This is a genomic window from Eremococcus coleocola DSM 15696 (assembly GCF_000428865.1).
Classification (GTDB): Bacteria; Bacillota; Bacilli; order Lactobacillales; family Aerococcaceae; genus Eremococcus; species Eremococcus coleocola.
On the sequence record NZ_AUAT01000014.1, the window covers coordinates 1 to 57671 of the forward strand.

Annotated in this window: 63 protein-coding genes and 1 pseudogene (1 of these 64 running past the window's edge); 54 read left to right on the plus strand and 10 right to left on the minus strand. The window is 37.5% G+C overall.

What is annotated here, in order from left to right; all coding sequences use genetic code 11:
• The 18 genes and pseudogenes from G396_RS10920 to G396_RS0104585 all read left to right on the plus strand — a co-directional run.
• The coding region (locus tag G396_RS10920; protein ID WP_051221121.1) for a tail fiber domain-containing protein at positions 1 to 795 on the plus strand (795 nt) is incomplete at its 5' end.
• Positions 785 to 925, plus strand: coding sequence for a hypothetical protein (locus G396_RS11395; RefSeq protein ID WP_155857406.1), 141 nt, complete (start codon positions 785 to 787; stop codon positions 923 to 925). The genes G396_RS10920 and G396_RS11395, both read left to right, overlap by 11 nt.
• 2 nt (positions 926 to 927) lie before the next feature.
• Positions 928 to 1629: a hypothetical protein gene (locus G396_RS0104505; RefSeq protein WP_028125188.1), complete on the plus strand. Its 702-nt coding sequence runs from the start codon at positions 928 to 930 to the stop codon at positions 1627 to 1629.
• A gap of 426 nt (positions 1630 to 2055) precedes the next feature.
• Positions 2056 to 2343, plus strand: coding sequence for a CDK-activating kinase assembly factor MAT1 (locus G396_RS0104515; protein ID WP_028125190.1), 288 nt, complete (start codon positions 2056 to 2058; stop codon positions 2341 to 2343).
• Between the two features lie 11 nt (positions 2344 to 2354).
• Positions 2355 to 2636 carry a phage holin gene (locus G396_RS10160; protein WP_051221123.1) on the plus strand — a complete coding sequence of 94 codons (282 nt, stop codon included), beginning with the start codon at positions 2355 to 2357 and terminating at the stop codon, positions 2634 to 2636.
• A gap of 126 nt (positions 2637 to 2762) precedes the next feature.
• Entirely contained in the window at positions 2763 to 4151 is a 1389-nt protein-coding gene (locus G396_RS10925; RefSeq protein WP_051221125.1) for a glucosaminidase domain-containing protein, read from the plus strand.
• A 284-nt stretch (positions 4152 to 4435) separates the two neighbouring features.
• Positions 4436 to 4804 carry a hypothetical protein gene (locus tag G396_RS0104530; RefSeq protein WP_028125191.1) on the plus strand — a complete coding sequence of 123 codons (369 nt, stop codon included), beginning with the start codon at positions 4436 to 4438 and terminating at the stop codon, positions 4802 to 4804.
• Positions 4805 to 4934: 130 nt separating this feature from the next.
• Positions 4935 to 5111: pseudogene (gene eno, locus G396_RS11170) on the plus strand (phosphopyruvate hydratase); the annotation flags it as partial.
• A gap of 234 nt (positions 5112 to 5345) precedes the next feature.
• Positions 5346 to 6008, plus strand: coding sequence for a response regulator transcription factor (locus tag G396_RS0104535; RefSeq protein ID WP_028125192.1), 663 nt, complete (start codon positions 5346 to 5348; stop codon positions 6006 to 6008).
• Positions 5996 to 7066 carry a sensor histidine kinase gene (locus G396_RS0104540; RefSeq protein ID WP_028125193.1) on the plus strand — a complete coding sequence of 357 codons (1071 nt, stop codon included), beginning with the start codon at positions 5996 to 5998 and terminating at the stop codon, positions 7064 to 7066. The genes G396_RS0104535 and G396_RS0104540 overlap by 13 nt, the downstream gene beginning before the upstream one ends.
• 61 nt (positions 7067 to 7127) lie before the next feature.
• Complete coding sequence (locus G396_RS0104545) at positions 7128 to 7991, plus strand: ABC transporter ATP-binding protein (protein WP_028125194.1); 864 nt, start codon at positions 7128 to 7130, stop codon at positions 7989 to 7991.
• A 2-nt stretch (positions 7992 to 7993) separates the two neighbouring features.
• Positions 7994 to 9154, plus strand: a complete 1161-nt coding sequence (locus G396_RS0104550) for an ABC transporter permease (RefSeq protein WP_028125195.1) — start codon at positions 7994 to 7996, stop codon at positions 9152 to 9154.
• Entirely contained in the window at positions 9114 to 9743 is a 630-nt protein-coding gene (locus G396_RS0104555; protein ID WP_155857407.1) for a hypothetical protein, read from the plus strand. The genes G396_RS0104550 and G396_RS0104555 overlap by 41 nt, the downstream gene beginning before the upstream one ends.
• Positions 9744 to 10098: 355 nt before the next feature.
• Complete coding sequence (locus tag G396_RS11920) at positions 10099 to 10230, plus strand: hypothetical protein (protein WP_006418179.1); 132 nt, start codon at positions 10099 to 10101, stop codon at positions 10228 to 10230.
• Positions 10227 to 10451, plus strand: a complete 225-nt coding sequence (locus G396_RS0104565; protein WP_028125197.1) for a hypothetical protein — start codon at positions 10227 to 10229, stop codon at positions 10449 to 10451. The genes G396_RS11920 and G396_RS0104565 overlap by 4 nt, the downstream gene beginning before the upstream one ends.
• Before the next feature lie 331 nt (positions 10452 to 10782).
• A complete protein-coding gene (locus G396_RS0104575; protein WP_028125198.1) occupies positions 10783 to 11454 on the plus strand; it encodes a B3/B4 domain-containing protein in 672 nt (223 codons plus the stop codon).
• A gap of 85 nt (positions 11455 to 11539) precedes the next feature.
• Positions 11540 to 11845 carry a hypothetical protein gene (locus G396_RS0104580; RefSeq protein WP_028125199.1) on the plus strand — a complete coding sequence of 102 codons (306 nt, stop codon included), beginning with the start codon at positions 11540 to 11542 and terminating at the stop codon, positions 11843 to 11845.
• A gap of 15 nt (positions 11846 to 11860) precedes the next feature.
• Positions 11861 to 12391 (plus strand): GNAT family N-acetyltransferase, encoded by a 531-nt coding sequence (locus G396_RS0104585; protein ID WP_028125200.1) that lies wholly within the window; start codon positions 11861 to 11863, stop codon positions 12389 to 12391.
• A gap of 93 nt (positions 12392 to 12484) precedes the next feature.
• Here the strand turns inward: G396_RS0104585 and G396_RS0104590 are convergent, their stop codons facing one another.
• The 5 genes from G396_RS0104590 to G396_RS0104610 form a co-directional block, all read right to left on the minus strand.
• Entirely contained in the window at positions 12485 to 13060 is a 576-nt protein-coding gene (locus G396_RS0104590) for a hypothetical protein (RefSeq protein WP_028125201.1), read from the minus strand.
• Positions 13061 to 13287: 227 nt separating this feature from the next.
• Positions 13288 to 13719 (minus strand): pyridoxamine 5'-phosphate oxidase family protein, encoded by a 432-nt coding sequence (locus tag G396_RS0104595; protein WP_006418345.1) that lies wholly within the window; start codon positions 13717 to 13719, stop codon positions 13288 to 13290.
• Between the two features lie 56 nt (positions 13720 to 13775).
• Complete coding sequence (locus G396_RS0104600; protein ID WP_028125202.1) at positions 13776 to 14246, minus strand: S-ribosylhomocysteine lyase; 471 nt, start codon at positions 14244 to 14246, stop codon at positions 13776 to 13778.
• 166 nt (positions 14247 to 14412) lie between these two features.
• Positions 14413 to 14523: a putative metal homeostasis protein gene (locus G396_RS11590; protein ID WP_100069379.1), complete on the minus strand. Its 111-nt coding sequence runs from the start codon at positions 14521 to 14523 to the stop codon at positions 14413 to 14415.
• Positions 14524 to 14676: 153 nt separating this feature from the next.
• Positions 14677 to 15516, minus strand: a complete 840-nt coding sequence (locus tag G396_RS0104610) for an undecaprenyl-diphosphate phosphatase (protein WP_028125203.1) — start codon at positions 15514 to 15516, stop codon at positions 14677 to 14679.
• A 176-nt stretch (positions 15517 to 15692) separates the two neighbouring features.
• Between G396_RS0104610 and G396_RS0104615 the strand changes: the two genes are divergently transcribed.
• The 4 genes from G396_RS0104615 (at position 15693) to G396_RS10170 (ending at position 19898) form a co-directional block, all read left to right on the plus strand.
• Positions 15693 to 16958 (plus strand): AI-2E family transporter, encoded by a 1266-nt coding sequence (locus G396_RS0104615; RefSeq protein WP_006418479.1) that lies wholly within the window; start codon positions 15693 to 15695, stop codon positions 16956 to 16958.
• Positions 16936 to 18420: a hypothetical protein gene (locus G396_RS0104620; protein WP_028125204.1), complete on the plus strand. Its 1485-nt coding sequence runs from the start codon at positions 16936 to 16938 to the stop codon at positions 18418 to 18420. Before G396_RS0104615 ends, G396_RS0104620 begins: the two co-directional genes overlap by 23 nt.
• Positions 18421 to 18444: 24 nt before the next feature.
• Positions 18445 to 19122, plus strand: coding sequence for a DUF554 domain-containing protein (locus tag G396_RS0104625; RefSeq protein ID WP_006418153.1), 678 nt, complete (start codon positions 18445 to 18447; stop codon positions 19120 to 19122).
• A gap of 101 nt (positions 19123 to 19223) precedes the next feature.
• A complete protein-coding gene (locus G396_RS10170; RefSeq protein ID WP_162139962.1) occupies positions 19224 to 19898 on the plus strand; it encodes a M15 family metallopeptidase in 675 nt (224 codons plus the stop codon).
• Between the two features lie 256 nt (positions 19899 to 20154).
• Here the strand turns inward: G396_RS10170 and G396_RS0104635 are convergent, their stop codons facing one another.
• A complete protein-coding gene (locus tag G396_RS0104635; protein WP_006418423.1) occupies positions 20155 to 20802 on the minus strand; it encodes a type 1 glutamine amidotransferase in 648 nt (215 codons plus the stop codon).
• A 10-nt stretch (positions 20803 to 20812) separates the two neighbouring features.
• On the minus strand, positions 20813 to 22153 hold the full coding sequence (locus G396_RS0104640) for a Mur ligase family protein (protein ID WP_006418489.1): 1341 nt from the start codon (positions 22151 to 22153) through the stop codon (positions 20813 to 20815).
• Positions 22154 to 22326: 173 nt separating this feature from the next.
• On the opposite strand from G396_RS0104640, the gene G396_RS0104645 reads away from it, so the two are divergent.
• The 28 genes from G396_RS0104645 to ileS all read left to right on the plus strand — a co-directional run bounded on the left by G396_RS0104645 (position 22327) and on the right by ileS (position 52056).
• Positions 22327 to 23307, plus strand: a complete 981-nt coding sequence (locus G396_RS0104645; RefSeq protein WP_028125205.1) for an MBL fold metallo-hydrolase — start codon at positions 22327 to 22329, stop codon at positions 23305 to 23307.
• A gap of 178 nt (positions 23308 to 23485) precedes the next feature.
• Positions 23486 to 24067: a thymidine kinase gene (locus tag G396_RS0104650; RefSeq protein ID WP_028125206.1), complete on the plus strand. Its 582-nt coding sequence runs from the start codon at positions 23486 to 23488 to the stop codon at positions 24065 to 24067.
• Between the two features lie 26 nt (positions 24068 to 24093).
• The gene (gene prfA, locus G396_RS0104655) at positions 24094 to 25173 is read left to right on the plus strand and encodes a peptide chain release factor 1 (RefSeq protein ID WP_028125207.1); all 1080 of its coding nucleotides are present in this window, start codon (positions 24094 to 24096) and stop codon (positions 25171 to 25173) included.
• Entirely contained in the window at positions 25157 to 26008 is an 852-nt protein-coding gene (gene prmC, locus G396_RS0104660; protein WP_028125208.1) for a peptide chain release factor N(5)-glutamine methyltransferase, read from the plus strand. Before prfA ends, prmC begins: the two co-directional genes overlap by 17 nt.
• A gap of 42 nt (positions 26009 to 26050) precedes the next feature.
• Positions 26051 to 27061, plus strand: a complete 1011-nt coding sequence (locus G396_RS0104665; protein WP_248623903.1) for an L-threonylcarbamoyladenylate synthase — start codon at positions 26051 to 26053, stop codon at positions 27059 to 27061.
• Between the two features lie 55 nt (positions 27062 to 27116).
• Positions 27117 to 27755 carry a uracil phosphoribosyltransferase gene (gene upp / locus G396_RS0104670; protein ID WP_028125210.1) on the plus strand — a complete coding sequence of 213 codons (639 nt, stop codon included), beginning with the start codon at positions 27117 to 27119 and terminating at the stop codon, positions 27753 to 27755.
• Positions 27756 to 27763: 8 nt separating this feature from the next.
• Positions 27764 to 29017, plus strand: a complete 1254-nt coding sequence (locus G396_RS0104675) for a hydroxymethylglutaryl-CoA reductase, degradative (protein ID WP_028125211.1) — start codon at positions 27764 to 27766, stop codon at positions 29015 to 29017.
• Between the two features lie 17 nt (positions 29018 to 29034).
• Complete coding sequence (locus G396_RS0104680) at positions 29035 to 30210, plus strand: hydroxymethylglutaryl-CoA synthase (RefSeq protein ID WP_028125212.1); 1176 nt, start codon at positions 29035 to 29037, stop codon at positions 30208 to 30210.
• Positions 30211 to 30624: 414 nt separating this feature from the next.
• The gene (locus G396_RS0104685) at positions 30625 to 30858 is read left to right on the plus strand and encodes a DUF1146 family protein (RefSeq protein ID WP_028125213.1); all 234 of its coding nucleotides are present in this window, start codon (positions 30625 to 30627) and stop codon (positions 30856 to 30858) included.
• Positions 30859 to 30921: 63 nt separating this feature from the next.
• The gene (gene murA / locus G396_RS0104690; protein ID WP_028125214.1) at positions 30922 to 32229 is read left to right on the plus strand and encodes a UDP-N-acetylglucosamine 1-carboxyvinyltransferase; all 1308 of its coding nucleotides are present in this window, start codon (positions 30922 to 30924) and stop codon (positions 32227 to 32229) included.
• 29 nt (positions 32230 to 32258) lie between these two features.
• Positions 32259 to 33323, plus strand: a complete 1065-nt coding sequence (gene mreB, locus G396_RS0104695) for a rod shape-determining protein (RefSeq protein ID WP_006418275.1) — start codon at positions 32259 to 32261, stop codon at positions 33321 to 33323.
• Between the two features lie 12 nt (positions 33324 to 33335).
• Positions 33336 to 33539: a DNA-directed RNA polymerase subunit beta gene (locus G396_RS10175; RefSeq protein ID WP_006418175.1), complete on the plus strand. Its 204-nt coding sequence runs from the start codon at positions 33336 to 33338 to the stop codon at positions 33537 to 33539.
• A gap of 182 nt (positions 33540 to 33721) precedes the next feature.
• Positions 33722 to 34099 (plus strand): hypothetical protein, encoded by a 378-nt coding sequence (locus tag G396_RS0104705; protein WP_006418551.1) that lies wholly within the window; start codon positions 33722 to 33724, stop codon positions 34097 to 34099.
• 175 nt (positions 34100 to 34274) lie between these two features.
• Positions 34275 to 34706, plus strand: a complete 432-nt coding sequence (gene mraZ, locus G396_RS0104710; RefSeq protein WP_028125215.1) for a division/cell wall cluster transcriptional repressor MraZ — start codon at positions 34275 to 34277, stop codon at positions 34704 to 34706.
• A gap of 11 nt (positions 34707 to 34717) precedes the next feature.
• Positions 34718 to 35674 carry a 16S rRNA (cytosine(1402)-N(4))-methyltransferase RsmH gene (rsmH, locus tag G396_RS0104715; RefSeq protein ID WP_006418290.1) on the plus strand — a complete coding sequence of 319 codons (957 nt, stop codon included), beginning with the start codon at positions 34718 to 34720 and terminating at the stop codon, positions 35672 to 35674.
• Positions 35675 to 35692: 18 nt separating this feature from the next.
• On the plus strand, positions 35693 to 36130 hold the full coding sequence (locus tag G396_RS0104720; protein ID WP_006418550.1) for a hypothetical protein: 438 nt from the start codon (positions 35693 to 35695) through the stop codon (positions 36128 to 36130).
• Positions 36127 to 37776, plus strand: coding sequence for a peptidoglycan D,D-transpeptidase FtsI family protein (locus tag G396_RS0104725; protein WP_028125216.1), 1650 nt, complete (start codon positions 36127 to 36129; stop codon positions 37774 to 37776). The genes G396_RS0104720 and G396_RS0104725 overlap by 4 nt, the downstream gene beginning before the upstream one ends.
• A 20-nt stretch (positions 37777 to 37796) precedes the next feature.
• Positions 37797 to 39284, plus strand: a complete 1488-nt coding sequence (locus G396_RS0104730; RefSeq protein ID WP_034907575.1) for a UDP-N-acetylmuramoyl-L-alanyl-D-glutamate--2,6-diaminopimelate ligase — start codon at positions 37797 to 37799, stop codon at positions 39282 to 39284.
• Positions 39285 to 39298: 14 nt separating this feature from the next.
• On the plus strand, positions 39299 to 40258 hold the full coding sequence (gene mraY, locus G396_RS0104735; RefSeq protein WP_028125217.1) for a phospho-N-acetylmuramoyl-pentapeptide-transferase: 960 nt from the start codon (positions 39299 to 39301) through the stop codon (positions 40256 to 40258).
• A gap of 15 nt (positions 40259 to 40273) precedes the next feature.
• Positions 40274 to 41647, plus strand: a complete 1374-nt coding sequence (gene murD / locus G396_RS0104740) for a UDP-N-acetylmuramoyl-L-alanine--D-glutamate ligase (protein WP_028125218.1) — start codon at positions 40274 to 40276, stop codon at positions 41645 to 41647.
• A complete protein-coding gene (gene murG, locus G396_RS0104745) occupies positions 41628 to 42785 on the plus strand; it encodes an undecaprenyldiphospho-muramoylpentapeptide beta-N-acetylglucosaminyltransferase (protein WP_176686274.1) in 1158 nt (385 codons plus the stop codon). The genes murD and murG overlap by 20 nt, the downstream gene beginning before the upstream one ends.
• 35 nt (positions 42786 to 42820) lie before the next feature.
• On the plus strand, positions 42821 to 44053 hold the full coding sequence (locus G396_RS0104750) for a cell division protein FtsQ/DivIB (RefSeq protein ID WP_028125219.1): 1233 nt from the start codon (positions 42821 to 42823) through the stop codon (positions 44051 to 44053).
• Positions 44054 to 44189: 136 nt separating this feature from the next.
• Positions 44190 to 45662 (plus strand): cell division protein FtsA, encoded by a 1473-nt coding sequence (ftsA, locus tag G396_RS0104755; protein WP_006418259.1) that lies wholly within the window; start codon positions 44190 to 44192, stop codon positions 45660 to 45662.
• A 29-nt stretch (positions 45663 to 45691) separates the two neighbouring features.
• Positions 45692 to 46984, plus strand: coding sequence for a cell division protein FtsZ (gene ftsZ, locus G396_RS0104760; RefSeq protein ID WP_028125220.1), 1293 nt, complete (start codon positions 45692 to 45694; stop codon positions 46982 to 46984).
• 178 nt (positions 46985 to 47162) lie between these two features.
• Positions 47163 to 47429 (plus strand): YggT family protein, encoded by a 267-nt coding sequence (locus G396_RS0104765; RefSeq protein ID WP_006418538.1) that lies wholly within the window; start codon positions 47163 to 47165, stop codon positions 47427 to 47429.
• Between the two features lie 9 nt (positions 47430 to 47438).
• Entirely contained in the window at positions 47439 to 48227 is a 789-nt protein-coding gene (locus G396_RS0104770; protein ID WP_034907577.1) for a YlmH family RNA-binding protein, read from the plus strand.
• Between the two features lie 22 nt (positions 48228 to 48249).
• Positions 48250 to 49008: a DivIVA domain-containing protein gene (locus G396_RS10180; protein WP_050782813.1), complete on the plus strand. Its 759-nt coding sequence runs from the start codon at positions 48250 to 48252 to the stop codon at positions 49006 to 49008.
• A 258-nt stretch (positions 49009 to 49266) separates the two neighbouring features.
• Positions 49267 to 52056, plus strand: coding sequence for an isoleucine--tRNA ligase (gene ileS / locus G396_RS0104780; RefSeq protein ID WP_006418571.1), 2790 nt, complete (start codon positions 49267 to 49269; stop codon positions 52054 to 52056).
• 77 nt (positions 52057 to 52133) lie between these two features.
• Here the strand turns inward: ileS and G396_RS0104785 are convergent, their stop codons facing one another.
• Both G396_RS0104785 and G396_RS0104790 read right to left on the minus strand, forming a co-directional pair.
• Positions 52134 to 53435: a toxic anion resistance protein gene (locus G396_RS0104785; RefSeq protein ID WP_028125222.1), complete on the minus strand. Its 1302-nt coding sequence runs from the start codon at positions 53433 to 53435 to the stop codon at positions 52134 to 52136.
• A gap of 1 nt (position 53436) precedes the next feature.
• The gene (locus tag G396_RS0104790) at positions 53437 to 54564 is read right to left on the minus strand and encodes a 5-bromo-4-chloroindolyl phosphate hydrolysis family protein (RefSeq protein WP_028125223.1); all 1128 of its coding nucleotides are present in this window, start codon (positions 54562 to 54564) and stop codon (positions 53437 to 53439) included.
• Positions 54565 to 54722: 158 nt separating this feature from the next.
• Here G396_RS0104790 and G396_RS0104795 point away from each other — a divergent pair, with 158 nt between their 5' ends.
• The 4 genes from G396_RS0104795 (at position 54723) to rpsD (ending at position 57122) form a co-directional block, all read left to right on the plus strand.
• Complete coding sequence (locus G396_RS0104795) at positions 54723 to 55304, plus strand: NUDIX hydrolase (protein WP_051221131.1); 582 nt, start codon at positions 54723 to 54725, stop codon at positions 55302 to 55304.
• Positions 55305 to 55321: 17 nt separating this feature from the next.
• Positions 55322 to 55582, plus strand: a complete 261-nt coding sequence (locus tag G396_RS0104800) for a hypothetical protein (protein ID WP_028125225.1) — start codon at positions 55322 to 55324, stop codon at positions 55580 to 55582.
• Positions 55583 to 55592: 10 nt separating this feature from the next.
• Positions 55593 to 56282: a 5'-methylthioadenosine/adenosylhomocysteine nucleosidase gene (locus G396_RS0104805; RefSeq protein ID WP_028125226.1), complete on the plus strand. Its 690-nt coding sequence runs from the start codon at positions 55593 to 55595 to the stop codon at positions 56280 to 56282.
• Positions 56283 to 56516: 234 nt separating this feature from the next.
• Positions 56517 to 57122 carry a 30S ribosomal protein S4 gene (rpsD, locus tag G396_RS0104810; protein WP_006418413.1) on the plus strand — a complete coding sequence of 202 codons (606 nt, stop codon included), beginning with the start codon at positions 56517 to 56519 and terminating at the stop codon, positions 57120 to 57122.
• A 103-nt stretch (positions 57123 to 57225) separates the two neighbouring features.
• Here rpsD and G396_RS0104815 read toward each other — a convergent pair whose 3' ends face one another.
• Positions 57226 to 57671 carry the final stretch of a site-specific integrase gene (locus tag G396_RS0104815; protein WP_028125227.1) on the minus strand. 691 nt of this gene lie beyond the right edge of the window, so 446 of the gene's 1137 nt are visible here — the last part of the coding sequence; its start codon lies off the right edge, out of view; its stop codon occupies positions 57226 to 57228.

The following is a 57671-nucleotide window of genomic DNA, read 5'->3' on the forward strand; positions in this document are numbered from 1 at the left end:
AACCTTTATGGCTTTGATTATAACGGTTCTAGGGTGCTTCCAGGTAGTAAATATGGTGTCTGGTTATCCCGAGGCTCGGGTGGCTTTTCTATCAACTATATGCAAGATGGCGGTTATGTCGCTGGTAGTGATAACGTGTATTATACTGTACCGCAAGACGGTATGGGGAACACTCGAATTATTGAAGATATTATGCGAGTGTCAGGTGGTGCATACCCTTTCAATACTTATGAGGGTGCAAAGGCTGAAATATCAAAATTGAATGGTTATGGCCCATGGAATAACGCAGCAACGGGTTGGAATGTCACGTTGCGAAAAGGTGACCGAGTGATTTATAAACAAGGGACAACTTCCACTTATGTTCCATCAGGTTATCAGCGTTTTATAGATTGTACTGATTCATCCAACGGAACTAAAACAGTTTATATCTATACTGAAGCACGACTTCAACAATTCACTACTTTTGCAGATGGTATCTGGGTTAAAGGGAAAGCCCGTGTTGGTAGCTTACAGAATGATTCTGATAAGCGATTGAAAGAGAATATCGAAGCTACAAGTGTAAACGCTTTGGAAGAAATCAAGAATCTATCTTTCAAATCCTTTGATTGGAAGAAATCTAAAGAGCATGAACCAATCGGATTGATTGCTCAAGATAGCGGAATTTTAAGAATTAAAGAAGATGAAAACCACGAGTTTGAAGCAATTGATCTATCTAGGGCGTTGATGTTGTCACTCAAAGCAATTCAAGAATTAGAAGCTAAGGTCAAGAAATTAGAGGTGCAGAATGGAAAATAATTTGAGTAAAGCCATTGAATTAATGTTGGACGAGTTGGCCAAAGAAAACGTCAATCTAAAGCTACAAATTAAAGTATTGAAATTAGAACTAGCGGACGTAAAAGCAAAAAATGAAAGTGAGGAAGACTAATTATGTTTAAAATTACAAACAATTATCTTAATACTCAAATTGACAAACGAGTCGTTCAAATCACTGAACAAGAACCCTATTTAACGATTATCACAGCTGAATTAGACCCGATGTTATCTGACGGAATCGGAGAAAAAGAATTAGTCAATGCGGTATTAGAGAAGTTCTATCGTGATACCTTTGTTGGCAAGTTTACTAATGAAGCTGTTGATACTGTTCAAAAAATCGCTAAAGAATCTAAGGCACTGATTGACGAAGCTAAGGGCAGTGTAGAAGCGGTGACTAAAGAAGTTGCTGAAATTAAGCAACAACTTAAATTAGTTGTCATGGCTGATTTATCAAAAGAAAAACTTGATGATTTAATTGATGAATATCCAACTGTTGAAGTAGGTGGAAAGGTTGAAGCTGGAAAGATTTATAATGTTAATGGTAAGTTGATGGTAGCCATTAAGGACACTTCTATTGACGCTGAAAACTGGATTGGTGATGCAAGTTTATTTGCGCCTTTTAAGTCAGCAACAGTTGATGTTGACGGTGAAGAAACAGAAGTAATTGCTGACTTTGTACAACCAACAGGCGCTCATGACGCTTATGCTAAAGGTACAAAAGTTCGATTCGAGGGTAAGGTGTATGAGTCCTTAGTTGATCACAATGCTTATTCACCGAGTGCTTATGCTAACAACTGGAAATTGTTAGAAGGTTAAGCCTATGGGAAAATTCATTGAGAATTGCTCATTGTTACAGAAAATCAATAACTATTCCATAGTTAAAAAAATAAAACGAATCCTAGGTCGTGACGGCTTCCTTGTAGCTGTAACGTCCTTTTTTTACGGATGGCAGTTATTTTGGAATCCTGGTATTCTCGAGAATTACAGAGTCTATGATATTGTAGACAGCATTGTTGACAACCATTGGATCGGGTTGGCGTTTATGACTACTGGGTTGGTTAAAATTATCGGAGTTGTTTTCTCCATACCTCAGTTCAGGAAAATTGGGTTAGTGACTATGTCCTTTTTATGGGGTATGTTCTTTATCTCATTCTTGATGAGTCCACCACCTAACACTGTATGGGTGTTGAGTTGGGGTATGGTTATGATATTGATAAGGACGTCAATTAGGGAGGATGGTTAATGAATTTAGAACAAATTGCAACGATCCTCGGTGGTTTTGGTGTCGCTTTCTTGGCTTACTTAGGTACTATTTCTAATAACAAAAAAGATTCTACTAGTACATTAATCAATGAATATAAAGTGCTAAACGATAGTTTAAAGAAAGAAATCGAACGATTAAAAGCAGATAACGAATCGATGGATCAGGAGTTAGACCGATTAAAAGAAGAGAATATACAATTGAAGCTAAGACTTGCACAGATAGATGAAGATTTAGAGATTTTAAAAGGTAGTAATAAACAGATATAATGGAGGTAAAAATGAAATTTAATAATAGAGAATACGAATACCTCAGATGGTTTGTAATCACAGTACTCCCAGCATTTATGACAATGATCGGTACGATTGGTACAGCTGTTCAATGGGAACATACAGATTTAACACTGACAGTCTTAGGCGCTATTACAGCGTTTATTGGTAGTTCAATGAACTTGTCTTCATCAAACTATCATAAGGATCAGTTAGACAACCCTTTTACAGAAATAGACGAATCAGCAATTCATCGTGATTCTGAAACAAATGAGAATAAGGTGACTGAATGAATGTAGGTATGATGGTTTTTGTAGTTGTTGTAGGATTATTTGCTTATTTAGTGAAAGAAGCTGATAACGATTAGTGATTTTAAGAAAGAGTTTATAAATAGAGTAGCACCCCTATATCAGAGGGGTGTGAAAGAATACACCCCAACACTACTCCCATCTGTCCTGATTGCTCAGGCGATATTGGAGTCGGACTGGGGGAGATCAGAGTTAGCTGTAAACGCACACAACCTAGGCGGAATCAAGGCTCAACCTGAATATGCAAAATATAAAAAACTAACAACCGAATATATTGATGGCTCATACCAACAAGTGTATGCTGATTTTGCTATGTTCAAAGATGATGAAGCGTATGTAAATTACCATATACGCTTTTTCACTCGGAGTGATTATGCTAAAAGTCGTTATGCGACAGCTGTCAATGCTAAGACGTATGAGGCACAAGCTAAAGCCTTGACGGGAGTGTATGCTACTGACCCTGAGTACGACAGTAAGTTAGTGAATGTAATTCGTAAGTATGAATTATACAAGTATGATACGCTCAATAATTCACAAGTAGATAAAGAATTAAACGGAGGAGACGGTGCTATGGAACTTAGAACACCTATCAGAGAAATTACACGAGTCAATTCGTTTGGTCGTGGAAGTAACAAACCTAAATTCATAGTTATTCATTATGTTGGTGCTTCAGGAAATGCTAAGGCAAATGCAGACTACTTCCTGACAGTAAATCATGACGCTTCAGCTCATTACTTCATTGATAAAAACTATACCTATCAAGTTGTAGAAGAAGACGCAGGAGCATGGCACGTTGGGGACGGGAACACGACTAAGAAAGGTGAATACAACGGTTATGTCACACCGGGTCTTTGCACCAACTATAATTCAATCGGGATTGAAATGTGTTTAACTCCAATTCCTGGTAAGCCAGTAACCGATTGGGCCATTGATCCAATTGTAGTGGAACAGACCCGTCTGTTAACACTAGCCTTAATGAAGAAATATAATATCCCTGCTTCCAATGTAATTCGTCACTTTGATGTGTCCACTAAGCTATGCCCTGCACCTTGGCGGTTTAATAATTGGGCTAAGTGGTGGGACTTTAAGAAGACCTTGACGAATGGTATTACTACTCCTAATCAGGATAAATCTATTAGTCGATTCATTGACCTTCCTGAATACAAGTCGCCTGTCAAACCATTTAAGGAAATGAAAGTAGGGGATAAGGTAACTATCCGAGAGAACATGTCCGCTTGGTACAATCCTCAGACTAAAGAAGGTGTTAAACCAAGTAAAGACTTCTCAGGGGATAAGGATGTTATTACTAAAGTGATGGATGTCAATGTCGGTTACTCTAAGAAAGCCTACTTACTGAAAGACAAAGTGTCATGGATATTAGAACAAGACCTTATAGAACCTCGTGCAGGATGGGTTGAAGTGAAAGAAGACTTGACTGAAGAAGATAAACAATCTAACCGTTATATCGTTTGGGACGGAAAGAGATATGAAGTGAAATAAATGTGATATAATAATATCAACTCATCAACCATGATGTTGAAGGAGATATAGATAGCGTTTGCGACTTTGCTTGCGTTATCGGCATAGAAAAGCCCCCGCCTTAATTGGTGGGGGGTTATTTTTATGTTATAATAATAACGCAGGTAGAAATACACCGTATAATCGTCAATCGAATAAACGTTTAAGACGATGGTAAGCTGGTGAGTAATCAGCTTATTTTTTATCAAAACACTATTGACAAATAAACGTATGTAAAGTATTATTATCTCATAAGGAGTGATAATATGAAAAAGGTAATTAACGGTAAGCGGTACAATACTGATAAAGCGATGCTCATGGCTTCAGCTAGGGTGGCAGACCGTCAAGAGGATTTATATAAGAAACGCACAGGTGAGTTCTTTCTACATTCTATTGCTGATACAGAAGAATTACAACCTCTGACGTTCAAACAGGCTGAGGATTGGGCTTGGCAGAATCTACTAGAAGAAGACTATAATAAAATCTTTGGAGTGGATGAAAGCAACAACTATAGTGTTCAAACTACAATTGCTATTAAGAAGTCAATATTAGATAAATTAAAACTAGAAGTCGCTAGAACAGGGGAGTTAACCTATGAAATCATTGAGAAAGCATTGGAAGCGTATTTGAAATAAACCTGAATGTCAGTCATGTTTCACATATTATAAACCTGTTCCTATTTAAAAGAACATACCTAAAATACCTTGTATTCTTATACTATATAATGTATTATAGAATTGACTTAAAAAGGTTTAAAACCCTTTAGATTCAACCATCGCTGATATCGCTGTTGCAACCAACGCTGGCCAAATCAAGACTGGTTCATTATCTCGTACGGACCGTATTGCTAAATACAATCAATTGTTGCGTATTGAAGATGAATTAGGTGAAGTGGCTAAATATGATGGTTTAACTTCATTCTATAACTTAAAAAATAAATAATTATTAACCATTAGCATTATGCTATAGTTAAATGAGCAAGCCCTCTTTTTATGGTAATCATAGAAAGGGGCCTTTTTGTGCTTTGGAAAAATATTGCCTAAAGATGAATTGAAAAAGTGTATGGTATATTATTATAAGTCAAGCGGTATAATGGTAGATGATACATAGATTTTTAATCTTGACATACATAGGCTAGCAGAAATAAAAGAATTGCTGGAGAGGGGTTAGCTTGCCATGGATCAACGAAAGATATTAATTATTGAAGATGATGTCGATTTATTCGATATGTTAGAGATGTACCTAGAAGATAAAAATATAACGATTGTAAAAGCTTATAGCTCAGTTGATATCCCTGAGGACTTATCCGCAATTGACTTGATCCTTTTAGATATCAACTTGCCTGGAAACAATGGCTTTGAAATATGTAAACAGCTCAGAGAAAGATGGCTGATGCCCATCTTGTTTTTGTCAGCCAGGGTTAATGAAGCCGATAAAATCGAGGGACTCATGTTAGGTGGCGATGATTATATCACCAAACCTTTCTCTTTAGATGAACTTTACGCCAGAATTTATACCAATTTAACTCGCAGTGACCGGGTCAAATATTTATCAAAGAATAATCAGGTGCGTTTGATTGAAGGAAGCGTTTTTAGCTTAAATGGTGTGGCCCTAGATTTAACTAAATCTGAATTTGAAATACTAGAATTATTGGTAAATAATCCTAAGCAAATATTTAGTAAAGAGCGCATTTATGATAGCCTGTGGGGCATTGATAGTTTTGGTAATCCTCAAGTAGTTTCGGAACATATTAGAAATATTCGTAATAAAATGGCGGAAGTATCAGACCAAGAGTTTATTAAAACGCATTGGGGGTTAGGCTACTCATGGATTGGTTAAAGGAAGCTAGTAGGAACTGGAAGTTAAAAACAAGTTTTATTATCTATATGTTGGTGAGTTTATGTTTTTCTATGCCTTTGGGTATCTTTATAAAATATTTATTAAGCGAGGCTAGAAGCAAATATTTAGTAAATCATGCGCTATCAGAAGTGAATAACGTTTTTGGTAAACTAATTTTTTCAAAGGCCTTAGGAAGTATGATTGATATTTCACCCATATTAGTGGTCTTATGCTTTTTTTATCTATTTTTTCAACTATTTTATCTGCATAAAATTCAACCGGTGCTGAATTATTTATCTCATCCAGACCAATTAGACTTAACAGATATTAATGAGTTGAGTGATAGGGTATTTGCTTTAAGCCAAGAAAATCTAAATATAAAAGAAGAAAATTTTGCCAATATTATTAGAATGAATGAAGTTAGTAAGCAGATGGATAGCTTACTCCATGAAATAAAAAATCCTCTAACTATTCTCAGTGGTGATTTAGAGATTATAGATAAGAAGTTTAAATTTGAAGATGAACGTTTAATTCGGATTATAGCCAGAATGACTCGAAGTACTCGTAGAATTCAGGATTATATCCAGTATCTTAGTATGAGTCAACATATAAAGGATATCGAAGTGAATGTGCGACCGATTAAATTAAATGCTTTAATAGTTAGTATTGAAGCTGAGTTAAATAATTTGCAAAGGGATATTCACTTTAGGAAAGACATAAGCGATTTATCCCAAATAGTCCACTTAGATCTTGCTTTATTCATTGAGGGAATGACTAATATCCTCAGAAATTCGGATGCCTATGCTAAGAGTAAAATAACTATTAAGCTTTTTGAAAATGACCAGGAAGTAATTTTGGAAATCGAAGATGATGGTCCAGGTTTTTCGCAAGAAGCCCTACAAAATTACAATAAAGCCTATTTTAGTGAGAATCCGCTTGTGGGCAATATGGGTTTGGGACTGTATATTACAGATGAGATTATGAAAAAACTCGGCGTTAAGATGGTTTTAAATAATAAATTAGGGGCAAGCACCCAATTAATCATAAAAAAATCCTAATCTTGGAAAAGTATTGGAAATTGTTTTATATACTTCAACTAAAGAAAAGGAGGTATGTAGAATGAATTCAATTGAAATCAAGCATTTATCGTTTTCCTACGGCAAGAAAATTGTCTTGAATAATATCAATCTGAGTATTGGTAATGGCCTTTATGGATTACTAGGCAAGAATGGGGCCGGAAAAACCACTTTAATGAAATTAATTGTGGGTCTCTTGCCAAAGTCCAAGGGTCAAATTAAAGTGTGTGGTGAAACGGACCCCAAAAAGATTCGAAGTGTTGTTGGATACTTACCACAAGATTTTGATTTTTATCCGGACATGAAAGTCAGGGAGGCATTAATTTATCTAGGAACTTTGGATAATATGAAAGGCTCTCAATTAAATCAAAGAGTTGATGAACTCTTGGGTCTGGTTAACCTGAGTCAAAATCAAAATAAAAAAATTAAAGACCTATCCGGTGGGATGAAACGGCGACTAGGCATCGCACAAAGTCTTCTAAATAATCCTCATGTCTTAATCGTCGATGAACCGACCGCTGGTTTAGATCCTGAAGAACGTATTCGGTTTAGAAATTTATTAAGTGATTTGTCTGCGGAAAAAATCGTTTTATTCTCAACCCATATTGCTAGTGATCTCGAAAGTACTGCAAATCGATTGGGAATCTTAGATAATGGTCATTTTATCTACGATGGCTCGGTTGAATATTTATTAAAAGAATACTCTGGTGGAACCTATGAGACCATCGTTAATAGAAAAGATTATACAAGTTTTAAATCTCAGTATATTGTCTTTGAACAAAAGGAGCTAGCAGAGGGAATCCTAGTCCGCTTTATCCATTATGGTAGACCGCTAGCGCAATTTAAACGAATTTCTCCTAGCTTAGAATCGGCATATCTTATGAAGATTTATGATCGGAGGAGATAAGAATGAGAAGTCTAATCCAAGAGTTTAAACGAATACTTAAATCGCTCATCTTTTTAGGTTTAATAGTCGCTTTTGTCCTTGCTTTAGTGAGTCAATTGGGCAGCAAACCACCTGAATTCCAAGAACCGAAACCGAATCAAGAAACTTACGGTATTTATCTAACCGATGACCTTGACTATATTTATCCTAATTTAATGGTGGATTTAAAGACTGCAGTGGATGCCAATTATTTTGCCACGTATCCCTTTGGTTTTTATCGTGAGAAAAATCTAACCGATAGTGAACTTAATGCGATTAAGGCGATAATGGCTGAAATGGCAGGAAAACCTTATGAAGAGATAAGTGATAATGATCATTTAAAAAATCCTAGTCAAGCGAAGTTAGAGCTACAGTTAGAAAAAATTGATGCCTTAATTGGTGGGGGTTCCTTCTATGCTAGCGATGAATATAAGGTTCATTTTGGAAAAAAAGGCATGTCATACGAGGAGGCCTTGTCAGATTATCATTTGATGCGGGGGCAAGGCTTTGATTTGGCCTTTGCTAGATATTTCAGTGATTATGCGGGTATCTTTACCATGCTCTTGACCTGGTTTATGGGTTTGTATTTGTGGAATAAGGACAGAAAAGAGGGGGTTGCTAATACCCTCTATGTTAAGTCGATTTCTTCTCTAAAGTTAATTATGACGCGGGTATTGGCGATGAGCTTAGCGATTTTATTAATTATATTGGCGATCTTTACCTATTATGAGGGTCAGCTTTTGTTCGACTACGGATTGGATTTATTAAGCCCACTAAAAGCTTATGGCCTAGTAATTGCCTGGATCCTTCCCATTATTTTATTCATCGTTAGCCTCAGCAGCTTAATTACGATTGCAAGTAAGAGTATTCTGTTTGGCTTTCTTGGGCCAATCTTTTCCATGGTTTATCTGATGTCTTCCTCAGCAAATATTTATTATAATATTGGTTACGTTTTATTATTGCGTTATAACTCAGTGGGAAATGAAAAGTATTTTATAAGTCAAATCAATACTTTCTTAATTGGTCGAACCGTTTGGTTAGTCTTAGCCATTCTAATCATTGTGCTTACCGTCTTTTTATACGAAAGAAGAAGGAGGGGCTACCATGCTTTCAAAAGTATCTTGCCAATTAAAAATAGAGTTTAAGCATAATCTGCTCCCATCCATTCTTGCTAGTTTCATTATGATCGGAATCGCCTATTTTATTTTTGGATTAGGTAAGTTAGACGGTAATAGTCAAGCAATGGTTATTGAACGTTTCTTACCCTTTCCGGGTATTTTTTCAATCGTTACTTTGTTTTATACCGAACACCAAAGTCCGATAAAAGATATTCTTAGAATGCGGCAGAGTAAACTGGAATTAATTTATTTGCTTAGATTTACCTTAAGATTGATTATTTGGTCCATCATAAGCTATATTTATATTTCATTACTTACAGAGGGTCAATCCTTATCTGAATTAATCGTCTTTTTACTGCATAGTCTTTCGATTGGGATTTTTATCGGGATAATAGGCCTATTCCTATTCAGTTGTACCAATAATATTTCAATCGCCTTTTTATGTTCAGTAGGGCTGATGTTAGCCCAATGGTTTCTTCCCAAAAATAAGCCAAGTTTGCTTAAATTATTTACTATGCCAAACATATCGATTAATAGAATATTCCTAATCTTTGCTTTTTCCTTAGTCCTTTTGGTGCTATCTATAATTATTTGGAAGAGGAAAAATATTGACTGACTTATAAGTAGATTGCTGATTAGTAATTAATTTATCTAGCATAATGGCTACTCAGTTGTATGTAGAAATAAAATACAAACAGACATTTCACTATAAATTTAGTGAGGTGTCTGTTTTGTGCTGTCTTTAAAGTGGAAAGAAACAAATCGTATAATGAATAAATATTTGAAAATTAAGAATACTGAGAGGAAAGAATATGGCGGAAATTTGGAATGCTTATGATAAAAACTTAAATAAAATGAGTGATTTGTAATTAATAAGAGGTGAGGTCATTCCAGAGGATGTTTATCATTGGGTTTTCGAAGTCATCATTACTGACGCTCGTCCATAAGGCTATGATGTGGAGATGCATAAAATGTTAGTATCGAAAAATAGGTCTGAATTAACTGAGTCTGACCAAACAATTATTAACCATTACCATGATTCAATCGAAAGTTATAATTATTTACAAGACCTAGTTGCTTCGGTTAAGGAGTTAGACAAATGAGCCAGCTTGAAGACTTTATTCAGCAAAGGGCAGAATCGCGTCAAGGACAAGCTTCTCTGATTTTATACCAGTTATTTATCATTACCAACCGAATTGAATCTGCCTTTAACCGTGACAAAGATGAACTCTCTTTAAAGCAGTTTATGTTATTAATCCTCGTGAAAATCTTAGGACAGGCTAATTTAAGTGAATCTGCCAGTATTTTAGGCATATTCCGTTAGAATATTAAACAATTAGCCTTAGCTTTGAAGCAGAGAGGATTTCTAACCATCCAAAAGAATAATTTAGATAAGCCTCAATTAATACTTAAGACCACAGATAAGGTCGACCAACATTTTCAGAATCAGATCAATTTTATGATAGGAGGATGATACAAATTTTTCAAAATTTTTTCGATGAGGAAATTGTGAATTTACTCCACTTAATACCCAATTTTTATCAAGGCCTGAGTGTTTTGGAGGATGCTTAAGTCGGTCTAACTTGCTCCTTTCTTAAAAAGTTATTTTCATGTTAAGATAGGGCTAAAGAGATTTAAGAAAGGAAGAAGACTTTATGGAAATTAGATTAGATGATTCAATGAAGGCCTTAGGGGTTGAAGCGGTGGTCGTTGGTATTGCCCGGAATGTCAATCCTAATGCAAATTTAGAAGCCGACTTTCTAACGAAACAAGCCCAAACTGAAACCTGGGCTCTCGATGCGGACATCGAACAGGTCAAAGCCCATCCATTTATTAAAGGCTATTATGATATGATGCAAGCTGTAGGTCGGAGTGAGAAGAAGAATCCACCGACTATCCCTGCCTTTATTGAAAATATTCAACGGCGGGGCTCGATTCCTAAAATTAATAGTATCGTTGATATTTATAATGTGGAAAGTTTGCGGTCTATGATTGCCATTGGCGGTCATGACCTAGATAAGATTACTTGGCCTTTGACTATCACTGTAAACCAGGAAGAAGGGAGTTTTGTTCCCATTTCGGCCAAAGAAAAACATGTTGCCGCGACGGATTATGTTTACAAGGATACCAAAGGGATTATGGCTTGGATGGGGGTTCGTGATGGGGAAGCCTATAAGTTTGATGACCAAACCAAGAATGCGATTTTTATAGTCCAAGGTAATGCCGCAATCGATGTGGAAGCCCGTATAGAGGCTTTAAAAGTCATTGAGGCAGATTTACGGGCCACCATGCCAAGTTTGGAATTTGAAATTTTAGTCATAAAATAAGGCGAGATTTTTTAGTCCCACATGCATCGAATAATTCGGTGTGGTATGATAATATCGTTATTAAAATTTCATGAAGGAGTATGGCATGCAAGCAAAATTATCAAAATTACTCGACCGCATTATTAAATTGTCACTCTTAGTCTTTGTAGTTGGTGCGGTCGCTTTATTATTAATTTTTGTCCTGAAGATCACAGCACCTAACCCTATGTTTTCCGTCCTATCAATTATTTCAGGAATCGCAATTTTCCTATTTATAATTATGTGGACCTTAATTTTCGGCTTATCAATTTATTACACTATCCAATTTCATGATAGAAAATATGTCGCTTATATTGTTATTTTTTTGATTGCGACCTTAGCCGCAGCGATTAATTATTTTATAACCATGTAAGGAGTCTGAATTATTATGGAAAATCTTGTTTTAGTACACGTTCGTCCTCGTCACCAAAAAAATGTCATGGCTTACCGCCAGGCTTTCTTAGCGTCGGGTGAATCTATGGATGGATCCAGTGATTTACAGGATTTTACTGATTTTCAGGCTTGGTATGATCAAGTTCAAGCCAGTAGCCAACGGGAAACTGTCAAAGCAGGTTGGGTACCTGCCAGCCAATACATCTGCTTGCAAAGAGGACATCAGGAAGTGCTTGGCATGCTCCAATTCCGTCATGAACTGAATGATTATTTGAAGGAAATTGGTGGACATATTGGCTATTCAGTCCATCCCGATTACCGCAATCAAGGGATTGCCCAAACCATGTTAAAAGAAGCCTTAAAAATTTGTTATCATCAAGGTATGGCCAAAGTCTTAGTAACCTGCCACGCTTCAAATAAAGCCAGTCAAAAGGTTATTGAAGCCTGTGGAGGGGTTCGGGATGAATCAAGTTTTGACCCTAATTCTGGAGAAGAAGTATACCGGTACTGGATTCAAGTGAATTAAGTATCTAGATAGTGAGGCTAGGCCTGATAATTCTTAAAATCGTAAACAAAAAAGAGGCTGGGAATTCCCAACCTCTTTTAAATTTATCGAATCTTATTCTTCGGATTCTTCCGAGCTTGCTTCACTTTCAGCGGCAGATTCGTCGCTGGCAGCAGCTTGATCATCCATCTTGTATTCGGCTAAATCGTCAATTTTTTTGTAGTCAACACTATATAATTTATCGTGCAAACCATCATCTGATTTTTCAAGACTTAGCATGGCGGAGCTGTCTAATTTTAATTTCAATTTATTATCATAAGTAATGAGGTTATCAAACTTAGTAAAGATAACTACTTTAGCAGCCTCAACATCTTTATTAGTGTTATCAGTATAAGTGATGACAGGTTCGCCTTCAACAGGTTCTGCTTCAGGGTCCGCCTCAGCGAAGTGGGTAACAACCATTTCAGCAAAGTGTTTGTATGGATCTTCATCTTTAATTTCGCCTTCAAGGTCGTCAACATATAGGACTACTTGATCTGCACGAACATCTAAATACTTAACCACAGAATCTTTTACTTCATATGATCCGACATAGTCATCAATGGTCATCGCTTTCTTTTCTTCAGCAAAAACAGATAAACCAGAAACCATGACTAAAACCATAGCAAGTAATGCAAAAATTTTTTTCATAAAAATCCTCCTAATAAAATATATTTTTCCAACTTCTAAATTATAAAGGAAAAATGACAAAAATAAAAGAAATTACTGATAAAAATTAGAAGTTAGTTAATTATTTAATGTTAAAATTAAACTATGATTTAGAAATATAAAAGAGAGCCGACAAAGTCAGTGAAAATCAAAGATTTTCAACCACTTGCCGGCTTTCAGTCTAATTTTATTAATTAGACAATTTAAGTTTATTTATTCCGTAATTTAAATAGATATTTATGACCTTGAGTTAAGGAATGATAGAACCCGTCACCTTCATAAAGTTGGAAGACATGGACAGAGGCTTGTTCTTCTGCAGTGGGATATACATGCTTAACGTATGGATTATCTTTAAGGACTTCTTTCAATTTTTCTTTACCTAGTTCTCGCACCTTGCCTTCAATCCGAATTACTTGGATGAGGTAATCTTTTTCAGACATGGCAGTGAGGGCAATATTTTGATTGGCTTGGAGTTGCTTATAAAAGTTGGTCTTAGGACTGGTCATAAAGAAGATCCCTTGTTCATTGGCAACACCAATATTAGCATGACGAGCATGTGGTTTGCCGTCTTTATCTATAGTTGAGAAGACCGCAACCTTCATGTCTTCTTTTAAAACTCGCATAATATCATTTAATTCCATTATCCTACCTCCTTAATTTATTATGTTCATTATAACACAGCTTGACTAATTAAGACTTAATAGGCAAAAGATAAATCGGTAATTTCATTTAAAACTTGTAGATAGCGTTGACTATAATAACGAGCCATAGGTAAATTTTGATCTAAATAATTACCACAATCCCTTGCGGCTGCCCCAGGGATATCACCTTCATAGGTGGCTGCCCAAGCAAAGGCATCTTTCAATAATTTAAGGGTAGCTTCTGGTCTGACCTTATCGGTCAAAATTAGATAGAACCCAGTTCGACAGCCCATAGGCCCAAAATAAATAACTTGGTCTTTATAAGTTGGGTCATTGCGTAGATAAGTTGCTAAGAGATGTTCAATGGTGTGAATTTCAGCAGTATTCATCACAGGCTCATAGTTAGGGCGGGTAAAGCGCAAGTCATATGAATTAAGGGTGACAGGCCCCAGATGATCTTGACGCGACAAATAGAGGCCAGGGAGTAGATTAAGGTGGTCAACAGTAAAACTAGGGATTTTTTCCATAAAACAGGCTCCTTTTTTTCTATAACATTGTATCTAAATGATAGGGATAGGAAGAAAAACTGTCAAGTTTCGTCGCTATTTTACAAAAAAATACTGGGAATAGAACAGAAGTATGAAAATCTCTGATTTTCGCTTCATATTCTTAACCCAGAATAATTAGTTAAGATTATTTATTTCGCTTTGCCGCTTGGATAATGGCTTTAGCCCGGCGTTTAGTCTTAATATTTTTACTTTGAAGTTGCCGGTAAGCTGCACCTAGGTTTGCTTTTTTAGACATCAGATCACCCCTTAATAGTAATAATTACGTTTTATTATAAATAAATCTGATAAAAATGCAAGTACTTTTTAGGGTAAATAAAAAAGCCAATTTCTCTTCGTCTTTGAAAAAAAGAAAATTTGGCTTGTTGGATAAAATTAAATAGAATATTGTTTATTTAATCAATAGGTTATATAAGATAACAATGGCGCCTAATACAATTCGGTAGTAACCAAACCCAGTAAAATCATTTCGTTTTAGATAAGTAAGCAAGAAACGAATCACTACAATTGATACAACGAAAGCTACGACCATACTGAAGATAAGATAGAATATTTCCACTTGACTGAGACTGAATCCTAATTTAAGTAATTTTAAAAAAGATGCACCAAACATGACAGGGATACCTAAAAAGAAAGAGAATTCGGTAGCGACAAAGCGAGAATTATTGGTTAACAAGCCCCCCATAATGGTAGAACCTGAGCGCGAAGTTCCTGGAATAATTGCTAAGGATTGGAAAAGACCAATTTTAAAGGCTTTATTATAAGACAAATCTTCTAGGTGTTCTGTTTTAGCACTATGTTTAGCATGATTACTTTTTTCAATCCAAATAAATGCAAAGCCATAGACAATTAAGGCAATCGCGACTACGGTTGGATTATAAAAGTAAGTATCCATATAATCGTTTAAGAAAAGGCCAAAAATTAAGACAGGAATTGAGGCAACGATTACTTTAAACCATAAGGTCCAAGTTTCCTTACGTTCTTGATAGTTTTTACTAGGAGATAAGGGATTTAGTTTATGGAAATAAAGGACCACCACTGCCATGATTGAACCCAGTTGAACTAAGATAAGAAAAGTCTCACGAAACTCAGCCGAGAGATTCAAGGGCATAAAGTCTTCAATTAAAATCATATGTCCGGTAGAAGAAATCGGTAACCATTCGGTAATCCCTTGGACAACCGAAATAATAAATAGTTTAAGTAATTCAATTAAGTCAATTGCTTGTAGCATAGTCTCACTCCTTATAAATTCGCCTCATTATACACTAATGTTAGTAAAAAAGCTAAATTTCAGGACTTTTAAGTCAATTATAACAATTTTACTAGGATTTTAATGATGATCTACTAGGTTTTTTTTTATAAAAATTATATAATAGAACTATGAAATTTTTGTAAAGGAGCTATGAAATGACTAAAGAAAAATTAGAGAAAACAGCTTCTACCATGCGAAAAAAAATTACAAATAATCAAACTGTGGTTACTTTAGTAATAACTTTACTGATTTTATTAATCATATTTATGCTTAATCAAGTAGCTTATGTATTTAAGCCATTGGGGGGGTTATTTGATATTTTTGGCTTACCCTTGATTGCAGCTGCGATTTTGTACTATTTACTTGCACCTGTAGTTAGGTGGATGACTGGTCAGGGAATTGAGCGCAATGTTTCCATTTGGATTTTGTTTATTAGTTTAGTTCTACTTATTGTTTGGGGAATTCTATCATTGGTGCCAATTTTACGGACCCAATTTCAAGGTTTAGCTGAAAACTTGCCATATTATGCTAAGCAGTTAGATAAGTTATTAGATACCATTCCAATTGATTGGTCGAATGATCCGCTTTTATCTGGTATTGGTTCTTTTGTTGAAGACTTTGACTTCTCTGCGCTGTCTAGTCGCATGGAGACAATCATCTCCACCACCTTTGGTTCACTTGGTACTGTGATTGGTAATATTACCCAAGTTGTGCTAGGCTTGTTAACCATGCCAATTGTCCTTTATTATATGTTGCTTGAAGGTAATAAATTACCCAAACATGTTTTATATTATCTTCCAAATCGTTATCGTGAGACCGCTGCGCGGATTATTTATGAGTCTCATTCTCAAATTTCACGTTATATTAGAGGTCAAATTATTGTTGCCATTATAGTAGCAATCATTTTTGCAGTTGGTTATAGTATTATTGGTCTAGACTACGGTATTTCCTTTGCAATCTTTGCAGGCTTTTGTAATGTGATTCCATATTTAGGTTCTTTTATTGCAGTTATTCCAGTTATTATTATTGCTGTTTTAACTAGTCCTTTGATGTTATTAAAAGTATTGATTGTAATGAGTATTGAGCAATTTATCGAGGGACGTTTTGTATCGCCTCAAATTTTAGGCTCAAATTTACAGATTCATCCAGTTACCATTCTAGTTGTCCTCTTGGGCGCAGGTCGTTTATTTGGAATTGCGGGTGTAATATTAGGGGTGCCGGGTTATGCGGTGGTGAAAGTATTTGTCAGCGAATTGTACCAAGTTTACCGGAACCATTCTGAGATGTATGGTCAAGAGACAATAGGTCAGTTAGACTATGTTTCCTTAGCAGGATATGATGTGAAGGAAGAGGTTAGTGAAGACAATTTCTTACCTATTGATGAGAAAGAGGAATTAAATGAAGAAAATAATCCTACATAAAAATTTTAAACTACTTGTTTTATTATTTTGTTTGGGAGGGTTGACAGCATGTCAGTCTGTTTCAAACAAATATGCCAACTTAGTTGAAGAACAAGCTAATAATAAAATTAGCCAAGAATCTCAAGCAAATGCCAATGAATCTAAAGCAACTGAAATTGATCCTCGATTAGTCCCAGAATTTAGTCAAGTTTTGACTGATTTTTCTAACTTTGAGGGACTTGAACTTGAAAGTTCTAGTTTTCAAAGTAAACAAGCCTTTAAACTTAATCAAGAAAACTTTCAAATGACGGTCAACCAAATGGCGATTTTACCAGTAGATAAAATGAGCCAAACCATGAAAGAAGAGGCTAAGTTGACAGATGAAGGATCTGACATTAATAGTTTAGTCTTAGTTTATACTACAATTGAGAATTTAACAGATCAAGACCTGCATCTATCGATTGAAGATATAACGATGGGACCAATAGATGATACTGAGATGGTGTACGCTGACCAAAGTTTATATCCATCACAATCGGGAAATCTTCAAACAATTGTTAATGATTCGCAAAGCAAGTTACAAGGAAAAGCCTCAGTGGATGGTTATTTAGTATTTTCCTTAACCAAGGATTTAGAAGAGCAAATTAGTCGTGAGGGTCATTTAAAATTATCTATGAATGAACCAACGCCAATTGATGATAAGGGTGTTCAGCTTGATTTGGGAAATAAACTAGCTTTATTTCTACCTATTAGCGAAGAGAGCGAGACCATGATCGTGTCTCAATCACAGTTTATTGCTGACCGATTAACGACTGAGTTTTGGGGGCAAAAAACTGAATTAGCTGCTCAAAATCTTGAAACTTCACAAGAAGAAGAAGGAGTTACTCTGACAACTAAACGGGTTGAAGTAACCGACTTTGCTCCCTTTGAACACTATGAAGAAATCTTTAAGAACTTTGAATTCGGGCAAGTCATTGTTTCGATCGAATATGAGATTAGTAATCAAACTGAACAAACAATTTATCCGGTGGATGGTCAAAGTCGCTTAATTATAGGTGAAGATCCAATTGAGGCTGACTATGTACTTATCAATGAAGAGTATGGTCAGGGTGTGGAGCCTGGCCAAAGCAAACGAATTATTCAAACCTTTGCTCTTGATAAGAAACGTTATCAAGAGGTATGGCAAGGACAAGACTACCAATTTGAAATTATCATTCCTAATCAATCACGCGCAGACCAATCTGATACTGGGCTGACAGTAGCACAATCGGAAGACTCTGGTGAAGAGGAAACTTCTAGTGAATCTAGTTTAGAAGAACAAGAAGCACAGAATTTTGTTTATGTGATTAGCTACCAACCGCAATTAAAATTATTTGTGGATGATAATCTAGATCTCGTAGATCAATTATTAGATGAGACAAGTCAAAGTAGTGGTCAAGTTAATTTAGATTCACCGGATCAAGATGAAAGTGAACATAATTAAGAAATTATAAAAGAAGGTGTCTTTTTGGGTGCATTTGTTAATGCCGTAGCAATTGTTTTATCCAGTGTTATGGGCTTGATGTTAAAAGAAGGAATTCCCAGTAATATCAATCAGCGCTTAATCCAAGCTATCGGACTGTGTATTATTTCAATTGGAATTTCAGGAGCCTTGAAAGGACATGAGACTTTAATCATGATTGTCTCAGTCATGATAGGCACTTTAATCGGAGAATGGGTAGATATTGATAGTCGAATTAGGGAATTAACCAATACATTACAAAATTTTTTGAGCCGGTGGCCACGATTTGCAGATATGGGACAAGGGTTTGTCACATCGATTATGTTTTTCTGTATTGGTTCGATGGTAATCGTAGGGTCGCTAGAAAGTGGCTTAACAGGGAATAATACCACATTATATGCTAAGTCCATCATAGATGCGATCACTGCGCTGTTGCTCTCTTCATCTCTAGGCATTGGCGTACTTTTTGCAAGTATTCCAGTCTTAATAGTGGAGGGCGGAATAACTTTATTTGCAGCCTTTCTCGAGCCCTTCTTGCCCACATTAGTTATCAATGAGGTTGTAGCAGTGGGATCGATGCTTTTGATTGGTCTGGGTTTAAACATGTTAGAAGTGACGGATTTAAAAATAATGAATTTTACCCCGGCAATGATTCTTCCCATCATCATTATGCATTTTATCTAGGAGAATAAATGAAAAAAATTATAGTTACTATCTTTTTGTTTTTATTTATTATAATGACAATCAGTTTAAGGGTAGATGCTCAAAATTCGGACCTTCAGCTCATGTCAAGGCTTGACTTAGAGAATAGCTTAGGCAAAAAGGAAGTCTCAAAGTTATTAGATTTATTGCCTCAGGATCTTAATCTTGATGAACCTGAACTAATTTTAATTAATAAGGAAAATCCAGTTAGCACAGAAATTGATTTTGAAGGGGTGTATTCTGATCAAGGCTTGTTGTATAATGCCTTAGCTTCTCCATCCTTTAACGAGTGGATGCAGGCAGCGGTTAATGATGGTTTTTATTTTTCCATTGTGTCAGCTTATCGCTCGATGGAAAGTCAGGCTAATAATCGTTTAGCTAGATATCATTCTTATCTATCTGAAGGTCTTGATCCTGATACAGCACAAATGTATGTAGATATGTTTTATGCCCCAGCAGATGCTTCAGAGCATTTAAGTGGTTTAGCTCTTGATTTATTGGGATCTGATTGGACAAGTCAGGGCGGTGAGTTAATGGCTTCCTATGGTCAAATGCCATCAGCGCAGTGGTTAGCTCAGACCGCCCCTGAATTTGGCTTTATCTTAAGATATCCAGAGGGAAAAGAAGAAATTACTGGTTATAACTATGAGCCATGGCATTTTCGTTATGTGGGTAATAAACATGCTTCTTTTATTAGTCGGCACAACTTAACCTTGGAGGAATATTTATCCTTAATTGTTTTGAAGCATAAAGATTAGTTAAGAGTTAATTTTGACAATAGAAGATGATTATTTTTTAGAGATGGCTATAGATCGCTATGACTAGTACTTATCTTTTCAAAAAGAAAAAACTATGAATTTAGCTTGAAATGTTAGCGAGCAAGAAATAGAAAATTTGAGCGATACTATTAATCAAACCTTCCCCTTAAATAGTAATGTTCTAATTTATATAAATAATAAAAAGAGGGTGTATCAAACAGTTCCGTTTGATACACCCTTTTTTCAAGCTATAAAATTATATTTGTTGGGTTGCAAGACTAATTAAGTGATGGGCCAACCATTCATTCCGAACAAGCAATGGACCATGGAAATAAGAGCCAAAGGTATTTTTATAGTGGACGCCTTCGGTTTTATCTTGATTATTATTGCCGTGGCCTGAAATGACTTTTCCTAGAGGCTTAAGACAATCACCTAAGAAGGTCACCCCATTATGGTTTTCAAAGCCAAGATAGGTCTGTTGATTTTCTTCATCAAAGATTTCGATATCCCCAATAAAGCGAGAATTAATTTGACGTTCGGTGTAGTGGGGGAGGATGCCTAAACCTTGAAGTCGGTCGCCAGCAGCATTAATATAGTACTGACCGAGTAATTGAAAACCACCGCAGATGGCGAGAAAGACTCCATCATTTTCAATAAATTTTTTAATTTCAGGCTGTAAACGTTGGATGTCTTGGGAGACAATTTTTTGTTCATAGTCCTGACCGCCGCCAAAAAAGACTAGGTCAAAATCCTCAGCATTGAATTCATCGCCAATACTCACTAGGGTGGTTTGAACCGTTAAGCCAGCTTGCTGTCCGTAATATTGTAACATTAATAAGTTACCATTATCTCCATAGGTATTCATGAGATTGCCATAGAGGTGGCAGATGCGTAAAACTTTCATTTCATTCCTCCTATTGTTTGAGATAATGATGATCAATTAAATATTTTCGTAAACCGAGTATTGCAGTATAGGTTGCGAGAATATGGACATTTTTACTGGGTGATTGTTTGATTTGTTCGACTAAAGCTTGGTAATCTGAAACTTCCTGGATGCCATTTTTATCAAGACCGGCGACTTCTAAGCGTCGCGTCATTTCTTTAGCTTTCATACCTGAAGTAATCACTTCTTGAATCGGAGCATCTTGTAGTTTTTCAAAATGACCATCCCAAATCCAAGATACGTCAGTTCCATCCGCATAATCGTTATTAAGAATTGCCACCAAGCTATAAGGATTTTGATCAAGGTTCACTAAGTCTAAAACTTGGTTTAAGCCGACTGGATTTTTAACTAAGTTGAGGAGAATTTGGTGACCTTCGATTTCAAAAATTTCTTGGCGGCCAAAAACTCGTTTAGCCTTACTAAAGCCTGCCTTAATTTGTTCGGGTGATAGGCCAAAGAAGGAAGCAAGAGAATAGGCAGATAGGGCATTATAAATATTATATAAACCAGCCACAGGAATTGTAAAATCATGGCCATCGATTTGGAAACTTGAGTCCTTCAATGTAAGTTCATGTAGTGCATTAACAGAGTGGGTTAAAGCGGGACGCTTGAAATCACAATTAGGGCAATAATACTTTCCTAGATTGGCATAGGAAAGACTATGATACTGAAGCACATGGTCACAATGAGGACAAAGAATTGCATCTGTATTTGGAGCAACTTGGACTTCATGGTCTTCCTGATAATCAAACCCGTAGAACTCACGTGGATTTTCTAAAGAAGTAGAGTTGAAAATAGGTGAGTCGCCGTTAGCAATTACAGTGGCTTGCGGGACCATTTTAGCTGCATCCGTCATTAAGCTATAAATGGTATAAATTTCGCCATATCGGTCCATTTGATCGCGAAAAACATTGGTATGGAGGAAGACTTTGGGCTGAAGTGCCTTGACCACATGTTTCAGTGAGCCTTCATCTATTTCTAAGATAGCAATCCCTCTTTCCCCATTTTTCAAGGGTTTAGCATCCAAGAAAGCTGAAATAATCCCTTGTTGCATATTTGAACCGGTTGGGTTGGTTAAAATATTAGGATACTTTTCAGCGAGCGCTTGAACAGTTAAAGCTGTAGTTAAGGTTTTACCATTGGTACCTGTGATTACAGCGACATCATAATTTTCTGCTAAATGATTGAGAATATTGGGGTCAAGGGTTTGGGCTAGTTTGCCCGGGAGACTTGACCCACCATTAGTGAAGGTGGTTAAGCCCCATTTAGTAAATTTTCCAACTGATTGAGCGATGCTTGTTCTAATTGACATAGCTTCTCCTCCTATTAAAATTCAATGTATATCATAGCAATTTATTCCTAAAAAATAAAGCTTCTCGGATTAAATCAATATTATTCTCTTTTAGTTAAACTTATTGAAGCATAAGAAAAAATAATATAATATATGCATTATAAAGCGTTTTCAAATTTTGAAGGAGGAATCCTATGATTAAAGAAGTATATCCTAAAGTTTACACATTTTCGGTTGATTTACCTGAAAGTCCCTTAAAACAGATTAATGCGTATGTGATTAAGGGGAATGACAAGACGGTCCTAGTTGATACTGCTTTTCACCATGACCTCTGCCAGCAACAATTGTTAGCAGGATTAAATGAGCTTGAGGTGGATATGAACCATTTAGAGGTCATTTTGACCCACCTTCATGTTGACCATACTGGTTTAGCTGACTATTTTGCCAACCTTGGCTGTCCAATTTATGCAAGTGATGTTGATGGAATTATCATAAATAAAAATATCTTAGAACCAGATTATCAGAATTTTATTGATACCTGTCGCCATTATGGACTAGATGAACATGAAATGGACTGGGCCCAAAGTCCTAATGTTTTATACCGTTGTAAACAAGCGCTCCCCTTACGCCCATTAAATCCCGGGGATACTTATCAAGTCGATGATTTTTCTTTTAAAGTCATTGATTTGATTGGTCATACCCCTGGTCATATTGGACTTTATGATAAAGAAAAGAAATTAATTTTTTCAGGGGATACGATTCTTGACCCTATTTCGCCCAATATATGTTATTGGACAGACCAAACCCCAGATATTTTGGGTTCTTACCTTAATACCCTAACTAGGTTAAAAGATCTTGAATTAGACTTGGCTTTTGCGGCTCATCGTCAAGTCATTAAAGCGCCCAAGCAAAGACTGGATCAATTACGATTACATCACCAAGAACGCTTAAATGAAGTACTAGCCGCTATGGAGCCTGGTAGGGATTACTCAGTTAAGGATGTGGCCACTCAAATTTCTTGGCGGATAAAAGCCAAAGGTTGGCAAGAATTTCCTCCTGCCCAAAAATGGTTTGCAGCTGGTGAAACTATGGCCCATCTTGAACATTTAGCGAGTCTATCAATTCTAGAAATGACAGAAGATCAACAAGTTTTTTATTTTAGAAAAATAAACTAGAGAAGGATGTTTTGCTATTTTCTCACTAAGAAAAAATAAAAAAGTTCCCTAAGTAATTGGGTAGAAAGACAGGGGAAAATGATTGATTAGATTATTACCACCAATACTATTCCATTTGACTAAACCTAAGGATTAACTTATTATTAATGGTTGAAAGTAGACAAAAAGGAGTGGTGACATGGCGAAACTATACTTCAAATATGGTGCAATGAATTCCGGTAAGTCAATCGAAATTATTAAGGTGGCCCATAATTACGAGGAACAACATAAACCTGTTAAAATTTTCACCTCTGCTCTCGATAATCGTTCTGGTGTCGGTCTGGTAGCTAGTCGTACTGGATTTGAACGGGAAGCAAGTCCAATTTCTGAAGATACTGATATTTTTGAGATTGTTAAAGCTGCTCCTGAAAAGCTATTTTGTATACTTGTGGATGAGGCACAATTTCTAAAAAAGGCCCATATTTTACAATTGGTGCGGATTGTGGATGAATTAGATATTCCCGTCATGGCCTTCGGCTTAAAAAATGATTTTACTAACGAACTCTTCGAAGGTTCTAAATATCTACTTCTTTACGCGGATAAAATTGAGGAACTAAAAACAATCTGCTGGTTTTGTCATCGTAAAGCCTCAATGAATCTAAGAATCGCCAATGGTAAGCCAGTTTATGCTGGCGAACAAATTCAAATTGGAGGCAATGAATCCTATTTGCCAGTTTGCCGTAAATGTTATTTCCATCCGCATTTAGAAAATTTAGATTGAGATCCCATTTTATAGGAGGAGAATGAATGTTCGAACAGTTAGATAGTCTCTTAATCCGGTATGATGAAGTGAATGAACTCTTATCAGACCCAACCGTCATCGCCGATAGTAACCGACTTAGAGAATTGACGATTGAAGAAGCTGATTTGAGACCGAAAGTTGAAAAAATTCGGCGTTATAAAGAAGTTGAAGCTGAAATTGAAGATACCGAAGCCATGCTTTCCGAAGAATCCGATGACGACATTTTAGCGATGGCTAAAGAAGAATTGGCCAGCCTCAAAGCTGAGAATGAACAATTACAAGAAGATATTAAATTATTGATGTTGCCTGAAGATCCTAATGATGGCAAAAATATTATTATGGAAATTCGTGGTGCTGCTGGAGGCGACGAAGCCCAATTATTCGCGGGTGATTTATTAAATATGTATACCAAGTATGCCGATAAGCAAGGTTGGAAGACGGAAGTTTTAGACGCTAATATAACCGGTATAGGTGGATATAAAGAAGTAACCTTAATGATTACAGGAAATAAGGTATATAGTAAATTAAAATTTGAAAATGGCGCCCACCGGGTCCAACGGGTACCGCAAACAGAATCACAAGGGCGCGTCCATACCTCAACTGCAACCGTAGTAGTTATGCCCGAAGCTGAAGAAATCGACTTTGAATTAGATGAAAATGATATCCGGGTAGATATTTATCATGCCTCCGGTGCTGGTGGACAGCACGTTAATAAGACTGCCTCTGCAGTCCGTTTAACCCATATTCCAACCAATACGGTGGTAGCCATGCAAGATGAACGGTCTCAAATAAAGAACCGGGAAAAAGCCATGAAGATTTTACGTGCCCGGGTTTATGACCAAGTTCGTTCCCAAGCTCAATCAGAATATGATTCTGAACGTAAATTAAAAGTGGGGACTGGAGACCGGTCTGAACGGATTCGCACCTATAATTTCCCACAATCACGGGTGACCGACCATCGAATTGGTTTAACCCTACAACAATTAGATTCTGTTTTATCAGGAAACCTTGATGAAATCATTGATGCTTTAGTGCTCTATGATCAAAGTCAGAAGTTGGAGGAATTAAATGGACCCGCTCTTTAGTGGCTCTTTAGCCGAAGCCTTAGCCAATGCTTCGGCTTTTTTGCAGCAAGAAGGTCAAAATCCTGGCTTAGTCCAAAGTGCCTGGTTAGATTTTAAAGATTGGACTTTAAATGATTTAGTCAGCCATTTACAAGAGCCTTGTCAGACCTTTGCTTGGCCTGATTTTTGTAGGGTTTTGGAAGGGTTAAGCCAAGGACAGCCCCTTCAATATTTACTGGGGCGAGCTAATTTTCGCGGAACATGGTACCAAGTGAGTCTAGCGACCCTGATACCCCGAGAAGAAACAGGTGGGCTTATTGATTTAGCGATAAAATTCTTCGGGGATTCAGCCCCTACACAGATTCTAGATATCGGGACTGGAACCGGGATTTTAGCCATTGAATTAGCTAAAGTTTTTCCTCAAGCTCAAGTAGTCGCTTCAGATATTTCTGAAGAAGCTTTAAAAATTGCGCGGGTAAATGCAGAAACAATGGCCATCCATGTAGACTTTTTCTTAAGTGATGTATGTAAGACGGTACCTAAGAAAAAATATCAATTAATTGTATCCAATCCGCCTTATATTGCATTGGATGAGCTTGATTTAATGGATCCGTCGGTCATCAATTATGAACCTCATTTGGCTTTATTTGCTGACCAAGAGGGCCTAGCAATTTATCAAAAGCTGGCCCAAGAGTTACCTGCCTTTATTGATAAACAAGGACTTATTCTATTAGAAATCGGTTTTCGTCAAGGCCAGAAGGTAGCTGCGATTTTCAAAGAAGCTTTTCCGCAGGCCGAGATTACGATTCATAAAGACTTCTATGCTAAAGATCGTTTTGTACAAATTAAGATATGAGTAGGTGATAAATTGAAAAATAAAATGAAAACTCACATTTTTATGCCTGATCAACTTGATCAAGCGGCTCAATGTTTAAAAGAAGGCGGTCTTGTAGCATTTCCCACTGAAACGGTATTTGGTCTAGGGGCAATTGCTAATAATGAAGCAGCCGTTCAGTCAGTCTTTAAAACCAAGGGACGCCCCAATGATAATCCCTTAATTATCCATGTAGCTTCAATTGAATCTGTCCATCATTACGCCGCAAGCGTTTCGCCGCTTGCTCAAGCTCTGATGGAAAAATTCTGGCCAGGGCCTTTGACTATCATCTTGCCAATTAAAACAGGCACCTTTGCCCCAGCAGCAACTGCAGGACAAAATACTGCGGGCTTTCGGATGCCAGATCAAGACCAAACCTTGGCTTTAATTGACAAGGTTGGCTTTCCTCTTGTTGGCCCTTCAGCAAATTTATCAGGAAAACCATCGCCAACTAGCTTAGCTCATGTCCTCCATGATTTTAATGGGAAAATTGCAGGAGTTGTGGCTAATCAAGCTGAACTAACAGCAATTGGGGTCGAGTCAACCGTTGTGCTTCCGCTAGCAGACCATATCGAGATTTTACGGCCTGGTCATGTCACCGTGAATATGATTGAAGAGGCAATTGGTGTTCCAGCCCATGTACGGACAGCAGCAGAACAGTTGGCTAATCAGGCTATTATGAGTCCGGGGGTTAAGTATCGACACTATTCACCCAAACAACCAGTTTATCTCATGGCTTTTGATCATACTCTCGAAGATTGGCAAGAAGAAATTGATAAATTTCCAGAAGCAGTTGCTATTTTGGCCTACCAGGACCATATCACTTCCTTGCAAAACCATCAGAAAGTGGTTGCTTCTTACAGTCTAGGTAAAAAGGGTGACTGGGAGTCAGCAACCCGGCATTTATTTGCTGGACTTAGGGCATTAGAAGAGAGTTCAGCGAAAATTTTAATGGTTCAGGGCTTAGATCCCAAAGTAGCAGACCATCAAGCCTACATGAATCGATTATCGAAAGCCGCAACACATGTGTTATAATAAGTCAGGAATTAATGTTACTCAGGTTTTATAGATAAATTTAGGAGGAAATACCATGGCAAAATTTCAAGTAGTCGATCATCCTTTAATTCAACATAAACTTACAATTATTCGGGATAAAAATGCTTCTTCAAAAGTGTTTAAAGAAGTGCTCAATGAAATCGCAACATTATTAGCCTATGAAGTAACCCGTAGTTTACCTTTAGAAGATGTTGAAATTGAAACCCCTATTACTAAATCAGTCCAAACACGGATTGCTGGTAAAAAACAAGCCATTGTTCCAATTTTAAGAGCGGGTTTGGGCATGGTTGATGGTTTCATGTCTTTAATTCCCGCAGCCCGGGTGGGTCACATTGGGATGTACCGTGATCCGGAAACTTTAGAAGCAGTTGAATATTTTGCTAAATTTCCTGTGGATATTGATGAACGCCATGTCTATGTGGTCGATCCAATGCTAGCTACAGGTGCTTCTGCGATTGCGGCCTTAAGTCAGTTAGAAAATAAATACAATGTAAAACAAGAAAATATGACTTTTGTTGGCTTAGTTGCTGCACCAGAAGGTGTGAACGCCTTGCGCGATGCCTTCCCAGATGTAGATATTTATGTTGCGGCTTTGGATGATCATTTGAATGACCATGGTTACATTGTGCCAGGTTTAGGCGATGCTGGTGACCGTATCTTTGGGACTAAATAAGCATACTTATGGCTAAAAATCCATTATATACTGGTTTTTATCGGTTAGATTTAGCAGACCGTTTTCGTTTGCTTAAAGAAACAACCAATCAAGACGCACATGCCCTTCATCACCTGGAGGCGAGTATCGGTAATCAAATGATTGAAAATTACCTTTTTAATTATGAATTGCCATTTGGTATTGCCCCCAACTTTACCATTAATCATAAAGATTATTTGATTCCCTTAGCAATAGAGGAGCCCTCAGTGATTGCAGCCTTATCCAATGCAGCAAAATTGGTTGATTCAATTACGACTTCATACGGCCAAAGACTGATTACGGGGCAAATAATTTTTGCTAATCTTGATATTCAAGTGGAGGGCCGAAAAATCATTCAAGCTCATCAGGAGGAATTGTTAGCTTTAGCCAAAGAGGCGAGCCCATCGATGGTAAGCCGCGGCGGTGGACCGACTGAAATTTGGTCCAAGCAAGTTAATCAGGCGGGTGACAATTTCTTTACGGTCTATTTATCTTTCAATCCTTGTGATGCCATGGGGGCAAACGCAATTAACACGGTGCTTGAGAATCTTGCGCCAAGACTAACAGAACTTTTAGGACAAGCCCCTTTAATGTCAATTCTGTCTAATTATTCTGAGCAAGCCTTAGCAACCGCTGAAGTCATCATTCCTGTTGAACGTTTAGCGACTGATTCTCTTAAGGGACAGATAGTGGCTGAAAAGATTGTCGTAGCAACTAGCTATGCTAATTTAGATATCTATCGAGCTACTACCCATAATAAAGGCATCATGAATGGAATTGACGGTCTGGCCCTAGCAACTGGGAACGATTGGCGGGCCATTGAGGCAGCAAGTCATGCTTATGCCAGCCGTAAAGGTGGCTATCGGGCCATGTCTGAATGGCAGCTTGATGGAAGTGATTTAAAAGGCCGCTTAAGTTTACCATTACCTGTAGCAACGGTAGGAGGGACCTTATCGATTCAACCACAAGCTCAGTGGGCACTGAGTCTTTTAGGCCAACCATCGGCTAGTCAATTAGCAGAAATAATGGTAGCGGTGGGATTAATCCAGAATTTAGCAGCTCTTAAGGCCCTTGTAACTGAGGGAATTCAAAAAGGGCATATGCGGATGCAAGCTCGGTCATTAGCGCTACAAGTTGGAGCTAGCGTAGAAGAATTGCCAGAATTAGTAGATTATTTAATTAAACAAAGCTTTATGAATCGGCAAAAGGCTCACGAGGGATTAGAACTGATTCGTAAACTATAAGGGAGTGATTCAAACCTGTGAAAAAAACTATAGTTGGGATCGACAAAATTGGTTTCTATGTGCCACAACAGTATCTAGCAATGGAAGACCTATCAGATGCTCGTCATGTTGCTTTAGAAAAATTTACTGTCGGTATTGGACAGGATAAAATGGCAGTGCCTGAAATCTATGAAGATATTGTAACTATGGGAGCCAATGCAGCTGAGCAAATATTAAGTAACCAGGATAAACAAGATATTGATCAAATTATCTTTGCAACTGAGTCATCTTTTGATTTATCTAAATCAGCCGCCTCGTATATTCATGATCTTTTGGAGATTCAACCTTTCGCCAGATCATTTGAAATGAAACAAGCTTGTTATTCAGCTACAGCGGCCTTACAAATGGCTAAAGACTATGTCTTATTGCATCCAGAAGCCAAAGTCTTAGTGATTTCAAGTGATATCTCAAGGTACGGGCTTGATAGTTCGGGTGAAGTGACCCAAGGGGCAGGAGCCTTGGCTTTTTTAGTAAAAGCCCAACCGACAATTTTAGCTATTGATGATACAAATCTAGCAATGACCAAGAGTCATTATGACTTTTGGCGGCCAATATATATGGATAAGGCCTTGGTTAAAGGTCAATATTCAACTGGGATTTTCCTCGAGTTTTATCAGGCCCTTTTAGCCGAATTTCAACAGCGCTATCCTGGTGTTGTTGAACAAAGTAAGGCCTTTCTTTTCCATATGCCTTTTACAAAAATAGCCCAAAAGGCCTTAAAACTAGCTCAAGGTATGGTTTCTCTAGACCGAGTCCAAGAGTGGACTAGTCATCTTGAAACTGCCACCTTAATTAATCGGCAAGTGGGTAATATATATACAGGATCCTTATATATGAGCTTACTCTCGCTCTTAATCAATGATGAAAAGTTAGATGCTGGTGATAAGATTGCTATGTTCTCTTATGGTTCAGGGGCTGTAGCAGAATTATTTATCCTTGAAATTCAAGCAAATTTTGATATGCAAGTTGATTCTAACTTAATTATCAAAATGTTAGAAAATAGAAAAGCCTTATCAATTGCAGACTATGAAAGAATTTATCAAACTAGACTACCGCAAGATGGTTCTGACTTTTTAGGGAAACCTGAAGCAAATTACCATGGTTTTTATATTAAGGATATCCATAACCATCAACGGACTTATGGCTATCAATAAAAAATCATCTCATAGTTTAATTAGCCTTTCTAAGCTTTGAAAAATATTTTCAAGCTTAGGGGCTTTTTATTTTGAACTGTTTGAAGAGAAACGGGGGGCAAACAGTCCCACTTTTTTGAATCTTTCTAGACCATCTATATATAGTTAGGTGGTATGTTGTAGTTCTAAGTCGTTTTCATCCAAGTGCCCCAGAAAGCGAAAAGCAGAGATTTTCATGAGATTTTCATGCTTCAGTCCTGCTCCCTTGTTAAAGCTTTGTAACCTGTTTGAAAAAATAGTGATACTCCGCGTTAACCATAAAAGGTTAGACTATGATTACGTTTTAATTTTTTGGAGTGGCATTGAAAATTTACTGCTTTTATTTCAAAAGTGAATAAATTGTGCTATGATTGAAATTGGACTGGTAGGTGATACATGATGCTAATTTTAAATGGTATGGCAGTGCTGATTATTAGGCTCATGTTTGTGATACTTAGTTACCTTATCTTAAGCCGATTTAATTGGTCTTTCTTTTTTGTCAAAGAAGATGCTAATTATGCCCGGTTTATGTTGTACATGCTAAGTATAGCCTTAGGCTACCTAGTTGGTTCATTTTTTATCGAGATCATTGAAGTTGTCCAAAATATCGTTATGAGTCAACTTCTCTAAATTAAATAAACATAATTCTATCGTTGGCTCCAAAACGATAGCTTTCAAAAGGAGAATTTTTTCATGGAAGAAATCATTGTGCAAGGTGGCAACCGTTTGCAAGGAGCTGTTAAAGTTGAAGGCGCAAAAAATGCTGTATTACCAATCTTAGCAGGCGCAATTTTAGCAGAAACGGGACAAGTTCACTTATCCAATGTACCAGTATTGTCAGATGTACATACTTTAAACGAATTATTGAATCGAATTGGTGTGGTAAATCAGTTTGATGAAGTAAATAACCAAATGATTCTTGATGCTTCAGGCCATGTTGAGTCTGTTGCTGAATATGATTTTGTAAGTAAAATGCGTGCTTCCGTTGTAGTAATGGGGCCGCTTTTAGCACGTTTTGGCCACGCTAAAGTTGCTATGCCGGGAGGGTGTGCTATTGGTATGCGTCCAATTGACCTACATTTAAAAGGGTTTGAAGCTTTAGGTGCCAAAATAAATAGTCAAGCGGGATATGTAGAAGCACAAGCAGATCAACTAAAAGGTGCGCGGATTTATTTAGATTTTCCTAGTGTCGGTGCGACTGAAAACATTATGATTGCGGCAACTCTGGCTGAGGGCGAAACTATTCTTGAAAACGTAGCCCGTGAACCAGAAATTGTGGATTTAGCCAATTTCTTAAATCGCATGGGGGCTAAAATTGTGGGTGCAGGAACCGAAACGATTCGTATCCGTGGGGTAAAAGCCCTTCATGGTACTGAGCATTCAGTTATCCCAGATCGAATTGAAGCAGGTACGTTTATGGTAGCAGCCGCGGTCACTCAAGGTGATGTTTTTGTCGAAGGTGCTATGCGTGAACATAACCGGCCTTTAATCTCTAAATTAACTGAGATGGGGGTTGTTTTCGAGGAACACGATGAAGGTATCCGGGTCATAGGACCAGCAAAATTAAAAGCAACCGATGTTAAAACCTTACCTTATCCTGGATTTCCAACAGATATGCAAGCTCAAATGACGATTGCTCAATTACTTGCAGATGGAACATCAGTTATGAATGAGACTGTGTTTGAAAACCGTTTTATGCATCTAGAAGAATTACGGCGGATGTCAGCTAAATTTACAGCGGATCGTCAAACCGCGATTATGTATGGACCGACTGAATTTACTGGGGCAAATGTGAAAGCAACTGACTTAAGAGCAGCAGCTGCCCTAATTATCGCAGGCCTAAAAGCTAAGGGCTTGACTCGGGTATCAAATCTTCAATACTTAGATCGCGGTTATTATCAATTCCATCTTAAATTACGCCAGTTAGGTGCAGATATTGAACGTGTAAATATTTCACCTATTTCTGAAGTAACAAGCAATAAAGTATTAATTAAACAATAGTTTATCATTGGATGAATGGAGACTGAGCTATGAGCAGAGAAATAGGCATAGATTTAGGTACTGCCAATGTTTTGATTCATCTAAAGGGTAGGGGCATTGTTTTGAATGAGCCTGCTGTGATAGCTGTTAATCGACAAAGTCGTGAGGTCATTGCGGCTGGACGAAAAGCCTATGAAATGCAAGGGCGGACATCTGACCATATTCAAGTTATCCACCCTTTACAGGGAGGAGTCATTGCGGACTATGATTTCGCCGAAGCACTTTTGGTTTTACTTTTAAAAGAGTTACCTAGTAGGTCTTGGTTAGCAAGACCAAAGGTTTTAATCTCTGCCCCATCTAAGGTCTCAGATTTTCAAAAACAATCTTTAATTGATGTTGTTCAAAAGGTGACCGGTGGTAAAATTTATATCGAAGAGCAAATCTTAATGGCTGCAACCGGAGCTGGTTTTGATATGAATCAAAGCCATGGCGCGATGGTAATTGATATCGGTGGGGGTACTAGCGATATGGCGGTACTCTCAGGTAGAGATGTCTTGGTTAACCAATCATTTGAGGAAGCAGGTCAATTCTTTGACCAAGCGATTATTAATTACTTTAGTGATCATTACCAAGTCTTAATCGGTGCAAGAACCGCTGAAATGGTTAAAATTAATCTAGCCACAGCCATTGAAGTAGAGGATAAACTTGTTGAGAGCTTTGAGATAAGCGGACGGAGTTTGCTTAATGGTTTACCTACCTCTTTGAATGCGGATTCGAATGATTTATATCAAGCACTTCATAGCCATCTAGAAATTTTAGGTCAACGTGCTCAAAGACTTTTAGAGGATCAGTCGCCAGAAATAGCGGCTGATATTATGGAGGGCGGTATTATTCTAACAGGTGGTGGGGCTCTGATTTCAAATCTAGATACATTCCTTTCCAATTATCTGAATGTGTCAGTTATTCAGGCTGAGCAACCCATGAATTGTGTGGCCATTGGGACAGGGTTAATGTTAGATTTAATTGAATCAGGCAAATTAAGTACTGTTCAAGTAAGTAGAAAACAAAGATTACGTCAATTATTCCAGCGAATTATGCGACGTTTAATTGGTTAGGAGGAATTTGATTTGGCTAATGATAAGATAGCATTGCGCGATTCAATTCTTTTTCCAGCCTTAAAGACAATTTTTAAGTTACTCATTTTTTTGCTTTTAGTTTGTCTAGTTTTTATCATTGGTATTTTTGTGGGTTATATTCTTCTTGGCGGCGGTTCGATTTGGGAAGTATTTAATCAAGATACCTGGTTCCATATTTTTAATTTTATTAAATAAGATAAGTACTTTTTAGCAAAATCTATCTGTGAATATTAAAGTCTATAAGTCATTTACCCTTAAGAATAGGTATTTACTTAACAATTAGGAGAGTGATAGTTTTAGCTATCAGCTCATTGTAAGTAAGAATGATTTATGGGCTTTTATATTTGGAGGGGCAAACAGGAGTGGAGGAGTAAAGTATGCCAAATAAATTTCTGATAACAGAATTGCTATTATATATTTTACCCTTTGTCTTAATATATTTTGGCTTACGCTACGGCAAGTTTTTTCTTAAACGATTTAAGGGTCTACCGCTAACCATTGCCATTGTCTTATTACCAGCTTGGTTAGGCTTGATTGATAGCTTAAGTAAATTGGTCTTTTCTTTTTCACTTTTGCCGGTGTCAATCTATTTAACTGTATTTTGCTTGGCGGTTCACTTATATAAGTATATTCAGGGTCTCGCTGAGTTTAGATTAGTACCGTATTATTTAGCAGCTTCAAAAGTTGCCTTTACAGCTTTAAGTGGTTTTTTACTAGGACTCTATCTAGTACGAATTTATACCTACTTTATTTAGGGAAAAGCCCCCACTTTTTAGTCAGATATTTATCCGGAGTAAAGCTTGATATAATCATATTTACAACCAATAACACCCCTCGGGTGTTATTTTTTTTTGTTTTTTTGGGTAAATAGTGGAGAAGAGTGGGGGGATGTGGTAGAATTAGAATAACTTAGAATAGGAGGGGTGACAGATGCTAATTGGTGAATATAAACATAATATTGACAATAAAGGGCGTCTGATCATGCCGGCTAAGTTTCGTCCCGATTTAGGGGAAAGATTTATTGTAACTCGAGGATTAGATGGATGTTTATTTGGTTTTCCCAGTAAACAATGGGAAGACTTACAAGCCAAATTAAGTCAATTACCACTTGCAAAAAAAGACGCCCGTGCTTTTAGCCGGTTCTTTTATTCAGCTGCCACTGAAGTAGAATTGGATAAGCAAGGACGCATTAATTTACCAGAAAACTTAATCACTTTTGCAAAGATCGATAAGGAATGTCGCGTGATCGGCGTATCAAACCGTATTGAGATTTGGAGCAGTGCAAAATGGGATGAGTTTGCAAATATTGCTGAAGATAATTTTGAAATGATTGCTGAAGATATGATTGATTTTGGTTTATAGGTGGGTAAGGAATGGAAAATTTTAAACATACGAGTGTTTTATTACACGAAACCATTGATCAATTAGATATAAATCCAAATGGAATCTATGTTGATTGTACCCTAGGTGGGGCTGGTCATGCGGCTTATTTATTAAGTCTCTTATCACCCAAAGGGCATTTATATGCCTTTGACCAGGATATGAATGCAATTAAAAATGCCCAAGACCGTTTGCATGACTATATTGAAAAAGACCAAGTGACCTTTATCCATGCAAACTTTGCTCAACTAAAGGAGCAATTAGCAGAGAGAGGCGTTTCCTATGTTGATGGAATTTACTATGATTTGGGAGTGTCATCTCCTCAATTAGACCAAGCGGAGAGAGGATTTTCTTATAAAAAAGAGGCTCCTCTCGATATGAGAATGAATCAAGAAGATAAATTGACAGCCTATGAAATTGTTAATGAATGGCCTTATGAAAAAATTGTGAAAATCATTGATCATTATGGTGAGGAACGTTTTGCCAAACGGATTACCCGAGCCATTGAGCAAGCTCGTAAAAATAAGCCGATTGAAACCACTTTAGAATTAGCTGAAATAGTGAAAGAGGCCATTCCAGCGGCTACCCGTCGCAGTGGTGGCCATCCTGCTAAGCGGACCTTTCAAGCCATCCGTATTGCTGTTAATGATGAATTAAATGTAATTGAGACCTCTTTGAATCAGGCTTTTACTTTATTAAAAGTGGGGGGACGTATTTCAGTTATTTCATTTCATTCATTAGAAGATCGGATTGTAAAACAATTATTTAGAGATAAATCTAGTAGACCGGATTTGCCACCCAATTTACCCATCTTACCTGAAAGAACAGAAGCAGATTTTGCTTTAGTCAATCGCAAACCAATTTTGGCAAGTCAGGAAGAGTTAGATGAAAATAATCGGTCACGGTCAGCAAAATTACGAGTTATCCAAAGAAATCATATCACTGAGTAGAGAAAGGGGAAGACTGGTTTGAATTTAGCAGAAGAACAAAGTTATTTTCATTATTCGCGGGCAGAACGCCAAGTAAGAAAAGTAAGCAATTCAAATATGGGTGCTAACTCAACTCAGCTTATCCCCGAATTTACTAGAGAGCAAAGAAAAACTGTCACTAAGCAAGTTAGCAAAAAACAAAGCTTAAATTTAAGTATGGTTGAGAGTATAATTATCATATTTTCTGTAGCAATTTGTCTATTTTGTATAGGCATGGGGCTAATGATTCAGTATAATAATAATAAGACCCAAGTGATGGTTAATCAGTACCAAGATTCAATGTCTGACTTAAAGCAAGATTCAGATCAATTGCTCAATCAATTAATGGACCAATATAATTATCAGACGATCCAAGCAGAAGCTCAAGCAGCAGGACTTAGTTTGGATCCTGCAAGAGTTGAGGAAGTTAGTAAATGAAATCAGGTTTAAAAGAACATCGCGCATACAACGTTTTAGTTTTTTTGGCACTTATTTTTTTAGTGCTACTTATTTTTATTGGCAGAGCCTTTCAATTAACGGTTTTAAAAACTTCAAATTCAGTGGACCTGAGTCAAATGAGTCCACTCATCGATAATGGAAGTAGTATTACGCAAGCGAGACGGGGCAATATCTATGATCAGTCCGGTCAACCCATTGCGATTGATACTACTTCTTATTCAATTTATGCTCAAATAAAAGGGAATCAAGGTGAAATTGTTTCTGATCCCGATTATACAGCTAAAAAATTAGCAGAAATCTTAGGCGGTGACCGTGATAAAATATTGGCCCAGCTCTTACAAAGTGGTCCCCAACAAGTAGAATTTGGGGCCCTAGGTCGAAATTTAGATCAAAATAAAATTCAAAGTTTGCAAGCGGCTAAGTTACAGGGGATATATTTCAAAGCTCAAGCCGATCGTCAGTATGCCAATGATGAGTTTGCTTCTCATCTGATTGGTTTTTCGGATAAAAGTGATGACGGTCAGACCATGGTTGGTAAATTAGGTATAGAAGCTGCTTTGGATCAAGTTCTAAGCGGACACGATAAACAGGCTCAGGATCTTTATCTAACCTTGGATTCCCGACTACAAAACCAATTAGAAGTACTCATGTCTCAAATTTATCAGACATATGAGCCAAAAGAATTAGGAGCCTATTTAGTTGAAATTCCTAGTGGGAAACTATTAAGTGCCAGTCAACGACCTAGTTTTAACTTGAATAATCGTCAGGGAATTGAGAATGAGTGGCGTAATCTGATGGTGGAAAATGCCTACGAGCCAGGCTCAACTATAAAAATTTTGGTATCTGCTCTAGCAAATGAGTTGGGTGTATACCAACCACAAGAGACTTACAAATCGGGGTCAATCGATGTCTATGATGTAACAATACATGACTATAATGTAGTGGGTTGGGGCGATATAACTTTTGATGAAGGTTTAGCACGGTCTTCCAATGTAGGTATGGTAGAATTAGTACAAAGAATTGGATTAGACCGTTGGGCTAAAGCTTTAACTGATTTTGGCTTTGGTCGTCCTACTCAGTTTGGTCTGGCTAATGAAACGGAAGGCTCAATAAAATTTGATAATCCTGTATCTGAAACGATGTCTGCTTTTGGTCAAGGGATTCTTACCAGTCCAATTCAATTAATGCAAGCCTATTCGGCAATTGCTAATGGTGGTCATGCAGTTAAGATTCAATATTTAGATCATAGCTCGGGTGATTATCAGCCACAATTTGCTGCAAAAGATTTAGGTCAACTTTTTACCAGCAAAGCAGCCGAAAAAGTGCTAAGCTTAATGGTAGATACGGTTGAAAAAGACTATGGTACTGCGCAGGCCTATAAAATTGATGGGTTAAAAATCGCAGCTAAGACGGGGACAGCTCAGATAGCCAATCCTGAGGGTAACGGTTATTTAACCGGGCCAACAGACTACTATTTTTCCGTTATTAGTTTTTTTCCAGCAGACCAACCAAAATACATGCTTTACCTGAATATGAAGCAACCACAAAACCCAAATGGCAAGACTGGAGCACAAATATTAGCTGAACTGTTTAAGCCCTTTGTGCAATCAATATTAGTCTATTAAAGATATAGAAAGTGATGAGAATGAAACAAAAAGAATTAATTGAAGCCTTATATAACAAAAAATTATTTGATCAAATTGATTTAGACCAAACAGTGACCAAATTAGTGAATGATAGTCGCCAAGTTGAAGCTGGAGCATGTTTTATTGCCATTAAAGGTGAAAACTTTGACGGCCATCAAGCGATAGCAGAAGTGGTTGCTCAGGGAGCTAAATTAATAATCGTAGAACAGTTGCCTGCTAACTATCAAACTATTCCAGCTAACTTTGTCTTAGTTGATTCAAGTTTTAGAGCCCAAGCCATTTTGGCCAATAAATTCTATCAAGAACCGAGTCGTAAGCTTAAGGTCGTAGCAGTTACTGGCACAAATGGTAAAACGACCACTTCTTCTATGATCAGTGACTTACTGACTAGTTTGGACCATAAGACAGGAAAAATAGGCACCTTGCACTATAAGGTCGCGGATACTTATTATCCGGCAGTCAACACCACCCCCAATGCCTTACATTTACAAGCACTCTTTGCTGAAATGCTTGAGCGTGGATGTCAGGATGCAGTTATCGAGGCTTCTTCCCATGCCCTTTCCTTAGGCCGCCTTTGGTATACTGATGTTGATTGTGCTATTTTTACGAATCTTACGCGGGAACATTTAGATTTTCATAAGACAATGGATAATTATGCCTATGCTAAAAGTTTACTGTTTAGTCAATTAGGGCAAGCCTTCCATCAAGGTCGGCCGCGGCTAGCCATCATTAATAAAGATGATCCTTATTGGGAAGTGATGGCTCAAGCGACAGCAGCTGATTTAGTTACCTATAGTTTGGTGGATGAAGAGGCGACAGCCTATGCTTCGCAGATTCAAAATAAGGAGACAGGCTTAGCCTTTAAGCTTCATTTTAATGATCAAGTATTTGAGCTTGAACTGCCAATGCGGGGTCATTATAATGTCTCTAATTATTTGGCTGCTTTCCTCTGTTTAGCTTGTTATTATGAGATTGATGTCGCAAATATTCTAAGAGCAACCAAAGATTTTAAAGGGGTCTCTGGCCGCATGGAAGTCTTAGCTTTGAATAAAGACTTTGATGTTGTCGTTGATTTTGCCCACACCTCTGACGCCCTAGAAAGGGTTATGCAAGAATTAGTGAGTCATAAACAAGGACGTTTATTGGCACTGATGGGCCACTCTGGGGGCAATCGGGATTCAGGTGCAAGACCTGGCATTGGTGATGTACTATTTAATTATGCAGACTATATTGTATTTACAGCCGATAATCCTCGTTTCGAAGACGTAACCAAAATCTGCCATGAAATGATTGGGCAACATGATGAGAAGCCATATACTATTGTCGAAGATCGTAAAGCGGCCGTCATTACTATGCTAGAAATGGCTCAAAGTGGGGATGTGCTTCTTTTTGCGGGTAAGGGGGGCGAAGGCTACCAAATTATTGGTGACCAAAAGATTCCTTACGATGATGCCGAAGAAATTATGGCATATTATCAAGAAAATTAATAGGGGAGACATTAATGAACTTAAATATCCTATCATTTATTATCGCGTTTGCATTGACGGTCATTATCATGCCATTTTTTATTAGAGTATTCATTCGTAAAAAAATTGGACAAACAACCCGAGAAGAAGGTCCCCTATGGCATGAGGTAAAAACAGGGACACCTACGATGGGCGGGACGGTTTTTGTCGCTGCCATTCTCATTACTATGCTAGCTTTAGCTTTATTCAGCCAGCATAGTAATGGCTACCTGTTTATGACACTTTTGACCTTTTTATTATTCGGTGGTATTGGTTTCGTTGATGATTTTATTTCAATTTTCAAACATCAAAATGAAGGTTTAAAAGCTAAACAGAAATTTCTGCTTCAAATATTATTTTCAATTTTAGTCGTATTTGTAGGTCGACACTTGGGTGCCAATTTAAGCTTCTCCTTATTTTCTTGGCAGATTAATGTCTTGAGTCTATTAAGTTTATTTGCCTTCTTTTGGATAACGGGTTTTTCTAATGCAGTTAATTTAACGGATGGCTTGGATGGCTTAGCAACAGGGTTATCTATTATCGCTTATAGCACCTATGCTTATATTGCTTGGTCTGATAAGAATGAAACCATCTTATTGGTATGTCTTACAGTAGTGGGGGCACTCCTTGCCTTTTTAATTTTTAATCATAAGCCAGCCAAGATTTTTATGGGAGATGTGGGGTCCTTAGCCTTGGGAGCAGGTTTAGCTGTGATTTCCTTGGCCCTTAATCGACCTTTTTCACTCTTGCTGATTGGCTTGGTGTTTGTACTTGAAACTGCCTCTGTCATTATTCAAGTAGCTTCTTTCAAGCTTCGCGGAAAACGTGTTTTTAAGTTGTCACCCATCCATCATCATTTCGAAATGAGTGGTTGGTCAGAAACTAAGGTTGTCTTAGTCTTTTGGTTATGCGGCTTATTAGCAAGTTTACTATATTTAATTGTCTTGTATTTATGATTGAAAGGACTTAAGATGAATCCAGAAACTGATTTGGAAAATAAAAACATATTAATTCTTGGTTATGCTAAGAGTGGTCAGGCAGCAGCCAATTTTTTCTTAGCAAAAGGTGCCCAAGTAACTTTGTCAGATAATCAAGTCTTAGACCGTGATCAAACTTTAGAATCTTTATTGGAGCGTGGCTTAGTTCTGGTTGATGGTCAACAACCTGTCAGCTTACTTGAAGCTGGTTTCGATTTTATTGTAAAAAATCCAGGTATCCCGTATTCAATTCCAATTTTACAAGAAGCAAAAGCACAAAGTATTCCTATTTATACTGATATTGAAATTGCTTCTTGGTTTAGTCAAGCACCGATGATTGCAATTACTGGGTCAAATGGAAAAACCACGACAACAGCTTTAATTAATGAAATATTGGGTGAGAAAGCAATTTTAGCTGGTAATATTGGCATCCCGATTTTATCGGTTGTGGGTGAAACACAAGCTGACAAACGTTTGGTCATGGAAATTTCCTCCTTCCAACTTCAAGGGACCTCTTTCTTTAAACCAAAAATTGGGGTCATTACTAATATTTATCCAACCCATCTTGATTATCATGGTTCAATGGAAGCCTATATTGCAGCTAAATTAAAGATAGCAGCGAATTTAGACGAGCAAGATTTCCTTGTATATAATTATGACCAAGAAATTTTGCAAGAGGCTGCTAAATCAATTAAAGCAATTAAGCTTCCTTTTTCACGAACTCAGGTAACCCCAGAATTGGTTGCCGAGGGGCTTTATCTCCAAGATGGCCAAGTCATCTATCATAATCAACCTATTTTATCCTTGGATTCGATCAAAATTCCAGGTGACCATAATATTGAAAATGTTCTTGCTGCACTAGCAGTGGCTGTGATTGAAAAAGTTGATTTACCACAAGTCAAAGCAACTATTGAAGCATATAAAGGAATGCCTCATCGGATTGAACATGTGGCTTCTTTTAAAGGACGCGAATTTTATAATGATTCCAAAGCAACGAATATGACCGCTACTATTACCGCGTTAGCAAGCTTTAATCAAGATCTGATTTATATAGGAGGCGGCCTCGACCGGGGAAATGAATTTGATGATTTAATTCCTCATTTGGGTCATATTAAACAAGCCTTCCTCTATGGTGAAACAAAAGAAAAAATGGCAAAAGCTTTCGAAAAAGTAGATATTCCATTTGTTCTAGCAGATAATTTAAGGGAAGCAAGTCACTTAGCTTATCAAGCCACCCAAGCAGGTCAAGTCTTATTATTTTCACCAGCTTGTGCCAGTTGGGATCAGTTTAAATCGTTTGAAATCCGTGGTGATCAATTTAAAGACTTGATTGCTCAATATATCCAAGATGAACCCTATATTTTATAGAAAAGAGAGGATTATTGTGGGGAAAATTAACCGAATTGTACTTTCCGGGGGCGGCACTGGTGGACATATCTACCCAGCTTTATCAGTTTATAAACGGTTAAAAGCTGAAAATCCAGATTTACAGGCTCTCTATATTGGTACGGAGAAAGGCTTAGAAGCAACCCTTATTCCTAAGGAAGGCATCGAGTTTAAAGCCATTAAAATTCAAGGCTTAAAGCGGTCCTTATCGCTAGATAATGTCAAAACTGGCTATGAACTGCTAATGAGTATGCGCCGAGCCCAAAAAATGATTGAAGCTTTTAAACCAGATGTTGTTTTAGGTACGGGAGGTTATGTTTGTGCGCCGGTCTTGTTAGCCGCTGCCTTTCTATCCTATCCTACAATGATTCATGAACAAAATTCAGTAGCAGGCATCACCAACAAATTATTAGCCCGTTTTGTTTCCAAAATTGGGATTTGTTTTGACGATGTACGCTCAGATTTTAAAAATTATGAAGATAAAATTGTTCTAACCGGTAACCCTCGGGGACAAGAAGTCGTTAATACTCCTAATCTGCCAAATATTTTACAAAATCAATTTAATTTGGACAATAATTTACCGACGGTCTTAGTATTTGGGGGGAGTCGGGGCGCTCCAGCCATTAACCAGGCTGCGATAAATGAAATTTCTGCTTTTAATCATGAAAACTATCAAGTAATTATTGCGACTGGGTCAGAACACTACGACCAGTTGGTGGCCGAGATTAATCATAAAATGATTGAGGCTCCTTCTAATGTACGGGTGGTTCCTTATATTGAAAACATGCCTGAGGTTTTTAAAGCAATTGATCTGGTGGTTTGCCGGTCAGGTGCTACCACTTTAACGGAATTGATGGCGCTAGGATTACCTAGCATCTTAATTCCTAGTCCTTATGTGACAAATAATCATCAAGAAATGAATGCCAAGGCCTTAGTTTCTAAGCAAGCAGCCTTAATGATTCTAGAAAAAAATTTGAACAAAGATGTGCTTAAAGTTTATATTGACGGATTAATGAAAGGTAAGAAAAACCTATCCTTAATGTCTAACCATGCTAAGGAATTAGGAATCATCGATGCAACGGACCGAATTGTCAGAGAACTAGAAGCTATCGCCGATTAAATTTAAAATCCTTAAGATAGAAAGGGGGGTTGGGTATGCCTAAAATGTTCCCATTTGCCAAGACAAGCAATAAGACTAAGCTGAATAAGAAACCTGAATTAGAGCGCTGGCAATTAGAGCAACCAAACTCCCAACCACCTCGATCAGGAAATTACCGGATCCATGCTGAAAGTGGTGAAGTCAAGCAGGTAGATACAAAAAGGCAAGGAAATTATCGTATTCATGAGGACTCTAGAGACGATTTTTATTCTATTAGATCAAGTCTAAATCAAAATAAAAACCGGGTTGATAGAGATAATTTATTCAAAGCCCAGCCTGTAAAGGAAAAATATAATCAAAAAGTTTACCAAGATAATCTCAGAATGATTAAAAGTCGGAGTCAAGGAAACTATCGCGTCGGTAGCCAAGGTTATAATAATCATAACTATTCTACCCACCGCTCTGAATCGAATAAAATGGTGACTACCAAAAAATTTCAGCGTGATAGACGGAGAAAAATTAGACCTACTTTTAAATGGGGAAAATTACCACAAGGTCGACCCAAACTCTTTGCGGTTTATTCTATTTTACTTATGATTATGTTTATTTGTGTCTTGCAATTATTACCTTTTAAAAGAGTAAATCAAGTCCGGGTAAGCGGCGTAGGTCAGGAAATTGCCCAACAAGTAAAAGCCTCTTCCCGGATAGAACCCTTTGATAGTCGTAAGTTAGTTTTAAGACAACGGAATGAGATTATTGAGCAAATTAAAAAAGAAAATCCGATTGTCGACCAAGTTCAGATAAAAACCGACCATTGGTCCTTTATAGAGTTAGCCGTCACTTCAAATGAATTTGTCGCTGAAATGCCTGATACAGTGCAAAATCAAAAAAATTATGTTCTAAGTAATGGGGATGTCGTAATTATTCCTATGACTGATGAACGCAATGCAGTCAATTTACCTGTATTATATGATTTTGATAACCGGGATAAATTGAAACAAGTGGGCCAAGCGCTTAAAGAGATAGACCAGGACCTTTTAGGACAAATGCAGTCGATTTATTTGTCTACCAATTCGGCTAAACCAAATACAATCGAAATTAAGATGGTGGATGGAAATATTGTAAAAGCCTTAATATATAACGTGTCACAAAAAATGCAATATTATCCTCAAATTTTGAACAAAATTGGTGATAAAAAGGGAATCGTGAACTTTGAAGTAGGAGCATATTTTACCCCAAACGATTCCCCTGATAATAGTGTTAAATTAGATACTAATATTGATAATTAATTTTAAAGAAGCGAATGCGCACTTATCTTTTTCTTCAATTAGATTTTAAGGTATGCTATTATGAAAGGTGTATTATTAGAACTCATTCAATCTCTTAAAAAGTAGATAAACTGAGTGTAAAGGGGGATATATTTGAATGAGAAATCAAGAAATATTTGTAAGTTTAGACATTGGAACCACTTCGATTAAAGTAGTTGTGGCTGAAGCCATTAATGGACGGGTAAATATTATCGGTGTGGGTAATGAAAAATCACGTGGTTTAAGCCGTGGTGTTATTGTTGATATTGATGAAACCGTTTATTCCATTCAACAAGCCATTGACCAAGCAGAACGGAAGTCGGGTGTTCGGATTAATGAAGTTGTTGTTGGTATCCCAAGCAATCAGTTAGCCATTGAAGAATGTCATGGTATGGTGGCTGTTGCCAGTGATAATCGTGAAATTACGGCGAGAGATGTTGATAATGTAATTTCTGCCGCCAAGGTAAGATCTGTGCCACCAGAACGTGAGATTGTCTCAATTATTCCTGAGGAATTTATTGTAGATGGATTTAATGGGATAAGAGATCCACGGGGGATGATTGGTGTTCGTTTGGAATTATATGCACGGATTCTGACTGGACCTAAGACTATTGTTCATAATATTAAACGTTGTGTTGAAAAAGCTGGTTTACGAATTAATGAACTAGTCCTTCAACCACAAGCTATTGCAGCAGTCGCTTTAAACCATGATGAACGCGAATTTGGCACGGTCTTAATTGATATGGGCGGTGGTCAAACCTCAGCTTCAATTATTTATGATAATCAATTAAAGTATTCTTTTGTTGATCAAGAAGGTGGCGATTTTGTTACCAAAGATATTTCAATTATTTTAAATACTTCACTTGATTCAGCGGAACGGATTAAACGTGAATTTGGTTTTGCTATAGCTAGTCAAACTTCTGAAGAGGAATTTTTCCCAGTTGAAACTGTAGGGAAAAAAGAGCCAGTTCGAGTGGATGAACATTATTTAGCAGAAATTATCGAAGCTAGGTTAGCCCAGATTTTCCAAACAATTTATGATGACTTGAGCCAAGTAGATGCTTTAGATTTACCAGGTGGTTTTGTCCTAACAGGTGGAGCGGTTTCCTTACCAGGAGTTATTGATCTAGCAAAACGTTATTTTGGTGGCCGGGTCCGGGCTTATATTCCTAAAGAAATGGGGATGCGTAATCCGATTTATACAACTTCCTTAGGAATGGTCGATTATGTGGCCGGTTTAGATGAAATTCATCAAATTGCTCAAGGAACATTCTATGAAGCCTTCCAAGAACCAGTGCGGTCCCAAACTATGCCGGAACGACCAAGTCAAGTAAATCCTAATCGGGGGCAAGAGAATACACCGCAACGGCCAAAGCTAGCTAGTCAAAAGCCAAGCCGTCCGAAAAGTAATTTCCAAGAGGATTATCCAGAGGTAGTTCGTAAACGTCAAAGCTATGTTGATGATTATAGTGCTTTTGAGGACGATTCAGACAGTTATTATGAAGCTTCTGAAAATGCACCTTATGAGGAACCTGAGGGTTCAGGCTTAATGTCTAAAGTTAGAAATTTCTTCAATTCATTTTATGAATAATCGCAATTAAGATTTTAGGGGGATAAATAATGGAATTATCATTTGATTCAAGTCAAAACATGAACGGAGCTGTGATTAAAGTCATTGGTGTCGGCGGTGCTGGCGGAAATGCTGTTAATCGAATGATCACAGAACAAGTATCTGGGGTTGAATTTATTGTTGCAAATACAGACACCCAAGCACTTCAAGGGAATAAAGCAGAAACTAAGATTCAATTAGGACCTAAATTTACTAAAGGTCTAGGGGCCGGTTCACAACCTGAAGTTGGGGTTAAGGCTGCTGAAGAAAGTGAAGAGCAAATTCGCTCTGTCTTAGAGGGTGCTGATTTAGTCTTTGTAACGGCAGGTATGGGAGGCGGTACTGGTACTGGTGCAGCACCAATCGTAGCCAAAATTGCTAAAGACTTAGGTGCCTTAACTGTCGGTGTTGTGACTCGTCCATTTACTTTTGAAGGACCAAAACGTGGACGGGCTGCGGCCGAAGGCTTAAAGAATTTAAAAGAAAATGTAGATACTTTGGTAATCATTTCTAACAATCGTTTATTAGAAATCGTTGACCGTAAGACACCAATGTTAGAAGCTTTTTCTGAAGCTGATAATGTGCTGCGTCAAGGGGTTCAAGGTATTTCAGATTTAATTACTGCTCCTGGTTATGTTAACTTGGACTTTGCAGATGTTCGTACTGTAATGAAAGATCAAGGGACAGCTTTGATGGGTATCGGTACTGCTTCTGGTGAAAATCGGACTGCTGAAGCGACCAAGAAAGCAATTTCTTCTCCACTTCTAGAAGTATCAATTGATGGAGCTGAACAAATCCTCTTAAATATTACAGGTGGAGCCGACTTAAGCTTGTATGAAGCTCAAGATGCGTCTGAAATTGTAGCAGCTGCTTCTAGTGGCGATGTAAATATTCTATTTGGTACTTCTATTGATGAAAGTCTAGGCGATGAAGTTAAAGTTACTGTGATTGCCACTGGTATTCAATCAGATAAGAATGACCGCCCTAAACCTATGATGAATACACCACGGCGTCAATTTAATGCAAATAGTGAAAATAATGCTCAAGTTCAGGCTAACAATGCTGAACGTGCCGCTGATTTTGCAGCTAAGACTGAAGCAAATAGTCGAGCAGCACGACCACAAAAAGATCTATTCTCTAATTGGGATATTAACCGAGAAAAGTCTACGCGTGAAGTAGAAATGGATGAAGAAAATACCAAGCGGGTGTTTGAAAAAAATGCTGATTTAGCTCGTCAAGTTGAAAAAAATGATAGTGATGAGTTGGATACACCGCCTTTCTTCCGTAAACGTCACCGTAATTAATCTAAAATCGATCATATAATAGAAATCCTGGATAAGTCCCCATCATCTTTTATCAGAAAGTAAAGCGGGACTTACTCAGGATTTTTGTCTAAATATGAGGAAATTATTTATAAAATAAGGTATGATAGAGAGTAATTAATATTATCGAATAAATTATATAAGTAGGAGTGAAACGTGAATGGGACTTATTCTATTCCGACTTGTGGATACAATTTTTAACCTGTATAGCTTTGTCCTAATAGCATACGCCTTAATGTCTTGGTTTCCACAGGCACGGTCATCAAAACTTGGCCAATTAATTCGTCGTTTAGCTGAACCGTATATTTCAGTATTTGATCAGTTTATCCCTAGCTTGGGCGGGATTTCTTTTAATGTGATTATTGCATTGTTTGTTTTGCAGTTTGCTCAAAGAGGAATTCTTTCCTTGTTGGTGGTATTTTTATAGGAGCATAAGATGGCTAATTATATTGATATCTATCAACATTATCGACCTGAAGAAGAAGGGTTTATTGATACTGTATTGGGTTGGTTGCAGTGGGTTGAAAATCGTTTTTCAGCTTATTTAAGTCCATTTTTAACTCCACGACAAGCCATGATTGTTTCTCAGTTAGTTGGAACTAATGAAGATGTTAAAGTGGCTTTTTGGGGAGGTTGTGAAGGAGCAGAGCGGAAGCGGGCGCTTATTTATCCTCAGTACTATGAAGTAAACGAGGCCTCTTTTGAAATACAAGCCTTTAATATCAATTTTCCTCTTAAGTTTGGTCAACTAACCCATGGGAGAATTCTAGGGACCTTTACTTCAACTGGAGTAGACCGTGATCGAACCGGTGATATTATTACGGATGGGACTTCCTGGCATGTGATTGTAGATGCTTCCATGACCGAATTTTATATGTCAAATATTACAAAAATTGCCAATGTTGGCGTCCATCTCGAGCCAATTGCTAGCGATGAGATTCTTCAGTCGGATGAAAGCTGGGAGAGTGTTTTCCTAGTTGCTTCATCCCTCCGCCTTGACACTTTATTAAGCAAAGTCTATAATTTTTCTAGACAGCGTGCTAAAGATGCCATCGCAGGCGGTCAAGTTAAAGTGAACTTTATTGAGATGACCCGTCCAGATGTGGTAATTGGGGTAGAAGATATTGTTTCTCTGCGCCATTATGGACGCTTTTGGATTAAACAAGTCCAAGGTATGACTAAGAAAGATAACTATAAACTTCAAGTAAATGTCTTAGAGCATTAAAAAGCTGAGAGGATGTGCAATTGTGACACTAACACCAGAAGATATTCTGAATAAAGAATTTGATACTAAATTCCGTGGTTACGATTCTGATCAAGTAAATGATTACTTAGATGTAATCGTTGCTGAATTTGAAAAATTAATCGGAATTAATCGCAATCTAAAATCAGAATTAGATATTGCTAAAGAAAAAAATGAATATTTTGCTCAATTACAAGAATCTTTGAATGCCTCAATTGTTGTTGCTCAGGAGGCGGCAGATCGTTTGAAACAAAATGCGCGTAAGGAAGCTGAATTAATTATTTATGAAGCGGAATCTGAGGCAGATAATCGGGTTCGTGAGGCGAATGATTTTGCTCAAACAATTATTACTGAAACAGAAGCTATCCGACGCAATAGTCAAGGTTTCCGAAATCAACTTGAAAGTATGATTCGTGATCATTTAGAATTAGTGACCAACCCGGAATATAAGAAGTTATTAGATACCGAGGTAAACTCTCAATTTGAAGAATATAAGGCAGTTAATATTTCAGATAAGACGGCTGAACGTGTGGACCGATTAACTGAAGTAGATAGCCAATCTTTCGATCAAGCCCACCAATTAAAGAATGACTATGTTGAGTCTGAAGAAATGACATTTACACCGCTAGAGGAAAGTTCATCAAGTGATGAAAACTTGGAAGATTTTAATGAACGAACTTATTATGATGCGGTTAAAGAAAGCAAAGAGGATAAAGAAAGTGTCCTCGGTCAAACGATACGGATAGAATTACCAAAACAATAAAAAGACACATTTACTTAAGTATATATACAGCGAATCAAGGATGGTGAGAGCTTGATAATCCCTTCTTGAGTAGATATCACTTTTTTATCTAAGTATGGATAAGCCATACCGCTTAAACAGCGTTATCATGTAAGAGTGAATAATTATTTAATTATTAATTTGGGTGGTACCACGCAATTGCGTCCCTTCAGTTTGAAGGGACGTTTTTTTGTAGGTAGGATTTATTTCTAGTGGGAAAAATAAAAAAGGAGAATTTGGATGAAATTAAAAGACACCTTAAATCTTGGCAAGACAGACTTTGCCATGCGGGCTAACTTACCGAAAAAAGAAGTTAGCCTCCAAGCAGAATGGGCAGAAGCGGACCTTTACAATCAGGTTCAAGCAAAAAACGAAGGCAAACCGACATGGATATTACATGATGGCCCTCCATACGCTAATGGTCAGATCCATATGGGTCATGCTTTAAACAAAATTACTAAAGACTTTATTATCCGTTACAAGTCTATGTCTGGTTTTCGTTCACCTTATGTGCCAGGTTGGGATACCCATGGTTTACCAATTGAATCAGCTTTAATTAAATCTGAAAAAGTTAACCGTAAAGAAATGTCTACGGCTGATTTCCGCCGGTTGTGTGAAGAATATGCACTAAAACAAGTTGAAGGGCAAAAAGAAGACTTTATGCGGTTAGGTGTTGCGGGAGAATGGGATAATCCATATCTAACCCTTAAACCAGAATATGAAGCCCAACAAGTTCGAATTTTTGGTAAGATGGCTGCAGCTGGTTATATCTATAAAGGTATGAAGCCGGTTTATTGGTCACCATCTTCTGAAACCTCATTAGCTGAAGCAGAAGTGGAATACCATGATGTGACGTCACCATCCATGTACGTGGCTTTTGAAGTTTTAGATGGGAAAGGACGTGTGCCAGAAGATGCTGAATTTGTCATTTGGACAACAACTCCTTGGACTATTCCAGCCAATTTGGCTATTACGGCAAAAGCTGACGCTACTTATGCCCTCGTTCAAGTAGCAGACCGTAAATTTATCGTTGCACAAGATTTATTAGAGAGTCTTGCTGAAGAATTAGAATGGGCGGACTACCAAGTTTTAGATACCTATCTCGGCCAAGACTTTGAAGGCATGACCGCCAAACATCCCTTGTATGATCGGTCTTCTCTATTAATTGTAGGTGACCATGTCACTTTGGATTCTGGGACGGGTCTCGTTCATACTGCCCCTGGTCACGGGGAAGATGACTACCAAGTGGGACTAAAATATGGCTTAGATATTCTTTCACCCGTGGATAATCGGGGGCATTTCACCGATGAAGCCCCTGGATATGAAGGCATGTTTTATTTAAAAGGAAACAAAGTTATTTTAGAAGACTTAGAAAAGGCTCACCGTCTATTAAAAGTCACTGAAATCACCCACTCTTATCCGCATGATTGGCGGACTAAGAAGCCAATTATCTTCCGAGCAACCCCACAATGGTTTGCTTCCATTGATAAATTCCGACAAGAATTATTAGATTCAGTTGAGCAGGATGTCACTTGGCATCATCCATCCGGCCAACGTCGTATCTATAATATGATTAAAGACCGGGGGGACTGGGTCATTTCGCGGCAACGGGTTTGGGGTGTTCCATTACCAATCTTCTATGCGGAAGACCAAACACCAATTATGACGCCCGAAACCATTGAACATGTGGCCCAATTGTTTGAAAAACATGGCTCAAACATTTGGTTTGAAAAAACTGCTAAAGAATTGTTGCCAGAAGGTTTTAGTCATCCAGGCTCACCGAATGGAGAATTCACTAAGGAAAATGACATTATGGATGTTTGGTTCGATTCAGGTACCTCTTATGCAGGTGTCTTACAAACCCGTGACTATTTAGATTTCCCAGCAGACCTTTACCTAGAAGGGTCTGACCAATATCGTGGTTGGTTTAACTCAAGTTTTACCACCTCTGTTGCAGTAAACCATAAGCCGCCATATAAAGCCGTCCTTTCCCAAGGCTTTGTCATGGATGGTAATGGAATGAAAATGTCTAAATCTCTGGGTAATACTATCTTGCCTGCAGATATTACCAAAGAATTGGGTGCAGATATTATCCGTCTCTGGGTAGCTTCAGTGGATTATGAATCAGATGTCCGTATTTCTAAGGAAATTCTAAAACAAATTTCAGAAGCTTACCGTAAAATCCGGAATACGATTCGTTTTATGTTATCCAATGTCAATGATTTTGATCCTGAAAAGAATCAGGTTGACTACCAAGAACTACGTCCTGAAGACCAATATTTATTAGCTAAATACCGTGTGCTAGTTAATGATATTTTAGAAGATTATGAAAGATATCATTTCTCTTCTATTTATAAAAATGTGATCAACTTTGTGACGGTTGATTTATCTGCTTTTTATTTAGACTTTGCTAAGGATGTTCTATATATCGAAGCGGCGGATGATTTGAATCGTCGGGCTATGCAGACAGTTATCTACGAAGTGCTTGATGGTTTAATTCAACTTTTAACGCCAATCTTAGTACACACTATGGAAGAAGCTTGGACCGTTTTACCAGGTAAATCAGGTTATGTTCAATTGACTGATTTACCTCAAGCCTATGATTTAGCTTTAGAAACAGCCATTATCGAAAAATGGCAATCTTTCTTCAAGGTCAGAAATTTAGTTCTAAAAGGCTTGGAAGAAGCTAAGAATAACGAAGCAGACCCAATTAAGAAATCTTTTGAAGCAGCGGTTACTTTATACCTTCCAGCCCAAGTAAAAGCAGAGCTTGAAGGTCTATCTGACCACCTTGATCAATTAATGATTGTATCTCATCTTGATTTAGCAGATATAGAATCAGCACCTGAGGGAGCTTTAAACATGGATGATATGGCGGTTGTGGTTGACCATGCCCAAGGCCATGTTTGTGACCGGTGTCGTGCGGTTCGTCCTGAAGTAGGAACGATTGAAGGCGCGCCTGAATTATGTCATCGTTGTCATGCGATTGTGTCTGAACATTTCCCACAATACTTTAGTGAAAAAGAATAATAACTGAATAGGTATAAAAAGAGCCTCTCCCAACCAAGTGTTTTATCACTCGGGCTTGGGGAGGCCTTTATTATGGGTTAAAAATCGTATTGGTCTGCTTTATTTTCAGAAAATTGTTGGCTTTTTTGATTTGTCTGAATACGGGAGATATCTAATAATTTATTCCGTAATTCAGCTTCCATAGCTGATAATTCTTCTTCAGCTGCCCGTCTTTGGGCAAAACCACTTTGTTGAATTTGTAGCGTGTCTTCGATGGTCTTGATCAAATTCTGTTGTGATTTTTGTAAGGTTTCTAAATCGATGACCCCACGTTCGACTTCACGAGCGATGTCGGTTGAGCTTTGATGAAGCATTTCAGAATTTTTAAGGAGCAAATTATTAGTGGTTTCAGAAACCATCCGTTGTGAATTTGCAGCCCCTTGTTGTCTTAAGAGGGCAAGCGCAATGGTGATTTGATTTTCCCAAAGCGGAATGGCTGTATGGATTGATACTTGAATTTTTTCGGCCAAGGCTTGGTTGGTATTTTGAATCATACGAATCTGAGGTGCCTGTTGCAAAGTCATTTGCCGAGTTAAGCGTAGGTCATGAGTCCGCTTATCTAAGCGGTCTAAAAATTGACTGAGGTCATTTACTTTTTGGATATCCATCTGACTTTGACTGGTTTTAGCTTGCTCAATCGCACTTGGAATGATTTCATTAAGTAATTGATCCATTTTTACTTCTCCAGCAGCAATATAAATATTTAGGGCTTCAAAGTAATCTTTATTTTTTTCGTAGAATTGTTCTAAAATGCGGTTATCATTCATTAATTCATTACGTTCACGTTCAAGGCGAATAGCCACTCGGTCTATTTGCGAACCAATTTTTTGGTAGCGGATTTGAGTATCAGTGAGGCTATTTTTTACTTTTTTAAAGAGTTTAGTAAACATGTTGGGCTGGGCACTTAAATCTTTGGGATTAGATTCTTGCAAGTATTGCATAAGTTCGACTAAGGAGTCGCCAATTTCCCCAGTATCTTTGACTTGGACTTGTTGCAAAATCTGATGGGAGAAGTCACCTAATTTTTTTTGAGCATTAGCCCCGTATACCAGAATTGCAGCCATATCATTTTCGTTGATCTTTTTGGCTAAGTCTCGGGCTTGGCCTTGGCGGTGTTGGGGGAGCCGGTCAATTAACTTTTCATTGGTGACTTGCTTTTGTGCTTTGAGGGCTGCTTCTTCTAGTTCGGATTGAAATTGATTAGTAGGACTTGAACTCGCTTCATCAAAAGGATCAGCGAGCAAGTCATCTACATGAGAATAAGTATGAGTTTGATCGAAAAAATCTTCAATATTCATGGATTTCTCATCCATATCTTTTTGCATATCTGAATCTGTCATTTTAGTCCTCCATCTTTGAATGTTCTTGATCAGCTTCTAATTCTTCCAGTAATTGCTCAATGGAATCTTGATTTTTATAAGTTTGGCTCTCTGCTGCGTCCTCTTCACTTATATCGTTTGCTTCCATTGTAGTATTACTAGACCAAGATTCTTCTTTATTAATAATTCGGTCAGCGAAATTCAACTCGTCTTCTAAAGAATCAAAGGTTTCTTTATGGAAGGCCATATAGTCTTCCTCTAATTCTTGAGCTAGTTTTTGAATGGTTTCAGCGGTTTTTTCTAAGATAATGTAAGTTTGTTTATTCTTGGCAAGATGGCCATTAATTTCATTATACTTTTCACTTAAGTCATCCAAGGCGGGGAGTAATTTGTAAAGGAAATAATCCGCTTTAACAATCCATTGTGGATGGTGAACAATATTTTTGAAGTAGGTTTGACTTAGTTCAATTAATTTTGTTTGTTTGTCGATATCCCTTAATTTAACGGTTGCTTGGACATTTTTTTCTAGGTTAAAGATATGGTCTCTCGCTTGACCCATTTCTTGGCGGAACCGGTCCACTTCCTGCTCGTTCAATCCTTGTTCAAGATAAAATTGGGTCATGTCAGGACCTTTTTTATTTTTTCGAGTAAAGGAATTTGTTGTTCTAGGATTCGTGCGGTGGCCAATACCTGTGAAAAGATAGGTTAAACCATGGATCAATCCATGACAGAAAATATTGAGGCTAAAGATAAATAATGCTATTCCCAGCCAATCTTGATAAGCAAAAACAAAGGAACCATTATAATTTTGTTGTACGAGGATAATGGTATTAAAGAAAAGGTTAAAATAAAAAATAATTAAGATGAGTTGTTTTGGTAGGTGACGGCTTAGAGCCCCAAAAGAAAAGTAGGGCAGGATTAGATTGGTAATAAAAGCCACAAGCAGCATGGTAATTTGTGAGAAATCCATTACAGCTAGGAAGCCACTAATAAAGACAGTAGCGAAGACGAGACAAGCGGATAAGACAAAATGGTCAAAGCCTTGTTTAAAGAATTTTTTTCTAAGGGCAGGACCATTATTTTGACGGATAATATCTAATACAGTAAGTCCTGTGTATAAAGCCAGGACAACGGGAATAACTACGACCATAAGAACACCTCCATTTAATTTTCTAGGTCTGTTTTTCTACATTCTTAGTGTAGCATAGAAAGAAAGTGGGGCTATGGTACCTAAGACTTATCTTAGCCCTTAATTTTTATGGTACAATTTAAAATGAAAAAGAAATAGAAAATTTAAGAGGTGACCTCGTGGAAAATAATATTAAAGATATGCCCTTTAAAAATAGTGAGCGACTCATTGAAAGTAAAGAGATTTATAACGGTGCAATTATCTCTGTACATCAAGCCCAAATGACCTGGGATCACCATCAAACGGTGCAACGGGATATTATCCACCATCAACCAGCAGTGGCAATTTTAGCTGAGAATTCTGACCATCAGGTAATTCTAGTCAAACAATATCGTGCGGCTGTGGATGCCTATCTTTTTGAATTACCAGCAGGTGTGATTGATTATGTTGATGGGCAGTTAGAAGCATCTTATGTAGCGGCAAAAAGAGAACTTGAAGAAGAGACTGCCTTTCACACAGAATCCTTAAGACAAGTGATGTCGTTCTATGTGTCGCCAGGCTATTTAGATGAAATGATTTATCTTTTTGAAGCCCAAGGGGTCCGCAAAGTTTTAGATCCCTTACCTAAAGACGAAGATGAATTTATTGAATTAGCTTTCTTTGATCGTGAAGCTATTGCTTCACTTCTAGATGATGGGCAAATTATCGATGCCAAAACCATTATTGGCCTACAATATTGGCTTAACAAACAGGAAAATTAACTAGCTGGAGGACCATTATGACCTATAAAATACGTCGAGAAGATGGAGCTTATCCAAAAGATACTCCTTATGATGAAGAAAAAGATGATTTATATTTTGATGAACCAGGAATTGAAGATGGCTACTATGATAAGGATATTGAAGCAGACTATGAAGAAGAAATTATTCAGCGTAGGAGAAGTAAGTATAATCTTGCATTAGATCGTTTTTTGAATAATGGGATTATCATTGTTGGAGTATTATTATTAGCCGTACTTTTAATTGCATTTTTAGTTTAGGAGGGAATGTATGATAGGAATTATTGGAGCCATGGTCGAGGAGATTATTCGCTTAAAGGAGGCAATGGCAGAGATTGAAATAATTGAGCTTGCAAATAAAACGTTTTATAAAGGCAAACTAGCGGGTAAAACCATTGTTTTAGTTGAGTCAGGGATTGGTAAAGTGAATGCAGCTTTAGTGACGACCCTCCTATTGAATCATTTTCCGATTAATCTTTTAATAAATACTGGGACCGCTGGTTCTTTGGATCCAGCTGTTAAGTTAGGTGACGTAGTGATTGCCCATTCCTTAACCTACCATGATGTTGATGTAACGGGCTTTGGTTACGAAAGAGGGCAGATGGCAGGGATGCCGAGCTTATATTATCCAGATAGTCAGTTGATTCGTTTAAGTCAAGCGGTTGTCCGAGGCATGGGAATTGAACCCATCGTGGGTCAAATTGTCTCAGGAGATCAGTTCATTAATAGTATAGAAAAGACGCAAGAGATTCGAGCGAGTTTTCCGCGTGCGCGAGCCTGTGAGATGGAATCGACAGCGATTGCGCAAGTAGCCCAGGTGTTAGAGGTGCCTTTTGTTATTATTCGAGCGATTTCTGATAATGCCGATCATTATGCTTCGGTTTCCTTTGATGATTTCGTCCTTGAAGCCGGGGCAAAGTCGGCTCAGATGGTAGCCTCTCTACTAGCAGTCGTCGATTAAATTTATAAAAAGCCAATTAATGCTTGCATAGTCCTACATTGTTTTGCTATAATACTCTTTGTGTAAAATATAGCAGCATCTAAAAAAGAAAGCGCGTCAACAGTTGCCCACTCCAATAGGAGATCATGAGTAACCGCGGCTGCAAAAGGCGAAAGTGTAGGGTAAATGCACGCATTCGGTTTTTAGAAGTCATATTTTACTCCAAAAATTTAAATTATATGGAGGAGATTTAACATGGCTAGATATACTGGACCAGCTTGGAAAAAATCACGTCGCTTAGGCATTTCATTAACAGAAACAGGTAAGGAATTATCACGTCGTCCTTACGCACCAGGTCAACATGGGAATGCTCGTCATAAAGTAACTGAATACGGTGCTCAATTAAACGAAAAACAAAAATTACGCTTTATGTATGGTTTAAATGAACGTCAATTTAGAACTTTATTTACTAAAGCTGCTAAGATGGAAGGTAAGCATGGTGAAAACTTCATGGTTATCCTTGAAACTCGTTTGGATAACTTAGTTTACCGTTTAGGCTATGCGTCAACTCGTCGCCAAGCCCGTCAATTAGTTGCCCATGGTCATATTACTGTAGATGGTCAACGCGTTGATATCCCATCATACTTAGTAAAACCTGAGCAAGTAATTGGTCTTCGTGAACGTTCACAAGATTTAGCAATTATTAAAGAAAACTTAGAAGCAGTGGTTTCACGTTTAGACTTCGTTTCTTTTGACGAAAATAATAAAGAAGGTAAAATGACTCGTTTACCAGAACGTGGTGAATTATCTGCTGAAATCGATGAAGCCCTAGTCGTTGAATACTACAACAAATTAGGCTAATAATGGTTAATAGTACTCGCCCACAAATACTGTGTTATCAGTGTTTATGGGCGGTATTTTTTTGTCTGAATACGTTTTGAATACGTTTTGAATACGTTACGCTTTAGAAGTTGATATAGGCAGCTAATTTATTTGCTGTTTTCTCTTGCTGATATTCAGTAACGTGAGCATAAATATTCATAGTAGTTTTAATATCACTATGTCCTAGTCGCGCTTGAACTTCTTGTAAGGTGGCACCTGATTCAAAAAGTAGGGAACAGCATGTGTGTCGGAACCCGTGAAGTTTGATGCGCTTGAAATTATTTGAATCGCAGATGTACCATAACTTATGTGTGATAGTCATTTTAGAAAGCAACTGATTGGTCTCTGTGTTAGTAAATATAAACTGTTCATTTGATTTAACAGCGTAACCATTCATTAGTAAAACTTTACGTTGCTCTATCTGCCACTTTTTCAAAGCAAGAGCAGTTCCTTTATCTATGCTAATTGTACGGTTACTTGCTCTAGTCTTAGTTGAATTTATTATTTGGCGGCTTTTCTCACCATAAG

Bases quoted from the DNA above. Each gene is read 5' to 3' on its own strand.
- G396_RS0104535 (WP_028125192.1), top strand. From the start codon at position 5,346: ATGGATCAACGAAAGATATTAATTATTGAAGATGATGTCGATTTATTC.
- G396_RS0104685 (WP_028125213.1), top strand. From the start codon at position 30,625: ATGATGCTAATTTTAAATGGTATGGCAGTGCTGATTATTAGGCTCATG.
- mreB (WP_006418275.1), top strand. From the start codon at position 32,259: ATGAGCAGAGAAATAGGCATAGATTTAGGTACTGCCAATGTTTTGATT.
- prmC (WP_028125208.1), top strand. From the start codon at position 25,157: ATGGACCCGCTCTTTAGTGGCTCTTTAGCCGAAGCCTTAGCCAATGCT.
- G396_RS0104635 (WP_006418423.1), bottom strand. From the start codon at position 20,802: ATGAAAGTTTTACGCATCTGCCACCTCTATGGCAATCTCATGAATACC.
- G396_RS0104650 (WP_028125206.1), top strand. From the start codon at position 23,486: ATGGCGAAACTATACTTCAAATATGGTGCAATGAATTCCGGTAAGTCA.
- ileS (WP_006418571.1), top strand. From the start codon at position 49,267: ATGAAATTAAAAGACACCTTAAATCTTGGCAAGACAGACTTTGCCATG.
- G396_RS0104595 (WP_006418345.1), bottom strand. From the start codon at position 13,719: ATGGAATTAAATGATATTATGCGAGTTTTAAAAGAAGACATGAAGGTT.
- G396_RS0104750 (WP_028125219.1), top strand. From the start codon at position 42,821: ATGCCTAAAATGTTCCCATTTGCCAAGACAAGCAATAAGACTAAGCTG.
- G396_RS0104765 (WP_006418538.1), top strand. From the start codon at position 47,163: ATGGGACTTATTCTATTCCGACTTGTGGATACAATTTTTAACCTGTAT.
- G396_RS0104555 (WP_155857407.1), top strand. From the start codon at position 9,114: ATGCTTTCAAAAGTATCTTGCCAATTAAAAATAGAGTTTAAGCATAAT.
- G396_RS0104550 (WP_028125195.1), top strand. From the start codon at position 7,994: ATGAGAAGTCTAATCCAAGAGTTTAAACGAATACTTAAATCGCTCATC.
- G396_RS0104515 (WP_028125190.1), top strand. From the start codon at position 2,056: ATGAATTTAGAACAAATTGCAACGATCCTCGGTGGTTTTGGTGTCGCT.
- G396_RS0104725 (WP_028125216.1), top strand. From the start codon at position 36,127: ATGAAATCAGGTTTAAAAGAACATCGCGCATACAACGTTTTAGTTTTT.
- G396_RS0104640 (WP_006418489.1), bottom strand. From the start codon at position 22,153: ATGTCAATTAGAACAAGCATCGCTCAATCAGTTGGAAAATTTACTAAA.
- G396_RS0104565 (WP_028125197.1), top strand. From the start codon at position 10,227: ATGAGCCAGCTTGAAGACTTTATTCAGCAAAGGGCAGAATCGCGTCAA.
- rsmH (WP_006418290.1), top strand. From the start codon at position 34,718: ATGGAAAATTTTAAACATACGAGTGTTTTATTACACGAAACCATTGAT.
- G396_RS0104790 (WP_028125223.1), bottom strand. From the start codon at position 54,564: ATGGTCGTAGTTATTCCCGTTGTCCTGGCTTTATACACAGGACTTACT.
- G396_RS0104675 (WP_028125211.1), top strand. From the start codon at position 27,764: ATGGCTAAAAATCCATTATATACTGGTTTTTATCGGTTAGATTTAGCA.
- rpsD (WP_006418413.1), top strand. From the start codon at position 56,517: ATGGCTAGATATACTGGACCAGCTTGGAAAAAATCACGTCGCTTAGGC.
- G396_RS0104575 (WP_028125198.1), top strand. From the start codon at position 10,783: ATGGAAATTAGATTAGATGATTCAATGAAGGCCTTAGGGGTTGAAGCG.
- G396_RS0104800 (WP_028125225.1), top strand. From the start codon at position 55,322: ATGACCTATAAAATACGTCGAGAAGATGGAGCTTATCCAAAAGATACT.
- G396_RS0104730 (WP_034907575.1), top strand. From the start codon at position 37,797: ATGAAACAAAAAGAATTAATTGAAGCCTTATATAACAAAAAATTATTT.
- G396_RS10170 (WP_162139962.1), top strand. From the start codon at position 19,224: ATGTCAAGGCTTGACTTAGAGAATAGCTTAGGCAAAAAGGAAGTCTCA.
- prfA (WP_028125207.1), top strand. From the start codon at position 24,094: ATGTTCGAACAGTTAGATAGTCTCTTAATCCGGTATGATGAAGTGAAT.
- G396_RS0104620 (WP_028125204.1), top strand. From the start codon at position 16,936: ATGAAGAAAATAATCCTACATAAAAATTTTAAACTACTTGTTTTATTA.
- G396_RS0104615 (WP_006418479.1), top strand. From the start codon at position 15,693: ATGACTAAAGAAAAATTAGAGAAAACAGCTTCTACCATGCGAAAAAAA.
- G396_RS11395 (WP_155857406.1), top strand. From the start codon at position 785: ATGGAAAATAATTTGAGTAAAGCCATTGAATTAATGTTGGACGAGTTG.
- G396_RS0104610 (WP_028125203.1), bottom strand. From the start codon at position 15,516: ATGCTACAAGCAATTGACTTAATTGAATTACTTAAACTATTTATTATT.
- G396_RS0104645 (WP_028125205.1), top strand. From the start codon at position 22,327: ATGATTAAAGAAGTATATCCTAAAGTTTACACATTTTCGGTTGATTTA.
- G396_RS11920 (WP_006418179.1), top strand. From the start codon at position 10,099: ATGTTAGTATCGAAAAATAGGTCTGAATTAACTGAGTCTGACCAAACA.
- G396_RS0104580 (WP_028125199.1), top strand. From the start codon at position 11,540: ATGCAAGCAAAATTATCAAAATTACTCGACCGCATTATTAAATTGTCA.
- G396_RS0104770 (WP_034907577.1), top strand. From the start codon at position 47,439: ATGGCTAATTATATTGATATCTATCAACATTATCGACCTGAAGAAGAA.
- G396_RS0104785 (WP_028125222.1), bottom strand. From the start codon at position 53,435: ATGACAGATTCAGATATGCAAAAAGATATGGATGAGAAATCCATGAAT.
- G396_RS0104545 (WP_028125194.1), top strand. From the start codon at position 7,128: ATGAATTCAATTGAAATCAAGCATTTATCGTTTTCCTACGGCAAGAAA.
- upp (WP_028125210.1), top strand. From the start codon at position 27,117: ATGGCAAAATTTCAAGTAGTCGATCATCCTTTAATTCAACATAAACTT.
- ftsZ (WP_028125220.1), top strand. From the start codon at position 45,692: ATGGAATTATCATTTGATTCAAGTCAAAACATGAACGGAGCTGTGATT.
- G396_RS0104590 (WP_028125201.1), bottom strand. From the start codon at position 13,060: ATGAAAAAAATTTTTGCATTACTTGCTATGGTTTTAGTCATGGTTTCT.
- G396_RS0104705 (WP_006418551.1), top strand. From the start codon at position 33,722: ATGCCAAATAAATTTCTGATAACAGAATTGCTATTATATATTTTACCC.
- murD (WP_028125218.1), top strand. From the start codon at position 40,274: ATGAATCCAGAAACTGATTTGGAAAATAAAAACATATTAATTCTTGGT.
- G396_RS0104600 (WP_028125202.1), bottom strand. From the start codon at position 14,246: ATGGAAAAAATCCCTAGTTTTACTGTTGACCACCTTAATCTACTCCCT.
- G396_RS0104530 (WP_028125191.1), top strand. From the start codon at position 4,436: ATGAAAAAGGTAATTAACGGTAAGCGGTACAATACTGATAAAGCGATG.
- G396_RS0104665 (WP_248623903.1), top strand. From the start codon at position 26,051: ATGCCTGATCAACTTGATCAAGCGGCTCAATGTTTAAAAGAAGGCGGT.
- ftsA (WP_006418259.1), top strand. From the start codon at position 44,190: ATGAGAAATCAAGAAATATTTGTAAGTTTAGACATTGGAACCACTTCG.
- G396_RS10160 (WP_051221123.1), top strand. From the start codon at position 2,355: ATGAAATTTAATAATAGAGAATACGAATACCTCAGATGGTTTGTAATC.
- mraZ (WP_028125215.1), top strand. From the start codon at position 34,275: ATGCTAATTGGTGAATATAAACATAATATTGACAATAAAGGGCGTCTG.
- mraY (WP_028125217.1), top strand. From the start codon at position 39,299: ATGAACTTAAATATCCTATCATTTATTATCGCGTTTGCATTGACGGTC.
- murG (WP_176686274.1), top strand. From the start codon at position 41,628: ATGAACCCTATATTTTATAGAAAAGAGAGGATTATTGTGGGGAAAATT.
- G396_RS0104505 (WP_028125188.1), top strand. From the start codon at position 928: ATGTTTAAAATTACAAACAATTATCTTAATACTCAAATTGACAAACGA.
- G396_RS0104585 (WP_028125200.1), top strand. From the start codon at position 11,861: ATGGAAAATCTTGTTTTAGTACACGTTCGTCCTCGTCACCAAAAAAAT.
- murA (WP_028125214.1), top strand. From the start codon at position 30,922: ATGGAAGAAATCATTGTGCAAGGTGGCAACCGTTTGCAAGGAGCTGTT.
- G396_RS11590 (WP_100069379.1), bottom strand. From the start codon at position 14,523: ATGTCTAAAAAAGCAAACCTAGGTGCAGCTTACCGGCAACTTCAAAGT.
- G396_RS0104540 (WP_028125193.1), top strand. From the start codon at position 5,996: ATGGATTGGTTAAAGGAAGCTAGTAGGAACTGGAAGTTAAAAACAAGT.
- G396_RS0104805 (WP_028125226.1), top strand. From the start codon at position 55,593: ATGATAGGAATTATTGGAGCCATGGTCGAGGAGATTATTCGCTTAAAG.